Origin of the sequence: Neobacillus mesonae (genome assembly GCF_001636315.1) — a bacterium.
Lineage (GTDB): Bacteria > Bacillota > Bacilli > Bacillales > Cytobacillaceae > Neobacillus > Neobacillus mesonae.
The window spans coordinates 3,836,041-3,893,711 of record NZ_KV440949.1; the positions used below are offsets into that span (position 1 = coordinate 3,836,041).

Genomic DNA, 57,671 nt, shown 5'->3' on the forward strand with positions numbered 1-57,671 from the left:
CGACTCTTTAGTATAGCCATAACTCCTTAACGTGGCGCTTAATGCCAGGGAGATGGATTCAAAAAAGAGCGAAATCCCGCATATTTGGACAAATATGCGGCCGTAATCAAAAACCTTCCCGTGAATATCAAATAATCTTAATAGATGTTCACCGAAGGAAAAGACCAAGACTGCAATGATCAGGCCGAACCAAAAATTTAATCCGAAAACAGACCGAGATAGCTGCCGTGCTTTATTCAACCGGCCGGCTCCAAGATTTTGGCTGATTAGGACGGTTGCTCCAATCGAGGTAACGTTAAAAACTAATATAAAGATATTTAACAGCTGGTTGGCAACGCCAACCCCGGCTGCCGCAGCATCCGAATAATGGCTGAGCATAAAAGTCGCCATAATGCCCATTCCCATATGAAGGGCGAGCTCAATAAAGAGCGGCCAAGAAATACTGAATAAGGTTTGTTCTTGATATTTTGTTGTTTGTTCCTCCAAGTTGTAACTCCTTTTTTCTAGTAAATTAGTAAAATTATATATTTCATTTTACTCTTTTTCGGAGCAGTTACAATTCTAAAATCTGCATATCTCAATGATACGCAAGCGGACAGGCTTGGAGGAATACTTGAAAAAATAAATGCTCCTGCCGGTATCACCTGCAGGAGCATTTAAAGTTATTGGCCCCATTTCATATTAATGTTTAACGTACAACAGTCATTGGGGCTGCTTGGGCTGGAATTTGTCGATAGTTCAAATTGTACACCTGAGGGGTTAAATGTGGTTTTTACAGGAACCTTTAGGCTAATGGATTTAATCAGCCGATCCACCTCATCTTGTTTTCCCTGCTGGGCGGCATCCATCACTTTCTTGGAAAATTGCAAATTACCTAATCGGTCTAGCAGGATACTTCCTTGCTGCATCAACAGCTTGAAGGATTGGATTGAATGGGAAAAAATTTTTGTATCCACAGGCGGGTACGTCCGAGGCGGATGAAAGGTCATCATATTGGTTGGATATGACGGCAAATAATGATAGGCCGGATAATGATAAGAGTGGTAATACACAATGATCACGTTCCCTTCCGTTTAAAAACACAAGGCATTATAAGGTATGTTTTTAGAGGATTTTAAGTACTTTGTACCTTTGGGAGAGAAACGTGATACATATCACCGTAATGATTGTCTTTATCTGATAAATTTGTGAATAGATTGAATATTCATTTAATTCGGAGGTGGAAAAGTGACAATCAGACGGTTATCCTTTATTTGTATAGTACTTACTTATTTACTCATTGTGTTTGGCGGTTATGTAGCTTCATCCGAATCGGGCATGGGTTGCGGGCCGGAGTGGCCGTTATGTAATGGAAAGGTGATTCCGACGTTACAAGGTGAAACATTAATTGAATTTATGCACCGGGTGATTGGGGCGGTACTAGGTGGATTATCGATTATCTTATTTTTCAAACTGATGCACGAAAAAAATGGTTATACAGCCCGCTTTATCTCTGTGATGATGATTGGTTTGTTAATTATTCAGGTGCTTCTTGGTGCGGTAGTGGTGGTATTAGATTTGCCATCAATTATTATTACCATTCACCTGCTCGTTGCGGCGGTTTTTTTGGCCTGCTTAATATGGATTTGGCGAAACTCCGGAGATAAGGAACGGGTCTATTCCGTGTTTTTTAAAGCGGTGGAACACAAAAGAATTACGATGCATATAAACATCCTGATCTTTCTATTACTGCTTACGCTTGCCTTTGGGGCTTATATTAAGCATGAAACCTATGGATTAGCCTGCGGTTGGATCGGCTGCCGCCAATCATTTTTACCATCTACAACTCCGGAATGGCTGCAAACCATTCACCGCGGCTTAGCGGTTATGACTGCCGATTATATTCTCCTGCTTACATACTGGGCGTTTGTAAGGAAATGGGGGAGGGGCTTGCAAAGACGTTTTCTGTTGTGTTTATTGTTTGTAATCCTCCAACTTGTCATTGGCGTTGTCGTAATTGAGACATTGGTCGCGATTCCGTGGGCCGTCTTTCATCTTGCAATCGGTACCGTTCTATTTGCTTTTGTCAGCGAGGCGAGGTTCTATGCAGGAGATCGTATGCTGCAATCCATCGCAAGTAGTACAGCTGTGGGGTATTGGCATGGAGGACAGGACCGGAGAAGCATGGATTAATCAATAAAAGCGTCTGAAAAGTATCAGGCGCTTTTATCATTGAGTTTAGCTAACGGCAAAGTTTACTGTCGGAAAGAGTGGTATAACTGTCGTATAAGCGATTGTAACTGTCGGATACACCAAAATAACTGTCGCCCTGAGCCTTAAAAAATCCGAATGATGCCGCTTGAGACATCGAGGTCAATTTTATGTTTTCCAGTGCCGTGGGTCCCGTGGATTTGTTTTTTGCTTCCGCCGTTTGAGGTCAGTGGAAAATCATTGGTTATAAAACCGCTGTCCGCCTCTCCATTTAGGGTGAAGTCGGCATCATCAGGTAAATCCAAATCCACCATTCCCGAGCTGACATCGATTTTAACAAAATCAGTTAATTCATCCAGTTGAACCTTTAATCTGCCAGAAGAAAGGTCTACCTCCAATGCCCCTTTATAATGCTTGATATTCAGATTTCCAGAGCTGAAATCAAAGGAACCGGTTTTGGTTGTTAAGGTATCGATACTAACATTTCCTGATGAACCTTCATGGGTGAAATTCTTTACATCCAAGTTTTTTAAATGTATATTTCCGGAACCAATGTCAATGGACAATTCCTCTAATTTCATCGGAGTATTTTTGGACGCTCCGGAAAAAGATAGACTCCCTGAGCCTATATCAATGACCATGCTCCGGTCATAATCTTTGGGTAGATAGATTTTAAGTTTATTTTTCTCTGAAAATGACAGAAAGTTAAACCCATTGAACCACTTCTTTTTAAGGGTCACCACTACCATATTGCCTTTTTCAGTGACAGTCAGCTTTTGTTTTCCATTATATACTGTTTTTAAATCAGGCCGATCCTCGGGAATAATTTCTGTACTGACGCTGCCGGCATCGACCTTAATGACTTTAATATTTTTTGAAATCGCCGCTTGCCCGTCAGTGATACCGGCACCAAACCAATTGAATTGGAATGACTGATTAAAAATAATGTATACCCCCGTAATCACTAACAAAAGAATGAATATACGCTTCATTTTTTAACATCCCCTTTTACTATCTTCTTCTACCTTTAGAATACGAAATCCTTTGAATTAACGCTATGAACCAGGGAATTATTTTCCACTAAGACTTGAGATGTAGTAGTGTGCTTTTTCGGTTCCCGAAAGGTTCCATTCCGTGTTATGATAGGCTTTGTAACGGAGGTGCTTTAGAATGGTTAAAAAAATCACACCAAAGGAGCTTCATTTCATGCTTCAAGGTGAAGAAAAAGTTTTGGTGCTGGATGTTCGGGCAGAAGAAAAATTTCACCAGTTTCATATAGAAGAGCCGAATGTGGAAAGCTGTAATATTCCTAAGACGACGATCTTTGGTCTAGAGGAATCAGGCGAAGAGCTCTCGCTGCCTAAGAGCCGTGAAGTTGTTGTGACGTGTACAACCGGAAATTCGGCGGCAAAATGTGCGGATATTCTTGATCGCCAAAATTATCAAGTCATTCTTTTAGAAGGCGGCATCACAGCCTGGAAAGAATATCTGAAATCACTCGAAGACGAATAGGGAAGTGACCCCTTGTATGCTGCAAAAACTAAATAAACAACTAGAAAAAATAATGCCCCTAATAACGCCGGTAAGTGTCATCGCTGGCGTTTTATTGAGCACTTATATAAAAGATTTTTCCTTTTTAATTCCGTGGATCTTCGCGTTTATGACCTTTGCCGGCAGTTTAAGCTCCAATTTTCAATCGCTTAGGGATGTAATGACGCATCCGTTTCCCATTTTTATCGCGATGATGATTCTTCATTTTCTGATGCCGATGTGGGCATGGGGAGTGGGGCATGTTGTATTCCCGAACGATGCCTATACGATTACCGGACTGATATTAGCGATGGTCATTCCTACTGGGATTACCAGCTTTATTTGGGTGTCGATCTATAAAGGGAATATTCCCATGGTTTTATCCGTAATCTTAATTGATACCTTGCTTTCCCCGCTGATTGTTCCATACTCATTGTCGCTGATTATGGGGCAAAAAATTGAAATGGACTACCTTGACATCATGAAGGGACTAATGGGAATGGTTGTGGTCCCTTCCATCATTGGCATGATGTTAAACCAGCTAACGAAGGGAAAAATAAATCAACAATTAGGGTCGCGTCTGGCTCCATTTTCGAAAATTGGGATCGGCATTACGGTTATGCTGAACGGCTCCGTAGTCGCACCGTATTTAAAAAATATTGATTGGAAGCTGGCGGGGATCACCCTGGTCGTCTTTTTTATTGCTTTAACCGGCTACCTGTTTTCCTTTTTCATCGGACGGCTGCTGGTAAAAGACCGCGACACTGTGATTACGCTGACTTTTTCAGGGGGAATGAGAAATATCAGTGCCGGGGCAGTCATCAGCGTGACTTATTTTCCACCTGCGGTTGCTGTTCCCGTCGTGATTGGGATGCTTTTTCAACAAGTACTTGCCTCTTTAAGCGGACATTTTATTGCCAGATATTACGATAAAAGAGTGGAAAAGCAGGATACTGTTGCTATATAGAAAGAAGGTTTTTAAGTTATGACTGATTTAAGCAAAAAGGACAGCTGCTGGTTATCAGGTATACAAGGTATTCAGTGGGCTGCCTTCATGCTGACCAACATCATCGTTGTCCCTGTTGTCGTCGGCCCTGTTTTTCATATGTCGCCGGCTGAAATTTCAACCTTTATGGAGAGAATGCTATTTGTCAGCGGGGCCGCAACATTATTTCAAATCTTTTTTGGACACCGGCTTCCAGTGGTCGAAGGGGCTGCCGGAATGTGGTGGGCGATCTTTATTCTGCTTGGTACTATGAGTGCTCCGGGTGAGCAGGCTGACTTGCTCCGGCAATTGGAAATGGGTCTAATTATTGGCGGCATTTTTTTAGCCATCTTAGGATTTTTACCGATTATTGAAAAAATCCGCAAGCTTTTCACCCCTATTGTTACAGGGGTTTATTTAATTTTACTTGGTAGTCAGTTAAGTGGCTCATTTTTTCAAAGTATGCTTGGAATAAATGCAACGGGACATATAAACGGAAAAATTGCACTTATAAGTTTGAGTGAAATTATTATTATTCTAACGATTTCTTTAAAAGCAAATGGTATCTTAAAAAGCATGGGCCCTTTATTCGGGATTGTCGCTGGTTGGCTGCTGTTTCACTTTTTCGGATTGATTCACGCAGGAAAGGTCTACGAACCGTCAAGCTGGTTTCGAGTGCCGAAGCTCTTTGCATGGGGGCCGCCGGAGTTTGATATCGGAATTGTTCTTACCTCAGTTCTTACCTCAATCGTTTTAATTTCAAATGTGATTGCCACTATTTTAGTGGTGGGAATAACGCTGGAAAGGGAGATTACTTTAAAACAATACCAAAAAGGGCTTTTTGGTAACGGAGTAGGCTTATTCATTTCAGGAATTTTTTCGGTTGTCGGTGTTGTGCCCTTGTCCATTGCGGTTGGTTTTATTAGTACAACGGGTATAAAAAAAATGAAGCCATTAATAATTGGTGCTGCATTGATTATGGCAGCAGGCTTTTTCCCGTATATCGGCGGCTTTTTAGCCACCCTGCCATTGGAAGTGGCATATGCTTCCTTGTTTATTCCATTTTCACAATTGATGGGCTTTGGGATTCGTGACTTAATGGGCATTGAGCCGTCTTCTAGAAATTTACTGGTGGTTGGCCTCTCCTTAATGGTCGGGATTGGCATGATGTTTATGCCGGGTGAGGCGTTTGCAAGTGTTGCACCATGGTTAAGAAATATTGTTTCCAATGGGCTAATTGTTGGATTGATTTTTTGTTTATTGATTGAACATGCGATTTTTCCAGCCCGAAAATCAGCCTTAAAGGCGGAGCAATAGGTTGCATCCCTTCACTGATAATGGTGAAGGGATGTTTTTTTGCAGGAAAAATAGGAAGACTTATAAAGAAGGTTTTTATTGACATGAAACCAAATGGTTTTATATACTGATGAAGTGCAACCAAAAGGTTTTATATTTTTTAAAAAGAAAGCAGGAGAGTTCATGCAGAATACATTACCAGATATAAAGCAGACAATTGTGATTGAGGCGCCGATTGAAAAGGTTTGGGCGCATGTTTCCACTGCAGAAGGAATTGCAGAATGGTTTATGCCAAATGATTTTAAACCAGAAGTGGGACAAGAGTTTCATTTACAATCCCCATTTGGTCCATCACCATGTAAGGTGACAGAGTTTGACCCGCCAAATAAGCTTTCGTTCATATGGGATACAGATGGCTGGTTTGCCTCATTTATTTTAAAAGAGCTGGGGGATAAAACTGAGTTTACCTTGATCCATGGGGGCTGGAAAGAGCCTGATGCAATCGTTGAAAAAGCCCAGCGAAAGTCCTCGGAAATTCGCGATATGATGTCTCAAGGCTGGGCTGGTATCGTTCAAAAGCTTAAGAGGATTGTGGAGGGCTAAGTGTCACAGCTCGCACAAAAGCATGATGTTTTTCAAGCGATTGCTGACCCCACTCGCAGAGAAGTATTAAAGTTACTTGCAGAAAAGGAATTGCCAATTTCGGAAATTACCTCACATTTCCCAATGAGCCGTACAGCCATCGCAAAACATCTTAAAGTGTTGTCTGATGCCGAATTGGTAAGCGGCCGCAAGCAGGGCAGAGAAAAAATCTACCGTCTTCATCCGGAACCCTTAACAGAGCTGCGGCGCTTCTACGAACAATTCTGGAGCAATAAGCTTTCGATTCTAAAATATATCGTGGAACATGACGAGGAAAAATAGACTTTTGATTAAAGCTAGAAGCAGGGGCTTCTGGCTTTTTTTTTGGTTTGGGGGGGAAGGAAAGTTGGGAAGCGCGGTGGATATAGGATTTAAGCGACCGAGAGAGTGAAAAAAGAGATTGCGGGTAGCGTAGAAGGTTATAGGCGACCGAGAGAGTGAGAAAAAGAGATTACGGGTAGCGTAGAAGGGTTATAGGCGACCGAGGGAGCGGAAAAAAGAGTTTACGGGTAGAGTAGAAGGGATATAGGCGACCGAGAGAGTGGAAAAAAGAGATTGCGGGTAGCGTAGAAGGGTTATAGGCGACCGAGAGAGCGGAAAAAAGAGATTGCGGGTAGCGTAGAAGGGTTATAGGCGACCGAGGGAGCGGAAAAAAGAGATTGCGGGTAGCGTAGAAGGGCTATAGGCGACCGAGAGAGCGAGAAAAAGGAGTCACGGGTAGCGTAGAAGGGCTTTAGGCGACCGAGAGAGCGAAAAAATTGAGGGCGGGGTCGCCTATAAACTCAAAATGATTTTCAAATAGACCTATCACCCAGCCCCGCCATTTATGATAAAATTTTTAATGAAAGGGGCTGGTGGTTATAAATATTATCGACCTACATTGTGATGTTTTGCTGAAGCTCTGGGAAGCAAAAGGTTCAATTCGATTTGCGGACGGCCCTGATTTGCAGGCGAACAAAGCCCGGCTGCAAAAGGGGAAGGTGAAGGTACAGTGCTTCGCAATTTTTATAGAGCCGGATATCCCGTCTGATCAAAAATTTCAAGCGGCACTTGGGCAAATCGATTATTTTTACAAAGAAGTGCTTGGGAAAAATCCCGACATGTTACATATCAAAGAATGGTCCGATTTTGAACGGTTAAAAATCGGGCAGATAGGGGCAATGCTAACATTAGAAGGTGTCGATGCGATTGGGAACAATTTGCTGAAACTGCGAACCCTGCATCAGCTTGGGGTTCGTTTGGTCGGTCTCACATGGAACAACGCCAATCTGGCAGCAGATGGCGCTGGCGAACCGCGCGGCGGTGGACTGACGCTTTTGGGAAAAGAGATTGTGGCTTTTAATAATGAACACAAAATTTTCACCGATGTTTCTCATTTAAGTGATAAGGGAATTTGGGAGGTTATTGAACTCGCAGATTATCCGATTGCCAGTCATTCCAATGCTAGGGCGCTTTGCCACCATCCAAGGAATTTAACGGATGAACAGGCTGTCGCGATGTTTAAAAAAGACGCCATGATTCATGTAGTGTACCATCCGCCTTTTATTAAAGAAACTGGGGAAGCAACCATCCCCGATCTAATTAAACACATTGACCATTTTTGCGCGTTGGGCGGTGTGAAAAACATCGGGCTTGGCTCTGACTTTGATGGGATTTCCCAGTTTGTCGTGAACCTGGAGGATGCTTCTAAAAGTCAAAACCTGATAAATGCATTATTAAAATATTATTCTGAAGATGAAGTCAGGGGATTTGCGTCGCAAAATTTTCTGAACCATCTGCCGGAGGTACCTAGATGAAGATTAGAGAATTAGGTTTGACTATCGGCAAATTGCCAACAGGGGAGAAAAACTGTATCACCGATGTGGAAGGCGTCCGGGTGGGGCATGTAACACTGGACTATCCGCTTGATGAACAGGAGAATGAATATGCCTGTACAGGTGTAACAGCGATTTTACCGCATGGCGGCAATTTGTTTCAAGAAAAAGTAACTGCGACAAGCTATGTCATTAACGGTTTTGGAAAAACAACAGGGCTTGTGCAGGTAAATGAATTAGGTGTGCTAGAATCACCCATCATGTTAACGAATACGTTTGGTGTGCCGGCTGTAACGCAGGGAACGCTTGAGTATATGCTTGCGGAAAATCCGGAAATCGGCGACACTACTGGAACAATTAATGTTGTCGTTGGTGAGTGCAATGACAGCTATTTGAACTCAATTCGATTATTCCCGGTTCAGCCCCAGCATGCTCTAGAGGCAATTAGAATAGCTTCAACTGATCAGGCTGAGGAGGGTGCTGTAGGTGCGGGTAAAGGAATGGTTTGTTTTGGACATAAAGGTGGAATTGGTTCTTCCTCACGGATTGTGGAGGAATATACGGTGGGATGTCTTGTCCTGAGCAATTTTGGCAGGAAGGAAGAGCTTCGCGGGTTCCAATATTGGAACGGCGGCGGTGGCGAAGTTGGCGGAATTTCTGAGACATCAGACGGTTCAATTATCATGGTGCTGGCGACAGATGCACCGTTAAGTGACCGCCAGCTGCTGCGAGTGGCAAAACGCTGCGGGATCGGGCTTGGAAGAACAGGCAGCCATTTTAGTCACGGCAGCGGTGACATCGTAATTGCTTTTTCGACTGCCCATAAAATCGCCCATTTTGCAGAAGGGGTAATGACGGAATCAAGGACGCAAATTCGTGAAGATCACCCGCTAATGAACGAGCTCTTTGCGGCAGCTTCAGAGGCGACGGAGGAAGCCATTCTGAATTCATTATCACAAGCCGTCACAACTAAAGGAAGAGCAGGTCACGTTGTAGAACATTTTGACTTAAGGAAAGAGGAGTAAGCCATGTATCTCACAGTAAAAGAAACAGCAGAATACCTATCAATACCGGCAGCGACGGTGGAAAAACTTATCCAGCAGAAAAAAATCCGTGCCCTATACGACGGCAACGAATACTTAATCTACAAAGAACAATTCAACACCCATCTAAAACAAATGGAAACATACAAACAACTCATCCAAGAAATCCTAAACGAGCCCATCCCGGAAGATCTGGATGTAAAGGATGAGGATTAAAATACTTGGGGTGCCCTTAGGTGCCTGACACCACTCGTGGACATTTGTACGCATGGGGTGGACAGTTTGTGAAAATTTCACATGGTGCCTGACACCAAATTGATTTTGGAGGAAATAATATGGCTAATATTTTCTTAAAAAGGGTTTATGATCCTTATGATGAGGGAGATGGGTGCCGGATTTTGGTGGATCGGTTGTGGCCACGGGGGATTTCGAAGGAGAATGCGAGGTTGACGTTTTGGTTGAAGGAGGTTGCTCCAAGTCCGGACTTAAGAAAGTGGTTTTGTCATAAGCCAGAGCTGTTTCAGGAGTTTCGTGAGTGCTATTTGGAAGAGCTTCGTACAGAAGGTCCGCAGTCCGAAGCAGCCCAGCAAATTATCGATATTGCTTCGAAAGAGCCTGTCACACTTTTATACGGCGCCAAGGATCCCGTCTATAATCATGCCATTGTACTGCAAGAAGAATTGATGAACCAAATCAAAAACTAAACGACCATGTAGCCGTACCATGGTCGTTTTTTGTTATCAGCTAGCTAAATCACATACAAAAATACACTCAAATAATGAGCCAAGCTCCCGAGCAGGATAAATACATGAAATATTTCATGGAAGCCCCAATTCTTAAACTGTAAAAATTTCGGCTTTGCTCCGTAAATCACACCGCCAACTGTGTAGAATAGTCCTCCAAGTACCAACAGAAACAGCCCAACAGGATTTAAGCTGCCGGCAAGCGGTGAAAATACAAAAACAACCATCCAGCCCATCGCAATGTATAGAACCGTTGAAATCCAGCGAGGGCAATGAAACCAAACCATTTTAAAAACGACTCCACAGATGGCAACTGCGGCAATAATCGAAAATAGGATGGCCCCGGTTTTACCGTTTAAACTAATAAAGCAAAAAGGCGTATAGGTGCCCGCAATCAAAATAAAAATCATGGAATGGTCTAGCCGCCGTAAGAACGCGATGACTTTGTCCTTGGCGATGACCATGTGATAGGTCGCCGAAGCAGAATAAAGCAAAATCATGCTGATACCGAAAATGATGACCGCCGTAATAGCCAGCGGCGTTGGTGTCGTCAGCGATGCCTTAATAACCATGGCCAAAAGTCCGACAAATGAAAGAACAGCTCCTGCCAAATGCGTCAATCCATTAATAGGTTCCCGAATGTAATTCCCCATAACAAATAGCCTCCTAACACATCATGTAGTTTTAATAACTACTTATAATGATACATGTATACTAACATCTAGTCAATGTCAAACTCATCATGTATAATAAAAATAATCATGATATGAACGGGGATTTAAACGATGGATAAAACAATCAATCAAATCATAGAACAGCTCGATTTAGACGCGAACTTAACCTTAAACGACATACCGCAGCTTGATTTATACATGGACCAGGTCATCCAGCTGTTTGAAAATAAATTTGCGGGTGCAAAACGTAATGAAGAGGAGAAAGTCCTGACCAAAACGATGATCAATAATTATGCCAAGGGGAAGCTTATTTTTCCGATTAAAAATAAAAAGTATTCTAAAGAGCATCTTATTTTAATCAGCTTGATTTATCAGTTGAAAGGAGCACTCTCCATTAACGATATTAAAACGACACTGGATGGTATAAACGAAAAGATTCTCGAGGAAGATATCGATTTAGATTCTTTTTATAACAGCTATCTTAACCTGACAAAGAGAAATGCGGCTGATTTTAGGGAAGATATTTTTCAACGGGAAAAGGAAGTTCAAGAGGAAATAGTACATGGACAAGACGAAACATCGGCGTATTTGGAGCGGGTATTGATGATTTCATCACTCGTCCATATGAGCAGCCTATATCGGAAAGCAGCGGAAAAGCTTGTGGATCAACTGGCACCGGAAATAGAATTCAAACGCCATAAATAATAATAAAAAAGCGCCTGATTCAGGCGCTTTACATATGTTCGCTTTTTCCTGCTCTAAACAAGAGAGTTTTCTTTAGTCTGTATTGATGTAAAAATTCTTCCAAGGCTCCTGAACCAAATAAAACACCAAACAAGATAAAGACAAACCCAATCACTTGAGAAACGGATATTTTTTCGCCGAGCAGCAGCACCGCCCCAATTAAAGCAAAGAAAGGGTTGAGATTAATAAATATCGCCGATTCGGTTACTCCGACTTTCCCGATTGCATTGTTGTAAATCATCTGACCGATGGCGGTCGCAATTATGGCGGAGGCGAGGAAAATCATCCAAATCCCCAACGAGCCGTTCGAGAATGATCCGATCCCTTCAGGCTCTTTCCACAAACTGATAACAAATAGAACTACCGAACCAATGAGCAGCATGTAGCCTGTCATTAACCTCGGATCAAGTGTATGAGAGGTTTTCTTAATGATGACAAAGCTTAATGCCTGTGTAAAAACGGCAATAAATACATATAAATCTCCGATGGAAATAGTGCTGAGCGACCCGCCTGCTCCAATTGCAACGACAAATGTAATCCCCGTTAACCCGAAAAATATCCCCAGCCATTTAAGGAAGGTCACTTGATTTTTCAACAGGATGAAGGCGATTATGGTGGACAAAAGCGGCCCCAATCCCAAAATTAGTCCCCCATTTGATGCGGAAGTTTCCACAAGTCCGATAGATAAAAAGAAATGATGACCGACCACATTCATAAGACTGGCTAGTATTATGTAAAAAAGCTCCTGTTTGGTCGGCAGCCGCATTAGTTTTAAAAAGAAAAGAATACCAAACACACAAACAGCCGCAACAAAAATCCTAAATGCAGTTACCGTAATAGGAGCAAACTCCGACACCAGCACCTTAATCGCAATCACATTCAGCCCCCACGCAGCCATAACAAAAACCAGCAACAAATAAATCTCAAATCTTTGCCTTCTCGTCAATTTCCCACCCCCTTGATGCTTGGGGACGGTTCTTGTGCTTCATTTCCACTCTCGAAGGAATTACAGCACAAGGGCCCCCAGATTGTAAATTGTATTTTTTAATCTGTTTTCTGCCAAATCTCCGGTTAATCTTTTTTCATTCTAGTTGCGTTAACGCCAATTGTACATTTATTCTTTTGGCAGAACCGGCTCTTGTTTCCTTTTTACCTTTTCCAGCTTAACATCTTGCAGGCCGGGACCGAGCGTGATTAGTTCGAATGAAGAATCCTTGCTATCACTCGCCGTAACATTTCGAATTTCCACCGAATCAGCCCGATTTTTCCCGCCGAATACCTTTATTCCCGAACCGGCTGTTGAAAAATTTTTAAAAGAAATATTGTTCAAAACCACTTTTCTTGCTTGGTATTGAATGGCCGCGACCGGACCGCCATGATAATTGTAACCGGGTTCGCCAATAAACGTTAAATGATTTAGCACCACATTTTTATAGCCGGAAATGACTAAGCAGCGTGGTTTTGAATCCTTATATAAATCGCTAAAAACGGGTCCGACCGAAACGAGATTTGTTGCCATAATATTAAAAGCCGTCTCCGACTCGGAATCTTCGCTTTTGTGATGACCGATATGGCGAAAGTTGTAAGAACGGTTATCGTTTACGGAAATATGCCCGATAATTTGTACATTGGAGGCTGCGGATGAATTCTGATGGGCCTTGATTTCAATCCCGCCAAAACACCTTGCCGATGAGTTGTTCACTAGAACGACATTTCGGGAACCGTCATCGATCTCAAAGCCGTTGGAATTGGAAAAGCCTTTACGATGAGCCCGGCCGCTCGGGTCGTACATGTGGCAGTTGGAAATTAGGATATAATCACTATGATGGGTGGTGATGCCGTCATCCCCGAAGCCAAAGCCTGTGACGTTATCAACCCAGATAAATTTACTTCCCCCAACAGCGCGTCGGCCATCACCGGCATAATTGTACAGCGTCGAAGAAATATCGACACCGTGGAGGCCGGGATTGATCGTCTCAATATCCTTTACCCAGCCGTATGTAACATTCGCGTAGGTTAAACAGCTTGAATGATTGCCCCAAGTGCTCGTCTTGGGCTCGTTGCCAAGCCGCTCGACATTCCAATCCAAGCTAAAACCCTCTACCATGATATGATGGTTCCCGCGCCAATGATGTGCATTGGTTAATAGTCTGGCACCTTTATCAGCATTGTTATGAAGTTTAATAGTGGTAGCACCTTTTCCGGCACCGGCCAGCCAAGTCCAGGAAGGCAGATGAATGCCCCTGGTGATAAAAACTCCTTCCGGTACTATAACTTTCACCTTGCCCAAACCGATTGCCTTCTTAAAAGCAGCGGTACAATCCGTTTTACCGTCGCCTACCGCACCGAAATCTGCGACATTCACTTCTTTTGTGATATTCCCCTGTAATTGATTGTATTCTTGTTTTAGTCTCCCTAACCAATCTGGATAAATATTGCCTTCGGTATCCGCATGAACCTTTGTTGGTTCAGTAATCACGGCGCGTTTGGAAAGCGGTCGAAATACCACCTCGCCGAATTTTTGCGAAAAAGGAACAGGCAGCTTTTTGGTAGCTGTGGGCACAGGTACAGCATTTTTGGTAAGGCATCCCTGAAAAAGCTGCTCCGTTTCTTTTAAAGCCTTGCCAATATCCAAATGCCGCCCCGTAATTTCCGCCAACAGAACCGCATTCTTCCGCGGATCATGCAATTTCCCCAACATCAACTTCACCCCTTCCCCAAATAAAACCTATTATTTGTATTATATTGGATTTTGGTGTCAGGCACCACTCGTGGACAAATGTCCGTCTGGAGTGGACAGTATGTGAAATTTTCACATGGTGCCTGACACCGAATATTTTAGGCGGAAATGAAAAAGACTAACAAGTGTTCGGAGGTGGAATGGTGGAGCAGAAGGATTTTGAGAAAATATATGAACAGTATAAGCAGCAAAGTGAAGGGCAGGCGCGAGTGGATGCTGACCGTCAAATTCCTGATGGTAAGGAAGAGTTTGTTGCGGTTAAGAAGAATAATGACGGTGATATTATTGCGTTTAAAACCAACACTGGCAGGGAATTAGATTATATAACAGCTTTGGACGAAGCGAAGGCGGGAAACATTGCCAATGTCGATGTTTTTCATAAGTATGGCAGAGACATCATTCGCAGCGAACCGGATGGTATTAAGGAAAATAATCTAAGCGAATTGCCTGAGTTCTAGACCTTAAAACTGAGCGGCAGAGAGCGACCGCTCAGTTTTTTCGGAATAAGACAGGATGGAAGTTCATAAAACTAGTTGGTATACGGCTAAAAAAGGAGTAGTTTAATGCATTGGTATGAAAAGTTGAATCAATATTTCCCTATTGAAGAAATGAAATCAAAAGAGCATATGGAAACTTTGCTTAAAGAGCGGTCAGACATTTATCACAAGGATGAGGGACCGTATCATGTGCTGATGTATGCAGAACTAGACAAGTTTGTGTTTATTGATTACTTATTTGTGTCGACACAATCACGCGGTCAGGGCCTTGGACATAAGCTAATTGAAAAATTAAAGCGTAAAGGGAAGCCGATTATTCTCGAGGTGGAGCCTGTGAATTATGAGGACAGCGATACAGAAAAGCGTCTGCGTTTTTATAAGCGGGAAGGCTTCGAGCATGCGGCTGCCATTGGCTATGAGCGGAAGTCATTGGCAACAAATGAGATTAATAAAATGGAGATTCTTTATTGGGCCCCGCATCATGAATCGGAGGAAATGATTTTTGAGGCAATGAAAAAAACGTATGAGTTAATCCATACGTATAAGGATGAAAAGTTTTACGGCGAGTCGTATCAACCGACCGAAGAGGTTTTAACTTTTCAGGAGGAATCTGGGTCTGAAAATATTTTGGATAATGTGTGAACTGGGAAGCTTTGCTCGGGTGACGGGGTGAAGCTCTTTTTCCAGTTTCCAATTGGAGAGGGACAGCATAACAAATTCTATTGAGCGGGGATTTGAAAAAGATTGATCTTTTTTAATCTAGTCTTGTCGCCAATAGCGCCTATTGGAAACATTTTGTCCAATTTTAACTCAAGTCTTGTTGCCAATACCGGCTATTGGAAACACTTTGCCAATCTTAACTCGAGTATTGTCGCCAATAGCGCCTATTGGAAACACTTTGTCCAATTTTAACTCAAGTATTGTCGCCAATACCGGCTATTGGAAACACTTTGTCCAATTTTAACTCGAGTATTGTCGCCAATAGCGCCTATTGGAAACACTTTGTCCAATTTTAACTCAAGTATTGTCGCCAATACCGGCTATTGGAGACACTTTGTCCAATTTTAACTCAAGTCTTGTTGCCAATATCACCTTTAAATGATACTGAATAAAAAAAGAGCCCAAGAGATAAATCTCCAAGGCTCATTTTCCATGGTTAAGCACGAGCAAGCTCATACTCCTTAATTTTATCCTCATAAGTTAAAGTAACGCCAATTTCATCCCAGCCGTTTAACAACATCTCTTTAGGATATGGGGCGATATCGAAGCGAATTTCAAATCCATCATTATCAGAAACAACTTGATCCTCAAGGTTTACTGTTAATGAGTACCCTTCAGATTGAGCTTTTTCCATAATCGTCTGTACTTGCTCTTCACTTGCTTGGACCGCAAGGATGCCGTTTTTCACACAGTTATTTTTAAAAATATCAGCATAACTTGGGGCGATGATGACCTTGAAGCCGAAATCCTGAACAGCCCATGGTGCATGCTCACGGGAGGAGCCGCAGCCAAAGTTTTCGCCCGCCACTATGATCGAAGCTCCTTTGTATTGTGGAGCATTTATCACGAAATCAGGATTAGGGTTACCATTATCATCAAAACGCCAATTATAAAATAGGAATTGTCCAAAGCCGCTGCGTTCAATTCGCTTTAAAAACTGCTTCGGAATAATTTGGTCTGTGTCGACGTTTGTCCGGTCTAGCGGGCAAACAAGTCCTTGGTGTATACGTAGCGGTTCCATCGTTACATTACCTCCTGTGCAGTGAACTTACGGACATCAACGAAATGACCAGCAATCGCTGCTGCCGCTGCCATTTCCGGGCTGACAAGATGGGTGCGTGCGCCTTTGCCTTGACGACCTTCAAAGTTTCGGTTAGACGTAGAAGCACATCGCTCTCCGGATGGAATGATATCGTCGTTCATTCCTAAGCACATGCTACAGCCGGCGTCGCGCCATTCAAAGCCTGCATCTTTAAATACCTGATCTAAGCCTTCTTTTTCAGCAGCTAATTTAACGCTGAATGAACCTGGAACAACAATCGCTCTGACAGAAGGATCAACTTGTTTGCCGCGGATCACTTCAGCTGCTTTACGTAAGTCGCTTAGACGGGAGTTTGTACAAGAACCGATGAACACATGATCAATTTTCACGCTTGCAATCGGCTGGCCAGCTTCAAGTCCCATATATTCAAGGGCGCGTTTGATTTCGTCCTTTTCGCTTGCCTTTTCCGCATCCTCAGGGCTCGGAACGTTGGCAGTAACCGGAATACACATGCCAGGGTTCGTGCCCCAAGTTACTTGTGGTTCCACTTCTGCCGCATTGATTTCAACAACGGTATCATACGTGGCACCTTCATCCGTAGCCAGTGCTTTCCAGCGGGAAGCTGCTTCTTCAAAGGCTTCACCTTGCGGAACATGACGGCGTCCACGTAAATATTCAACGGTAGTTTCATCTGGTGAAATGAGACCGGCTCTCGCGCCGCCTTCAATAGACATGTTACAAACCGTCATGCGCTCTTCCATAGACATTTCACGAATTGCTTCACCTGTATATTCAATCACATAGCCGGTTCCAAATTTAACGCCAAATTTGCCGATAATCGCTAAGATTAAGTCTTTAGCGGTAACGCCAGTTCCCAGCTTGCCGTTAATTTTTACATTTAACGTTTTTGGGGGTGCCTGCCAAAGTGTTTGCGTAGCAAGGACGTGTTCTACCTCGCTTGTCCCGATTCCAAAAGCAAGCGCTCCGAACGCACCGTGTGTAGATGTATGACTGTCCCCGCAGACAATTGTTTTTCCTGGCTGGGTAAGACCAAGCTCAGGGCCGATGACGTGGACAATCCCATTATCAGGGTGATGGATATCAGCAAGGGTAACGTCGAATTCTTGGCAATTTTGTTTTAACGTGTCCATTTGTTTCTTAGAAATGGGATCATTGATAATATGACGTTCACGAGTTGGAACGTTGTGGTCCATTGTGGCATAAGTTAGGTCCGGGCGGCGGACTTTGCGGCCGTTCATGCGAAGACCTTCAAACGCCTGTGGAGAGGTAACCTCGTGGACAAGATGCAAATCAATATATAGAAGATCTGGTTTTCCTTCCTCTTGATGGACAACATGCTGTTCCCAAATTTTTTGGATGATATTTTTTGGCGTTTGCATAGTGTTCCTTCCTCACGTTAATAGATTTTTTATTGTATTAAAAATGACGGGTAAACCGCCGTCATAAAAGTGCGGTTTACCCACCCGTAAATGAATTAATAGTAGCAGCTGGCGATACATTTAGAAGCGTGTTGAGATTTAATATAGTCAACCACTAAACGTGTCATTTCTTCTGTGCCGACTTTGCGACCATTTTCAACCTTAAGATCACCTGTATGGAATCCGGAATCAAGGATGGCCTGAACGGCATCTTCGATTAAGTTCGCTTCGTTATTCAATTCGAATGAATAGCGGAGCATAAGTGCAGCTGATAAAATCATCGCGAGCGGATTAGCGATGCCTTTGCCGGCAATATCCGGTGCAGAACCGTGGACAGGCTCATAGAGGCCGACACCCGATTCATTTAAGCTGGCAGAAGGGAGCATCCCAAGCGAACCAGTTAATACAGAAGCCTCATCGCTTAAAATATCACCAAACATATTCTCGGTAACAATTACATCGAAATGAGTTGGATTAGTGATCAGCTTCATGGCAGCGGCATCAACCAATATATGTTCAACTGCGACATCTGGATATTGGGATTTCTTCTCCTCGACGACTTCACGCCAAAGCTTGCTTGACTCAAGGACGTTGGCTTTGTCGACAGAGGCAAGTCGGCCGAGGCGTCCCTGTGCTGCCTGGAATGCCTTATCTACAATTCTCTCAATCTCATGGCGGGTATAGGCAAGTGTATCGACAACGACCTGACCATTTTCACGACGTTCACTTGGAGTTCCGAAATAAATCCCGCCGGTTAATTCACGAACAATAAGGAGGTCGCTCCCTGAAATCACTTCTTCCTTTAATGGAGATGCATGCAACAGGTTTTTGAATCCTTTGATTGGTCTTAAGTTGGCATATAAATCAAGTGCTTTACGGATTCCCAGCAAACCCCGTTCCGGACGTAGATGAGAAGGATTTTGATCCCATTTTGGTCCGCCGACGGCACCAAGCAATACGGCATCTGCCAGTTTACAGGCTTCTACTGTTGAATCGGGCAGGGGAGTGCCGCAACTGTCAATGGCTGCTCCTCCGATTTCATGGGTCTCAAAGTTGAATGTGTGATTAAACTCTTCCGCAATCGCGGACAATACTTCCTTTGCGGAATTCATAACTTCCTTACCGATCCCATCACCGGGAAGTAAAACAATACGTTTTTTCATAAGAGCAACCTCCTTATATATTTGAAAAAGTTGTGGTGCCTGACACCAAATTAATTAAGTGTTGGTGCCTGACACCAAATTTGAAACCAATCATTGCCGCCAACTAGCACACAATTAAATTGCTGGTTCTTTAACAGAAATTGTGTGGTTAAGGAATACCCGGTTCACGGCGTTGATGAATGCTTTTGCGGATGCTTCCAATACGTCTTGGGCAGAGCCGCGTCCGCTGACGTTAGTGCCATTGACTGTCATTTTGACATGGACTTCGGCAAGGGCATCACGTCCGCTGCCTACAGAGCTTAGGTTAAAATCAGTCAGATAAATATCTTCCTTAATTAATGCCTCTAAAGTGTTGTATAAAGCTTCGACGCTTCCACTTCCGGTACGTGCCGTTTCAACTTTGATTCCTTCTGGAGTTGTTAAGGCAACTGTAGCAGTTGGCAGGTTAGCGGAGCCATATTGAACCTGGAATGCAACCAAGTCATATTTTTTCACATCTACAGCAGCTGTTTGAATATCTATTAGAATGGTAAATAGATCTTCATCGGTTACTTCTTTCTTGCGGTCGGTTAATTGTTTGAAAGCTGTGAATGCTTCGTTCAGCTTATCTTGGGATAACTCAAAGCCCATATGCTCGATTTTATCTTTAAAAGCATGGCGTCCTGAGTGTTTACCTAGAACAAGGTCATTGGACTGCACTCCGACCATTTCAGGAGTAATAATTTCATAGGTTAAGGCATTTTTTAACACGCCGTCCTGGTGAATTCCTGATTCATGGGCAAATGCATTTTTACCGACAACCGCTTTATTGCCAGGAACTTTCATGCCGGTAAAGCGGCTGACCAGGTCGCTGGTGCGTTTGATTTCTTTTAAAACTAGATTTGTTGTGTAAGGGTAGCGATCCTTACGAATATTTAAGGCAACGGCGATTTCTTCTAAAGATGCATTACCGGCACGTTCTCCGATTCCATTGATGGTGCCTTCCACTTGTGTAACCCCGTTTTCAATCGCTGCTAGTGAGTTGGCAACTGCCATTCCTAAGTCATCGTGACAGTGACAGGAAAGGGCCGCCTTGTGAATGTTTGGAACATTTTCTCGAATATAACGGAACATCCGGCCGTATTCTTCCGGGGTTGTATAACCAACTGTATCTGGAAGATTAATGACAGTTGCTCCGGCATCGATTACCTTCGTAATGATTTGAACGAGAAAATCAAGTTCTGAACGGGAAGCATCTTCAGCTGACCACTCTACATGCGTAAACTTTTGTTTCGCATAAGAGACCATGTCAACTGCTGTTTGCATCACCTGCTCAGGGGTTTTCATCAGTTTATATTGCATATGGATAGGGGAGGTTGCAATGAAAACATGCAATCTTGGTTCTGCTGCATCTTTTAAGGCATCCCACGCAATGTCAATGTCCGATTTAGTTGCCCGTGCCAAGCCGGTAACGGAAGAATTCTTGATTGTTCTAGCAATGGCTCTTACCGCTTCGAAATCTCCTTGAGAGGAAGCCGGGAAGCCGGCCTCCATAATGTCAACGCCAAAACGCTCCAGCTGTCTGGCAATCTCCAATTTTTCAAGCTGGTTTAAATTTACACCAGGGGACTGTTCGCCATCACGTAAGGTTGTGTCAAAGATGTTAACGTGAACCATTTACCACCACTTCCTTCTTCTCGTTTACTGGCTTCTTAATAAATGGCATTAATGCACGAAGCTCGCGTCCGACTTGCTCAATTAAATGATTGTTTTCAGCGCGGTTGATGGCATTAAATTGCGGACGGTTTGCTTGGTTCTCCAAGATCCAGCCATGAGCAAATTTTCCAGTTTGGATATCTTTTAATACTTCTTTCATGCGTGCTTTTGTATCTTCATTTACTACGCGTGGTCCTGATACGAAATCGCCCCATTGTGCAGTATCAGAGATAGAGTAGCGCATGTTTTCAAAGCCGCCTTCGTATAAAAGGTCAACGATTAATTTCAATTCATGTAAACACTCGAAGTAAGCAACTTCAGGCTGATAACCTGCTTCAACAAGTGTTTCAAAGCCTGCTTTGATCAGAGCAGTTGTACCGCCGCAAAGAACTGCCTGCTCACCGAAAAGGTCTGTTTCTGTCTCTTCTTGGAAGGTAGTTCCTAATACACCTGCACGTGCAGCGCCGATTCCTTTAGCATAAGCAAGGGCAAGGTCTTTCGCTTGACCAGTGTAGTCTTGGTAAACCGCATAAAGGGCAGGAACGCCGGCACCTTCAGTGTAAGTACGACGAACTAAGTGTCCAGGTCCTTTTGGAGCTACTAGGAATACGTCTACATCAGCAGGAGGTACGATTTGGTTAAAATGAACGTTGAAGCCGTGGGCGAAAACTAATGCATTTCCAGCTTCAAGGTTAGGCTTAATGCTTTCGTTGTAAACTTTTGGCTGCATTTCGTCTGGAAGAAGGATCATGATTACATCTGCTTGTGCAGTAGCTTCAGCAACAGTGGTAACCTCAATACCATCTTCAACTGCTTTATCCCAAGATTTACCTTGACGTAAACCAACAACTACATCAAATCCGCTTTCCTTTAAGTTAAGGGCATGGGCATGGCCTTGTGATCCGTAGCCGATGATTGCGATTTTCTTTCCTTGTAAAACTGCCTCTTGAATATCTCCGTTATAAAGTACTTTTGCCATTGTTAAGTCATCCTCTCAAAAATAGTAGTTTATTTTATCCCGCTTTAACGGGCAGTAATTCCCACTTTAAATGCTCAGCTTATTCGGGCAGTATAAGTGGGATTAACTGCCCGTAAAAGCCCGATTGGTTCAACTAACACTCAGTGGAAAATTCACCACTGAGTGAAGTTTCACTTTAATAGTGAATATGTTGCTAACTCATTTACTTGTGGCTGGTGGCCGCGTAAGAAGGCGGTCAGGCCGGTTCTGGCAATTTCTTTAATGCCAAATGGTCGAAGTAAGTCGATTAAGGCATCAACTTTTTCATGCTTGCCTGTTACTTGGACGGTAATGCTTTCTTTACATACATCCACAATAATCGCGCGGAATGGGTCGATAAGACCGTTAATTTCGCTTCGCAGCTGTGAACTAGATGTTACTTTGATCAGGGCAAGTTCCCGAGCAACAATTGCCTTGTCGGTAATATCGGAAACCTTTAACACATCAATTTGCTTGTTTAATTGTTTAGTAACCTGTTCTAAACGTTGATCGTCTTCTACCTCGACAACAAGGGTCATTTTTGAAATGCCTTCAGTTTCAGTAGGACCGACGGAAATGCTGGAAATATTAAATTGCCGCCTTTGCAACAGCCCAGTCACGCGATTTAGAACACCGCTTCGATCTTGAACGGTTAATGTGATAATCCGTTTCATACTGGTTTCACCCCAATCATTTCATGAAGCCCTGCTCCAGGAGGCATCATTGGAAAAACTTTTTCCTGCTGCAGTACACGGCAGTCAACCAAAACTGGTCCGTTATAAGCAAATAATTCTGGCAGGGAAGCAATCAATTCTTCTTGATTATCAATCTTCATACCGCGAATTCCGTAGCTTTCAGCCAGTTTGACAAAATCAGGCTGTGTATTCAGCAAGGATTCGGAGATGCGATTGTCATATAATAGCTCCTGCCATTGTCGGACCATGCCAAGGGCTCCGTTATTGACGATAATGATTTTTACTGGCAGGTTTCTTTCATAAATGACCGATAATTCTTGAAGTGTCATTTGGAAACCGGCGTCACCAACAATTGCCACTACTGTGCTTTCCGGAGAGGCAATTTGTGCACCAATCGCTGCCGGGAAGCCAAAGCCCATTGTTCCAAGGCCGCCTGAAGTGATCCAGCGGTGAGGCTCATTGAATGTGTAGTATTGAGCAGCCCACATTTGATGCTGGCCGACATCGGTAGCCACAATCGCTTCACCATTTGTCACTTTATGCACCGCTTCAATCAGCCACTGCGGGCACATACCGTCTGGGTCATGCTTATACCAAAGCGGGAAGTCCTGCTTGAATTCTCTTAATTTTTCCAGCCACTCCTCAGCGTTTGGCGAGTCTCCGGCTTGATTAAGCAGTTCGACTAAAGCCACTTTCGCATCTGCAACGATTGGAATTTGGGTTGGCACGTTTTTACCAATTTCCGCTGGATCAATATCGATGTGCGCCACTTTCGCGAATGGTGCGAAGTGCTTTAGATTCCCTGTCAGCCGGTCATCAAAGCGGGCCCCAAAGTTGATTAATAAATCACTTTCGTACAGAGCCATGTTGGCCGCATAGGTTCCATGCATACCGCCCATTCCTAAGGAAAGCGGATTGTCAGCAGGGAAGGTTCCAAGGCCGAGCAGAGTAGTGACAACTGGAATGTTGTGTTTTTCAGCAAAGGCCGCTAATTCTTCAGATGCCTTTGCATGAAGGATGCCGGCACCTGCTAAAATAACCGGCTTCTTTGCTTTAGCCAATGATTCCGCCAATTTTTTGATTTGTAGCGGGTTAGGCTTATACGTTGGCTGATAGCCCGGTAAATCCATAGCTGCTTCTTCCACAACTCCGGAGACAGCTCCAGATGTTATGTCCTTTGGAAGATCGACTAAGACCGGTCCTGGTCTGCCTGTAGAAGCAATGTGAAAAGCTTCCTTTACGATTCTTGGTAAATCGGCAATGGACTGCACTTGATAATTATGTTTCGTGATAGGTGTTGTAATCGCCATAACGTCAGCTTCTTGGAAGGCATCTGTTCCAATGACAGAGCGTGCAACCTGTCCGGTAAATACCACGAGCGGTAAAGAATCCATCATGGCGTCTGTAATTCCAGTGACCAGGTTGGTTGCTCCGGGACCTGAAGTCGCTAAGACGACTCCCGGTTTTCCAGTAATTCGGGCATATCCTTCTGCTGCATGAATCATACCTTGTTCATGACGGAAAAGAATGTGGCCAATCCGGTCTTTAGCTCGATAAATGGCATCATAGATTGGCAGCACGGCACCTCCCGGATAGCCGAAAATTGTTTCAACACCTTCTTTTATCAATAGATCGATGAGAAGGTCTGCACCTGTTTTTGGTGCGGTACTGGTTTGGAATTCCAGCTTTGCTTCTACTTTCACGTCTGTCCCTCCTTATGGGTATTTGAATATTTGAAAAACTCAGCATTTGGCTGTGTAATGAAAAAACAAAAGAAAAAGGCCTAGTTCTCTCCAAATAAACTGCATCCAATACATCATCAGCAGAATAATCGGGGAGAAAAAGGCCTTCATTTTCTCGGTACCACCCGGATTCACAGCATCCTTACGAATACTGCCTTATGAAGCGTTGAATAAAGCGAACGCTTCGTTTTGGTAACAGGTGCCTTAAGATGACACCTGGTTAAACCTACTAAGTTGTAACCGTTCAGTTTAACACTCCGGGATGAGACGAGAATAAGTTGTATTACTGGGCTTCCAGCAACCCCAGCTCTCTGGAAATACAAGTTCTTATTCCTATGTTCCCGTCATCGATTTTACGATTATGAATTTGTCAACAGATGTTTTTAGTACCTTATCTTCTTTGATGAAGGGGAGGGGTACTAACGTTTCCCTGTAAGTTTTTATTTTGAGTATTGTCTAGCTCCAGCGCCCTAACGGCTAGTGTCCTTCGGTCTCCGCCCTACGATAAGTCAACATCGAATCGCCGTCGGCTCTTCGTGTTTCCTTTATCTCAGTTGGAGCCCTCCACAAGGAAAGCTTCGGCAGCATAGGCATCGCACGAAGGAAAAGCGATAGCTTTTTCGAGGAGGCCATACGCCGCTGACCAGGGCGCTTCCGCTTTTCTTATATTTTCATAACTCCGCCGGTATTTGCGGAAGTAACAAGCTTTGCATATTTTGCAAGATAACCAGATTTAATTTTTGGTTCTGGTTTCACCCAGTTGCGGCGTCTTTCTGCAAGTTCTTCATCATCAACGAGAAGTTCAATCGAACGAGCAGCTAAGTCAATTAAAATTTTATCGCCATTTTGTATTAAAGCGATTGGACCGCCTTCAGCTGCCTCTGGTGAAATGTGACCGATCGAGATTCCGCGGCTTGCACCTGAAAACCGTCCGTCAGTGATGAGGGCAACTTCTTTATCAAGACCCCGTCCGGCAATGGCTGATGTTGGAGCGAGCATTTCCGGCATTCCGGGTCCGCCTTTAGGACCTTCATAGCGGATGACTACGACATCGCCTGACTTAACTGTGCCATTATTGATATTTTCTTGTGCTTCATCTTGAGAATCGAAGACAATGGCTTCACCCAAGAAAGTTTTGATAGAAGGATCAACTGCACCAACTTTGATTACACCGCCATCTGGGGCAATATTTCCATAAAGAATGGAAAGACCGCCAACATGGCTGTAAGGATTATCTTTTGTACGGATAACAGTATCATTTAGGATTGTTGCATCCTTCACATTTTCAGCTAAAGTTTTTCCGGTGATAGTGATACAGTCTTTATTCAAAGCACCTTCAACTTTACATAGTTCATTGAGAATGGCGCTGACGCCCCCAGCCCGTTCAACATCATCCATTGAATAATTAGAGGCTGGCATTAACTTTGCAAGATAAGGGACTTTTTCAGCAATTTTATTGATATCACGCAAATCATATTCGATTCCAGCTTCATGTGCGATAGCCAATGTATGAAGAACTGTATTGGTCGAACCGCCCATGGCCATGTCGAGCGCGAATGCATTATCAAATGCTTCTTTTGTCATGATATCGCGTGGACGAATATCTTTTTTAACAAGCTCAATTAAATGCTTGGCAGCCTGTTTGATCAGTTCATGTCTTTGGTCGGAAGTTGCAACGATTGTTCCGTTACCTGGAACGGTCATCCCTAACACTTCCATTAGACAGTTCATAGAGTTTGCAGTAAACATGCCAGAACATGAACCGCATGTAGGACATGCATTTTGTTCAATATCAAGTAGTTCCTGCTGTGTCATCGTACCATTATGGTAGGCACCAACCCCTTCAAATACTGAAGTAAGGGAAAGTGGTTTGCCTGATGAGCTGACACCGGCTTCCATTGGACCGCCTGAGACAAATACCGACGGGACATTGGTTCTGGCTGCTGCCATTAACATTCCGGGTGTAATTTTGTCACAGTTAGGAATGTAGAAAACACCATCGAACCAGTGAGCATTAATCACTGTTTCGGCACTGTCTGCGATAATTTCGCGGCTTGGGAGTGAGTAACGCATGCCAATATGACCCATGGCAATACCGTCATCGACGCCAATTGTATTAAATTCAAATGGGATACCCCCGGCTTCGCGGATGGCCTCCTTAACAATTTCCCCGAAATGATTAAGGTGTTTATGTCCCGGGATTATTTCAATAAACGAGTTACAGACACCGATAAACGGTTTATCCAAATCGCTCGTCTTGATTCCGGTTGCGTATAAAAGACTTCGGTGGGGAGCCCGGTCCACCCCTTTTTTAATCATATCGCTGCGCATCAATAAGCGCCTCCTCTTACTTACTACGGCTATGGTTTGCTGCTATGGTGGAAGAATAAGTAAATCCGTTTTGATATAACAGCATTTGCGAATCCTTGAAAAATTATGAATTATTTCAAGAGATAAACGCTTTAATTGATTAAACACTCATTTTAAAAGAAAAGCCTTGTTTTCATCCGTTTGTGGATCTGGATCTGAAAAGGCGTTTTTAGTATGAGGTCTTTGTTAGCGATAATCATACAACCAAAAGTTAACTCGGTCAACACAAAAATCAGACAATTCAAATTAGTCAAATATAGTGGTAGCGTTTCCAATCTTGTTGTAATAAGGTTGTTAGGCAAATAAAAAAATTATGAATTTTTTTGTAGCAATTTTTAGCAATGTAAATGTTGTGGAAATAATAGAGAAATGTGGATAAAACGGATGAAATAACGGACGGTTTTACACGATAAATAGAACTATTTTTTATACAAAAGGAAAAATATTTAAGGCTAATAGATCCGTCAGGCTAAAAAGTTATTTTGAAAATATTTACATATTATGAAATGTGTCAAACTAGGATAGTAAAAAAGGCATGTTTTTAAAAATTGGGGCGTACCTATAGAAGAAAGAGATATTTAAACATGTTCAAGATCAATCTATTAAATAACCTATTGGAAAGTTAGGAATATAATTGAATAAAAGGATTTTAAAAGGTATAATCTATTATATTCGGAATATTATTAAAATTTTAACTAGAAGCCCTTTTAAAAAAATATTAGGAGGCCAATGATGAAGAAATTAAAACTAGTGTTAACAATGGTAACTGCTGCTTTTGTCTTGCTTCTAACGGCATGCGGGACTAGTGAAACAAGCGGTGAAAATGGCGGGAAAAGTGAGGAGAAAACCTTAAGGGTCGTTACTGATGCGGCCTATGCACCGTTTGAATACTTGGACAAGGGAGAGGTTACCGGATTTAGTGTTGATTTTATCAATGCTGTTGCGAAGCAGGCTGGCTACAAGGTTAAAATTGAGAATGTTGGCTGGGATCCATTATTTGTAGAAATCGAAGGGAAAACAGCAGATTTAGCGATTTCATCTATCACGATTAACGATAAACGAAAAAAAACCTATGATTTTACGGTTCCATACTTCTTATCTACGAACAAAATTATGGTGCCGAAAGAGAGTCCAATTAAAAGTGCCGGCGATCTAAAGGGGAAAACTGTCGCCGTTCAAAATGGTACAACCGGACAGGAAGCGGTCGAGAAGATGTTCGGTGCGGAAAATAAAAATCTTAAAAAGTTTGAGAATAATAATCTGGCAATCATGGAGTTAAAAAGCGGCGGTGCCGACGCAGTGGTTGCTGATAATACTGTGGTAGAGGAATATGTAAAAAATAATCCAAAGGACAATCTTGTGGTCATTGAGGATACAAATGCCTTTGAAAAAGAGTTTTATGGCGTGTTGTTTCCTAAGGGAAGCAAGTTAAGGGGAGAATTCGATAAGGCGATAAAAGAAATTATGGAAAACGGGGAATACGCAAAAGTCTATAAAAAATGGTTTAATATCGAACCGGATTTGACGGATATTAAAGCACAGCAATAAGAAAAGAGGAATGACACCAGCCGCTAAGATGGTGGAGTTAGACAATAATAGTTTACTTTCTCTAAGATTGCGTAACTCTTTTAAATTAGCAGTTACGCAATTTTTTTCTATATTTAGGAATTAAGCAGCTTAAGATTTTTAGGGGGACTAAAAAATGGATATTCAATGGGACATACTTGCTGAATACGCACCATATTTTGCAAAAGGAACACTGCTGACAATTGGTCTTTCGCTCGCAGGTATCTTAATTGGATGTATTCTTGGATTGTTCATAGGCCTTGGGAAAATGGTAAGGAATAAGTTCATTGCATTTCCGTTTAATTGCTATATTGCCTTTTTTCGCGGGACGCCATTAATGGTGCAAATATTATTAATTCACTTTGGCGTGATACCGCCTATTTTAGGAACAACAAATGCCATTGTTGCTGCCATTGTGGCGCTTTCATTAAATTCTGCGGCATATGTTTCGGAAATTTTCCGGGCCGGAATTCAGTCAATCGATAAAGGACAAATGGAAGCTGCCCGATCTTTAGGAATGAATCATGTACAAGCCATGCGTTTTGTCATTTTGCCACAGGCCTTCAAACGAATGATCCCGCCGCTGGGAAATGAATTCGTTGTTTTAATTAAGGACTCATCTCTTGCAGCTATTATCGCTGCACCGGAATTGATGTATTGGGGACGGGCTATGCAGGGGCAATACTACCGCCCGTGGGAACCTTATATTACCGCAGCACTTATTTATTTTGTGTTAACTTTTTCGTTAAGCCTGCTGCTATCTCGACTTGAAAGAAGGTTGACGACAGAATGATTGAAGTGAAAAATTTGAACAAGGCATTTGGACATAATGAAGTGCTTAAAGGGATTAATGCAACGATTAAGCCGCAGGAAGTAGTGGTCGTCATCGGACCGTCGGGCTCAGGGAAATCAACTTTTCTCCGCTGTATTAATTTGCTGGAAACGATCACCGCCGGTCATGTGCTGATTGAAGGAATTGATATTACGGATAAAAAAACAGATATCAACAAGGTGCGCACCGAGGTAGGGATGGTATTCCAGCAATTTAATTTATTTCCTCATAAAACAGTGATTGAAAATATTATGCTTGCTCCGATGAAGGTAAGGAAGGCTTCAACTGAAAAGGCACGCGCCAAAGGAATGGAGCTTCTGCGAAAAGTCGGATTGGAGAATAAAGCAGAGGTGTATCCCGATTCCTTATCAGGCGGGCAAAAACAGCGGGTGGCGATCGCAAGAGCATTGGCAATGGAACCGAAAATCATGCTCTTTGATGAACCAACATCGGCTCTTGACCCGGAAATGGTCGGCGAAGTATTAGAGGTTATGAAGCAATTAGCCAAGGAAGGGATGACAATGGTGGTCGTGACCCATGAAATGGGCTTTGCCCGCGAGGTGGGCGACCGGGTGCTGTTTATGGACGGAGGCTTCATTGTTGAAGAGGGCATCCCGAAGGAAATTTTCGAAAATCCAAAAGAAGAGCGCACAAAGGCTTTTTTAAGTAAAGTGTTATAGAATAGAGGGGAGGCTGCTGTGCTGCGGCAGCCCCTATTTATTTTGAAACAGTTTTTGTCTTTGAAATGAAATACAACTGACACCTTTTTGCCCAAAACATTTGCTAAAATGTAAAAATTGAGACTGAAAATGTCAATTAGTATCGAATAATGTAGAGAATAATTATGTCACTTTTCCATATGAATGATATAGAGTTTGCAATTGGAGGGGGAAAGCAATGACTTTAGAGCAGCAATTAATTCAAAAAACATACTATCAAATGTTCATCGATGAACATGAAAATATACATCCGATTCGAGTCCTGGGAGAGGCATTTCAGGAAGAGGCGCAAAAGGATCTGCCGGACCTTTCGAATATCCGCTTTGCTCAGGGAGAAGTGTATTTTCACAACAAAGATTTCGAGACTGCCATTTATAAATGGGAAAACATTGCTAATGAACTGGAGCCATGGGCGAAAAAGAACAAGGCGGATGCGTACTATGAGTTAGGCATGGGTTCGACTGCAGAGGATATTTATACTGCGATTCAAACCGATGATCCAACCTTGAATGCGGAAGTGGCATTGAAATTATTTTCCTTGTACCTTGACCGCGGTAAGCTGGATGCAGCCGTCTCAACGATTAAAAAGATTGTTCTGCAGAACCCTGATTATCCAAATGTAACAGAGATTGCCCGGAGCTTTTTTGAAGAGCGGGAGGATTGGGGAAATGCTGTCGAGCTTGCTGTGAATGAGGCAAAACGGACAGAGTCTCTTAAATGGTTTGATATTCTTCTAGATTATGTTGAAAAAGGTGTAACGAAATCCTTTGCTCCCAACTATTTCTCACATGCTCTAGCCATGCTTTATTATCAAAATCAGCAAAAGTTTGAGCAGCTTGTTGCAGCGTTTTGGAACAGCGGCAGTGAGGAAGAATCGTACTTTACCTGGGTAAATGAAATCAATCACCTGCTATTAAATCTTGATTTACAACGCAGTGACGGATGGACCGTACTGTCGCAGCTTCATAAAGAGGCTTATTTTGACTTGATTGGCGGGAAATATTTCATTAAGCAGCTTCATGACTATATCCCGGACCTGTTAACCAACTGGATTCGCCTTGCTGACCAAAATCATGTCGTCCCAGCCTCGGCAGCCGTTTTATCATGGAATGAATTATTTCCGGCAAGCCTCAGTGTCACGATTGTAAAAGAGGCTGAAAATCTCATTAGCACGACCGAAATCGAGTTAAATGAGTTAGAGGAGTGCCTGACACTGTTTAATTCCATTATGGATTGGGCTGAAGCTCATGATATGGGTTCTAATAACAGGGTGAAATGGATGGTCGAGCAGTTGACTGACTTTGAAACGTATCACTTGCTAGTGACCGGGCTTAGCGGCAGCGGCAAATCCACTTTTGTTAACAATTTGTTTGATGAAGATTTGCAGGATAGTCCTACGTCTACTGTGGTGATGTTTAAAAATGCTGACGGGCAGGAAATCACCGAAATTACCGATTTCGAGATTACAAGACTGGAAGAGTTTGCTGATTTCCAAGAGCGAATGGATCGAATGCGAAATGCGTTGGAATCTGTTATCGAATTTCAACACCCAAATGGATTTTTACAGGAAAACGGCTTAGCTATTATGGACACACCGGGATTAAAAGGGAACCATCATGACCGATACGAGGTTTTGAAAAACTTCCATGTCGCTGATACGATTTTGTTTGTACTAGATTCCAATGCACCGTTTAGTGATAAAGAAAGAGCAGCCCTTAAGCAAATTCAGGAGCTCGCTCCGGATATTCCGGTTCATTTTTTACTTAGTAAGATGGATACCATCGCAAATGAAAATGATGCAATACGGATTTATCAGGAAGCGAAAGGGACAATTCATGGCTTGCTGCCGGATGCCAAGTTATTCGCCTTCTCTTCGCAGTATGATCAGCAGACACAGATGAACGAGCTGCAGGAGTTTATACAGTCAATTAAACATACTAGAAATCTTGAAGATAAACGGTTAGCGAAGCTGTTATATTATATCCGAACCATGCTCTCCAGCTTTTTACAAAAGCGGATGGATGTCGAAAATCAATTGGCAGAAGCCGTACGCTGGAATGAAGAAATGCATACGAAGCTAAATGGCGCGGTGAACCAAATGCATGATGTGGTCGCTAATAAGACAGAGACGCTCGCTAAGTCTTACCGTTCGATTAAGGAAGCGATGGAGGAGGAAATTGCCGCCGCGGTTCCAAAGATGCTTCAGGAATGCTCCGAATTGATTAAAGAGGACAGCAATTTCAGCCGAATTCATTTAGACTTGAATGATGAAATGAACAGCAGGCTGCAGGAGTTCTTGGAAGAGCAAATGATGCCGAAATATTACCGCGAACTGCAGGATTGGATTGGAAAATGCACAGAGGAATTTGACCAGAGTCAAGAATTTCTGAATGAACTTGCAGATGGTTTTAACAGCATGTACGGTGAAGAACGTCTAACGCTTTCTTGTGATTTTAAAGTGCTGGATGACTGGCGCCGTGATACTGACCGGATGACCAGCGGCTTCCAGCTCGAAAGTGTAAATATCCTTCTGCGCCGGACACCTTCCCAGTTTTTACTAAAAAGTGCCGGCAAACTGTTTGGAGCCTTGTCGCAAAATAAAGCCATGCTTTACAACAAATACAAAGCGTTTGTACAAAACGAAGATTATACAGAAATTGCTGAAGATGTCGGGCGGCAGTTTTTCCAGCCGTTTGAGCTGTTTGAAAAATCGCTTGAGCGTGATGTCAGCATGTTTTTCAAAGGGCCGCTGGGCTGCTTGGATCGTGCGGTGGAAGAGGCAAGTGCAGAAATTCAAAGCAATCGAGAACAGCTGGACCTAATGAATACAAATCCGGAAATGTTCCGCGATCCGTTGACACTGTTCGAAGTACGCCTGCGCCAGTTCGAATGGATGACGGTTGCCGGAAAAGGCATTCAGACAGTATATTAGTGGTTTAGATTTTAGGGGGATGTCCTTTTGTGGGGGCGTCCTTCTTTTTTTATGGGTTACGTTGTTTTTGCTGTTGCTTTGGGAAAGGTGTTAGGTTTAGAGAGCACATGTTTGAAATGAAAGATGCTACCCGCTTTAAGAGGTTCATAGAACGCGAAATTAGGGAAAAGAAAAGAATCCGCGTACTATGAGAGGTTCATAGAGCGCGAAATTAGGAAAGAGGAAAGACTCCGCGCACTATGGGAGGTTCATAGAGCGCGAAATTAGGAAAAAGGAAAGACTCCACGCACTATGGGAGGTTCATAGAGCGCGAAATTGTGAAAAAGGAAAGACTCCGCGCACTATGGGAGGGTCATAGAGCGTGAAATTAGGAAAAAGAAAAGATTCCGCGTACTATGGGAGGTTCATAGAGCGTGAAATTAGGAAAAAGAAAAGATTCCGCGTACTATGGGAGGTTCATAGAGCGTGAAATTAGGAAAAAGAAAAGATTCCGCGTACTATGGGAGGTTCATAGAGCGCGAAATTAGGAAAAAGGAAAGACTCCGCGCACTATGGGAGGTTCATAGAGCGCGAAATTAGGAAAAAGGAAAGACTCCACGCACTATGGGAGGTTCATAGAGCGCGAAATTGTGAAAAAGGAAAGACTCCCCGCACTATGGGAGGTTCATAGAGCGCGAAATTAGGAAAAAGGAAAGACTCCGCGTACTATGGGAGGTTCATCGAGCGAGAAATAAGGAAAAAGGAAAGACTCCGCGCACTATGGGAGGTTCATCGAGCGAGAAATAAGGAAAAAGGAAAGACTCCGCGCACTATGGGAGGTTCATAAAGCGTGAAATTAGGAAAAAGAAAAGATTCCGCGTACTATGGGAGGTTCATAAAGCGTGAAATTAGGAAAAAGAAAAGATTCCGCGTACTATGGGAGGTTCATAGAGCGCGAAATTAGGAAAAGAGGAACGATGTGAGCACTATGGTAGCGGCAATGAACACTAAAACCTAGAAAAAGAGTAAAAAAGAGCGCATAGGGGGAGTCAATGAACACGAAACTCTAGAAAAAGAGTAAAAAAGTGCACATAGAGGGTCTCAATGAACACGTAGCCCCAGAAAAATAACAAATACATGCGCATTGAAGGGTTCAATGAACACGAAACTCCAGAAAAAAAGCAAGTTAGTGCCTATAGAAAGGTTCAATGAACACAATAAGAGTAAAATAAAAACAGCACATGCATATTGAAGTTTAAAACTGTATGTATTTTTTACCATATCCAGCTAAATGATTAAAATAAGCTACATAGGGAGGAGAGGTGATCTTCCTTGAGAAATCCAGTACAGCTAGAAACAATCGTGGAAGAAATGGGATTTTCACTAGATGAATCAACAGCATTTTTAAATAACGAAACTGGTGAAATTGTCTGGGTGACATCTGAAGAGTTAAATGCTGTTGAAGAAACTGAAGCATTGGAGGATTTACCAGAATGGCAGCAGAAGGAGCTTGAATTTGCCTTCGATATCGTGGAAAACCCTGAAAAATACCAAAGACTGCCCGACAAATATGAAATCGATGAGTATAGAATAATGGAAAACTTTTGTCTAAATGTCGAGGATGATTACAAGCGGGGAACGTTAATAAAAATAATCAAAAGGAAAGGCGCTTTTAGAAGATTTAAGGTTCAGGCAGACAAATTTGGTATCATTCATGAATGGTATTCGTTTCGGGATAAGTGTTATAAAGAAACCGCTAAAGAATGGTGCGAGAGCTTCGGCATAGAATAAATAGAATATATAGAATAACTAAAGGGAGGTTCCGTGTTTGCAACTGCTCTTTTGGCCGTGTATGCTTGCTTCTTTAATCCTTGCCATAATGGCTATAAATCTTAAAAAATCCAATTTACTCTTCATTTCCACCATCCTCATCATTCCAACGTCGCTATACCTGGCAGCCACACCACGATTCCAAATTTGGGGGTTGGTATTCCCGCTGCTTTATCTCGGTGCAGCAATCTTGCAAAAAAAGAAGCTGACCTGGCTCGCGGTTTTATTATCCCTTCCGAATTTTCTCTTAATCGCTTGGCTGGGCTATAGTGTACTAACCCAATAAATTTTTCCAAAAAACTCATTGCCCTAATGTCCAATTTCTGGTAGCATATTCATAATCTGCTTCTGAAAGGGGGAAAACAAGGTGATACGAGTAACGGGATCGCAGACAGAAGCAAAGGTATTTTCCAATTATCCACAGGAAACGGCGATTGAGCAGATTCAGGAGCTGTGCAATCAAACGTTTTTGAAGGATACCAAAATTAGTATTATGCCAGACTATCATGCTGGGAAAGGCTGCGTCATTGGCACGACCATACAGCTTAAGGATAAGGTTGTCCCGAACCTAGTTGGCGTTGATGTCGGATGCGGGGTTTTAACAACGAAATTAAAGGAAAAAAACATTGATTTTAATAAGCTGGATCAGGTCATTCGAACCTATGTCCCAAGCGGGCAGGGGATTCATGATAAGGAAACCGTTAAACTCGTAAAAACTAGTTTTCCAGCCGCAGAGGAATTTAAAGCCGCGCATATTTTAAGCCAAAATAAAAGCCATTCCAGCCTGGGAACGCTCGGAGGCGGAAATCATTTTATTGAGGTATCAGTCGATTCTGACAGTTATCATTATTTAACCATCCATACCGGCAGCCGTTACGTTGGAGCGAGAATTGCAACCTATTATCAAAAACTAGCAATCTCAAAGCACCGAAAGCATGACTTATCGGAAATGATCGCCCAGTTAAAAAAGGAAGGGCGGCATAAAGAAATTCAAGATGCAATCGAAAATCACAAAGAAAAAAATCCTGTCATTCCAGATGATTTAGCCTATTTGGAAGGAACAGATTTTGATGATTATATTTATGACATGAAGCTGGCCCAGGCATTTGCGAAAGCAAATCGTGAAGAAATTGCCAGGACAATCTCGGAAAATATGAAATTTGACATCGTTGACCAATTTGATACGGTTCACAATTATATAGATACGGACAATTTGATTTTGCGGAAAGGGGCGGTTTCCGCGCAAAAAGGTGAGCGCCTAATCATTCCAATTAACATGAGGGACGGATCGATTTTGGCCATCGGAAAAGGTAATGAAGAGTGGAACTATTCCGCGCCTCATGGGGCCGGCCGCGTCTTAAGCCGGACGAAGGCAATGAAAACCTTGAACATGGAAGATTTCCATAACACAATGAAAGGCATTTGGACGACATCCGTTTCTAAAGAGACACTTGATGAGGCGCCAATGGCCTACAAGCCGATGAATGAAATCCTTGAAAAAGTCGGAGAAACAGTCGAAATCGCCAGCTTCATCAAACCAATTTATAACTTTAAGGCCAGTGAAAAACCAAGTAGATATCGTAAATAAGGCGGCGCTTTGGGTGCTGCCTTATTTTTAACAGAAACGGAGCTGTTAGAATGGAGATTGAAAAAATCTACGGCAATTTACCTACCTTGGAAACAGAACGTCTTATTCTGCGAAAACTAACTTTAGCAGATGTTGATGATATGTTTGCCTATTGTTCAAATGCGGAAGTATCGAAGTATGTCACTTGGGATACGCACCGAATGACTTCTGACACAAAACACTTTGTCAACTATGTCCTGCAACAATATAAAAATAAGAAGATTGCCCCGTGGGGGATTGAATTTAAAGAGACTGGAAAGCTGATAGGGACGATTGATTTTGTTTGGTGGCGTCCGGAGCATAGCAGCGCCGAAATCGGTTATGTAATTTCCCAGGACTTTTGGGGTCAGGGGATTACCACTGAGGCAGCGAAAGAAATCATCAAATTCGGCTTCGAAAACATGGAGCTAATTCGTATACAGGCAAGATGTTTTACGGAAAACATTGGCTCCCAAAGAGTAATGGAAAAGGCGGGCATGTCCCTTGAAGGAATCAACCGCAAAGCAATGTTCATCAAAGGCAAGCATCGTGATTTGAAAATGTATTCGATTTTAAAAGAGGAATTTTAAAGGTGTCAGGCACCATGTGAAATTTTCACATGGTGCCTGACACCAAAGTCTTTTTCATTAATACCCTTTCGAGTAATCAACAAGATTGATGGCAGGGGTTCCACAGTCAATATAGTTCTTTAAGTTTGGTACCAAGATATTTTCCACTACTCGCTTGTTATAGTGTTCGGTGGAGCCGGCTGTGTGCGGTGTAATAATAACGTTATCCATTTTCCACAGAGGACTTTCCGTGCCTAGCGGTTCTTTTTCAAACACATCGAGCCCTGCACCAGCAATTGTTCCTTTCTGTAAAGCCTGCACTAAATCGTCTTCTACAACAATTTGCCCGCGGCCGATATTGATAAAAAAGGCAGAGGACTTCATTTGTTTAAATTGTTCCGCACCAAATAAATGATGGGTCTCTTTTGTATGCGGCAAGGTAACTACAACATAATCGCATTGTGGGAGCACATGATGCAGCTGGTCGGTTGTATACATTTCATCTACAAACTCAGCCGGTTTTCCGGAGTTTCTAACCCCGAGAACCTTCATCCCAAATGCCTTAGCAATTTTGGCTGTCTCGCTGCCGATTGCCCCTATTCCCATAATCCCAATCGTTTTTCCATGGATCTCCAGCTTCATATTGGCGTGATGCCAGACCTGTGATTGCTGGTTTTTAACATATGTATGGATTTTCCGGGTTAAACCGAGCATCAAGGCGAAGATGGTTTCAGAGATCGGATAAGCATGAACGCCATTGGCACTCGTTAAGATAATATTTCTTGCTGCCAATTTTTCCAGCGGCATGGAATCGACACCGGCACTCCAGGATTGCAGCCACTTGAGCTTTGAATCCGAACCTAGGCAATACTCATCTAGACCTTTTTTCCAGCCGGCAATGATTTCAGCATCCTTTACTGTTTCTTGCCACACTTCTTTTTCCTTTGATGCAACCAGCTCCCAATCAGGAATAACAGCTTTAATTTGATCAAGAAGTTCCTGCTCCAGGGTATGGGTGATGACTAATTTTCTATTTTTCATTAATGAGACCCCTCCGTTAAAACAAGTTTGTCTAATTCAATGATAACGGATTTTGTCCTAGAAAAATAATATTTCGTTTACGTTTTCAGAATTTTTCTTTTTCAAGTTGATGTGCTATTATTTAGAGCAACTAAATAAAATGAATGTTAGCAATCTATGAGAAAAGGCGGGAATTTTTTGAAAGAACGTTTGTGGACAAAATCATTTATTATGCTGATGGCGGGGAACCTTTTTGTGTTCATGTCGTTTCAAATGCTGATACCAATTCTGCCGCCATATATCAAATCACTTGGGGCATCGGGGATCGAAATCGGCCTGGTGACTGCGCTATTTTCGATTGGCGCCGTGCTCAGCAGACCGTTTATCGGCTTTATGCTGGAGTATCGGGGAAGAAAAGCACTTGTGTTAATTGGGGCGTTACTGCTCCTTGCTATTACCGTTCTCTACCCAATTTCGCAGGTTATTGTCATCTTCCTGCTTTTTCGTTTCCTGCATGGGCTGGCTTGGGGATGGTCGACAACGGTAAATGGAACGGCGGCGGCGGATGTCATTCCCAATTCACGGCTTGGAGAGGGAATGGGCTACTTTGGATTATCGGTTACCATCGGGATGGTCATTGCTCCAAGTCTAGGAATCCTTTTATTTAATGTCACCTCCTTTAAAAACCTCATTTTTATCTCGGCCATACTCGGGATTATTGCTGTAGTCCTGCTTGTATTTGTGCGCTATCAAACACCGGAATCGGTCTTGCAAACACAGAGGGAGGAACTGAAGTTTTCTTATTTCGGGTCTTCCGTTGATAAAACAAGCTGGTTTCCAGCTTTCATTACTTTGTTGGTTAGCCTTGGCTACGGTTCGATTACTACGTTTATTGTGATATTTGGGCAGGAACGCGGCATTAGTCAGATTTTTCTTTTTTATATTCTTAATGCGATTATGTCGTCTATTTCCAGGCCGTTCGCAGGAAAATGGTTTGATGAGAAGGGGCCTAGAGGACTTGTGCTGTTATGCACCATCATTACCTTTGGGGGAATGTGGGTGCTTTCTTTTGCCGATTCGAATTTCTTAATCGCGATTGCAGGTGCCTTGTTTGGAGTGGGCTTTGGCTGTTTGATTCCAACCTTACAATCATGGGCGCTGCTGATTACACCTCCAAACCGCCGTGGCGTGGTCAATGGTATGATTTTCTCCTCGATTGATTTGGGCATCGGGTTAAGTGGTTTAATTTTTGGATTTATCGCGGAATTCGTGGAAACGGCATCGCTCTTTAGATTCGGCAGTTTATTCCTGATTGTCGCTCTAGTAATGGCAGCCATGGCTGGGAAAAAGATGCAGGCTGCATCTGCAGAAAGAGTTGTTTCTAAAGGATATTGAAAAAAACATTGCTGACCAAAACTATAAGTACCTCTAGGTAAATTAAAGTGCAGTTGAATTAAATTTTTAGTAGGGAAGGATAAATCCTTCTCTTTTTTATTTCAAGATAAAAATTTTTAGAATTATCTGATATAATGGAGGTGAATTTCCTTCCAGAAATATACTGTAGTTTTTGATAAGTAAAAGCTTCCAAATGAAAGGGAGGTTGATCTAAGTGAAACACCCATACTTACAAGAAGACCATGAAATTTTCCGTCAATCGTTAAGAAAGTTTTTAGAAAAAGAAGCATATCCCTTTTATGACAAGTGGGAACAGGACCGGATGATTCCCCGCTCCTTTTGGACAAAAATGGGAGAGCAGGGTTTTCTCTGCCCAGATATTGATGAAAAATACGGCGGAAGCGGTGTTGATTGGGGCTTTGCCGTTGTTATTAACGAGGAGTTGGAGCGGGTAGGCACAGGATTAATCGGCATTGGGCTTCATAGTGATATTGTTGTTCCTTACATCACCTCTTACGGAACGGAGGAGCAAAAACAGCGCTGGCTGCCGAAATGTGCGACGGGGGAAATTATTACCGCGATTGCCATGACCGAACCGGGCACAGGCTCTGACCTGGCCAATATTAAAACAACCGCCAAGCTTGATGGAGACCACTATATCGTAAATGGCCAGAAAACGTTCATCACAAACGGAATTCAATCAGACCTTGTTGTGGTGGCGGTGAAAACCGACCCACAGGCAGTGCCGAAGCATAAAGGAGTAAGCCTGCTGGTGATTGAACGGGTCACACCTGGGTTCTCAAGAGGCCGTAAGCTTAACAAAGTCGGGCTCCATTCACAGGATACTGCCGAACTGATTTTTGAAGACTGCCGGGTGCCGAAGGAGAACCTACTGGGAGAGGAAGGCAAGGGCTTCCTTTATTTAATGGAAAAACTTCAACAGGAACGGCTCCTTGTGGCAATCGGCGCACAAACCGCTTCTGAAGTAATGCTTGAAATGACGATGGATTATGTCAAAAGCAGGGAAGCGTTCGGTAAGACGGTCAGCAAGTTCCAAAATACTCAGTTTAAAATCGTCGAAATGACGACCGACATTCAAATGGGCCGCGCCTTTTTGGACCAATTGATTGCTGAACATATTGAAGGGAAAGATGTAGTGACAAAGGTGTCCATGGCCAAATGGAAGCTGACGGATACTGCTAGAAAAATCGCCACAGAATGCATGCAGCTTCACGGAGGCTACGGTTATATGGAAGAATACGAGATTGCCAGACGCTTCCGCGATATTCAGGTAGGAGCCATTTACGCCGGTACGAATGAAATTATGAAAACGATTATTGCCAAAAATTTAGGATTGTAAATTGAGAGGAGGAGTATGATGCGAGAAGTGGTGATTGTTGAAGGGGTCCGCACCCCGGTAGGAAGAAGAAATGGCCTTTTAAAGGATATCCGTCCCGATGATCTGGCGGCCTTCACTTTAAAGGAGTTGGTTGAACGGGCCGGGATTGATCCAGCAGTTGTGGAGGATGTCATTTTAGGATGTGTTACACAATCCGGAGAACAGGCAGGGGATATTGCCAGAGTTGCCGCGTTAAATGCCGGCTTTCCGATTGAGGTGCCTGGCACTACCATTGACCGCCAGTGCGGCTCAAGCCAGCAGGCAGTACATTTTGCAGCCCAGGCAATCCTTGCAGGTGATATGGATGTGGTCATTGCCGGTGGAGTCGAGAGTATGAGCCGTGTACCAATGGGTTCCAGCTATCAAGATGCTGACCCGTTCAGTCCGAATCTTAGAAACAGGTATGAAATGATTCATCAAGGGCTGTCGGCTGAGAGGATTGCCGAAAAATATGGCTTTACCCGTGAGGAGCTGGATCGTTTTTCACTTGAAAGCCATCAAAAGGCTTTAAGAGCACAGGATGAAGGCCATTTTACAAGAGAAATTTTTCCGTTAGAAGTGACGCTGCCGGACGGCACACCCATGACCGTTAAAGAAGATTCCGGGCCGAGAAGAAATACTTCCTTGGAAAAATTAGCGGGTCTTAAACCGTCGTTTAAAGCGGATGGGGTAATTCACGCCGGAAATTCGAGCCAAATTAGCGACGGGGCTGCGGCATTATTGTTAATTTCCCGTGAAAAAGCGGAGGTGCTCGGTTTGAAGCCGCGATTTCGCGTTCACACTCGTGTTGTGGTCGGTTCGGATCCGACTTTAATGCTGACTGGACCGATTCCGGCAACCCAGAAAGTCTTAGAAAAGTCAGGTTTATCTATTGGTGATATCGACCATTTTGAAGTGAACGAAGCATTTGCTCCGGTACCGCTTGCCTGGTTAAAAGAAACCGGTGCTGATCCGGCTAAGCTGAATCCAAATGGCGGAGCAATTGCCCTTGGACACCCACTTGGCGGGAGCGGTGCACGGTTGATGGTAACAATGATGCATGAAATGGAGCGCACGGGCGGCCGCTACGGGCTGCAAACAATGTGTGAAGGTCATGGCATGGCGAACGCAACAATCATTGAGCGGATTTTTTAAGTGAAGTAGTGGCTGAAATTTTGAGTCGCCGATATATTAGGCAGTTTCGCCGATAACTTCCTTGGTTTAGCCGATAAAATAGTTGAATTCGCCGATAATACTTCAAGATTCGCCGGTAACATATTTAAAAACTGATTCGGAGTTCTTTATAACAATAAATCGGAGGCGATTTACAATGACGACTACGATCGGAAAAATCTTTGAATTAACAGTAAAAAAGTACCCAAACAAAGAAGCGCTTTATGATGTCCGAAAAAATGTCCGCTATACGTATAAGGAGTGGGGCGAGCATGTCAACCGCCTTGCGAATGCCCTCCTTAAGGAAGGGGTCAAAAAAGGCGACCGGGTTTCAACGTTCATGTTCAATACAGAAGAACTAGGAACGGCTTTTTTTGCCTGCGCCAAGATTGGTGCCGTGTTTAATCCGATTAATTTCCGCCTCACCCCTGAGGAAGTGGCGTTCATTTTATCCGATGCTGCCCCGAAGGTTGTTATTTTTGAAAAAGCTTTGGAGCCCATCATCACAGCAATCGCCGGCCGTTTCGAACACGTGTCTTTCTGGTTTATTGAAGAAGAGATGCCTGCTTACGCTGCCAGTTATAAAGAAAGGGTCTCTGCCGCCTCAACAGAAGAGATCCAAGTTGAAGTCCATGAAAATGATGTGTATGCGTTTATTTATACGAGCGGAACGACAGGAAGACCAAAAGGTGTCATGCACAGTCACCGCAATATGGTCGATCAGAGTATCCTGTGTATCGCCTCCCAAAAGCTTGAAAAAGAGGATGTCGGTCTGGTTACCGCGCCAATGTTCCACTGTGCCGAGCTGCACTGTGCCTTCCTGCCAAGAATCAATGCAGGAGCCAAAAACGTTATCCTGCACCAATTCAATCCAAAAGCAATCCTCTCATTAATTGAAAAAGAAAAAATTACAAAGTTTTTCGCTGCACCGACGATGTGGAATATGCTTTTGCAGGAAGACTTAAGCGGATATGATCTATCCAGTCTAAAGCTTGGATTATATGGAGCTGCCCCAATGGCCCCGTCACTTGTCAATGCCCTTCATGACCGTTTAGGCATTTCCTTGGTTCAAGCCTATGGTATGACCGAAATGGGTCCGGCCATTACTTTCCTGTCAGAAGGAGACCAGCTTCGAAAAGCAGGTTCTGCCGGGCAGGCTGCTTTAAATCATGATATCCGTGTTGTCCGCACGCGGGAAGATGGACCATCCGACCCCGATGATATTTGCTCAACCGGAGAAACTGGCGAGATTATTGTGAAAGGACCTTGCATGATGCTTGGCTACTACAATCGTGAAGAGGCGACGGAAAAAGCGATGTATAAAGGCTGGTATCATTCCGGTGATATTGGCTATCTTGATGAAGAAGGTTATCTTTATGTCAACGACCGTGTTGATGACATGATTATCAGCGGCGGTGAAAACATTTATCCGAGGGAAGTGGAGGATTTATTGCACAGCCATCCTGGGGTCCTCGACGTAGCGGTTGTTGGCCAGCCAGATGACCGTTGGGGTGAAACCGTGACTGCTTTTGTTGTTAAAAAAGATCCAAATGTTACCGAGCAGGAATTGGATGAGTTTTGTAAAAATAGTACCAGTCTTGCCAATTATAAACGACCGCGTAAATATATTTTCTGCGATGCTTTGCCGCGCAACGCCAGCGGGAAAATCCAGAAGTTTGTATTACGGAAGCAGCTTGAAGAGCTTTTTACGCAAGAGTCATAACAAAGGGCATCATTTTCTATTATTTATTTGAATACAAAAAGTTCGCCTAACTATTTAGACGAACTTTTTGTATGAAAGAATCTGTCCGAAGTTAAATTCGTCAAATGATTCAAATCTGAAGGTTTTTTCGGGGAATCGCAAAAAGGATGTGATCTGATTCGGGACAACGATGCATTTCATACCTGCATTAATAGCGGCAATGGCCCCGTTAACCGAATCTTCAACGGCGTAGGCTTGTTGAGGTTCAACCTTTAATTCCTCTAACGCTTTAATGTACAGGGCAGGATCAGGCTTAACCTTTTCGACATCTTCACTTGTTTTGATAACAGAGAAGTGCTCCCACAGTTCGAATTGGCGTAGGAATCCTTCTACCCAAACTCTGGAGGAGCTGGATGCAAGACCAATTAAATATCCCAGTTCCTTTGCCTCAGCTAATTTTTCTTTTACACCAGGACGAATGGATAATGTGCTTCTTTTTTCTAAAAAAAGCTCATTTGCTAATTTGTTTATATTCTGTGGTTCAATTTTCATTCCGATTGTTAGTTCGATATATTGGTAAAACGCTTCATCCGTCGTGCCAATACTTTTGGCAAATTCCTTAAGCGGCAGCTCAATGTTGAATTTCTCTTTAAGCAAGTCTCTATAGACATCGAACCAGGTTGTTTCTGTATCAATAATGGTCCCGTCAAAATCGAAAATCACAGCTTTTTTCATTTTTTCCTCCGTTACTTTAATGTAATTAATATATTACTCTATTCATTTTAGTAGTTCTATATTACTTCATAAAATGATAAACTCATTGTATGTGCTGGCAAATATTTGAAAAAATAGGGGGCGCGATGATGAGCAGCGTTGGTTTGTTTCCTATTATCCCACTTTTACTATATCTATTTATTTTGGGATTAGGGATCTTTTTTATTGTCCGATCGATACGTTTTATGAATGAAAAAACAAAATTAGATCAGGAACGGAATCAGAAGCTGGATACTTTGATAAAAGCTATCCAAGATAATAATAGGACTGGAAATTAGTCAATTAAATTGGGAGTTGCTGTGGCGGCTCCTTTTTATGTAATTCCTAATTGAAGAGAAATAACATTTCTATTTACCTTGAATCAAATAGAAGGATGTTTGGAAAATAGCCGATTGTTAATATTTTTAACAGCCGCGCCGTGTATCCAGCCGCGGTGGAGGTGCTGAAACAGTTGGGTCTCTTGTCTGAGAAGCAGTTTGAAAACATTACCGGCCAAAATTGCGAAACGCCCGGCCAGAAGTAATTGGCGAGTTGGTTGCTGATTTTTTTTCAATTACAAAGAGCTGAATAAACTTTTTGGTAAGGTCTCTTGTTAAAAAGAGATCTTTTTTAGGGTGATTTTGCTCGAGGAGGTGTGAGAAGAGAAGTCAGCGGTAAGAATGAGGGGTTGATATTGCCCGAGGAGGAGCGAGAAAGGAGGTAAGCGGTAAGAATGAGGGGGTGATATTGCCCGAGGAGGTGCGGGAAGAGAAGTCAGCGGTAAGAATAAGATGTTGATATTGCCCGAGGAGACGCAGGAAGGGAGGTAAGCGGTAAGAATGAGAGGTTGATATTGCCCGAAGAGAAGAAAAAATTAATCCCGCGGTAAAAAGACCAGGCTTCTATTGCCCGAAAAGAGGAAAAAGTAAGTCCCGCGGTAAAAAGAAAGTGTCTCTATTGCCCAAAGAGAAGAAAAAATTAATCCCGCGGTAAAAAGACCGGGCTTCTATTGCCCGAATAGAGGAAAAAGTAAGTCCCGCGGTAAAAAGAAAGTGTCTCTATTGCCCGAAGAGAAGAAAAAATTAATCCCGCGGTAAAAAGACCGGGTTTCTATTGCCCAAAGGCGCGAAAAAGTAAGTCCCGCGGTAAAAAGACCGGGCTTCTATTGCCCGAAGAGAGGAAAAAGTAAGTCCCGCGGTAAAAAGACCGGGCTTCTATTGCCCAAAGACGTGAAAAAATTAGTCTCACGGTAAAAAGACCAGGCACCTATTACCCAAAGAGAAGCAAAAGCTCAATCCCCCGCAAAAAGCCAAAACTATTTTTCCACTCCCAAAAGAGAAGCGTTATAATAGATTACGGTAACCACCATTCATAAAATGAAAGGAGAAACAACATTGTTTGAAAAAGCGCAGCCCCTACTACAATCCTATTTTGGTTATAGCTCCTTCAGAAAAGGCCAAGAGCAGGCGATCCGCTCGGTATTAACCGGCAGAAATACCATTTGTGTTATGCCGACCGGCGGCGGGAAGTCGATTTGTTATCAAATCCCAGCGTTAATCCTGCCTGGCACCACGATTGTCATCTCTCCGCTGATCTCCTTAATGAAGGACCAAGTTGATACCCTTGTTCAGGCAGGCATCCCTGCGGCCTATATTAACAGCTCGCTTAGCTTCAATGAGGCCTATGATCGGATGCAGGCGGCAAAGCTCGGATCATACAAGCTGCTGTACATAGCACCGGAACGGTTGGAGTCGCAAGAATTCCTTGAGGATTTAAAGCAAATGGAAATCCCTATGGTTGCGGTTGACGAGGCTCACTGTATATCACAATGGGGACATGATTTCCGTCCAAGCTATCGGCAAATTCAGCGAATGATTCAAATGCTGCCGCAATCACCGAATGTCCTTGCCCTGACAGCAACCGCTACACCAAGAGTGCGTGAAGACATTTGCAGTCTGCTCGACATCGATGAAAGTAATACCATTATCACCGGTTTCGAACGTGAAAACCTTTCTTTTTCCGTTATTAAAGGACAGGACCGTATAAAGTTCCTATTAGACTATTTGAAAAAGAATGAAAGAGAATCGGGTATAATTTACGCGGCAACGAGAAAAAACGTAGACCAGCTATATGAAAGATTAAAGAAGGAAAAAATCAATGCCGCGCGATATCATGCCGGAATGAACGATGAAGAACGCAGCCGCGAACATGAACGTTTTCTCACCGATCAGGCATCTGTCATGGTCGCAACCTCTGCATTTGGAATGGGGATCGATAAATCTAATATAAGATACTGTATCCATCTGCAGCTTCCGAAAAACATGGAAAGCTATTATCAGGAGGCGGGTCGTGCGGGGAGGGATGGACTGAAGAGCGAGTGCATTGTCCTTTATTCGCCCCAGGATGTTCAGATTCAAAGATTCCTCATTGATCAATCCAGTGACCGCAGCCGAATGACCAAGGAGCTGGAAAAACTTCAGCAGATGGTCGATTATTGCCATACGGAAAGCTGTCTTCAAGAATTTATACTAAAATATTTTGGCGAGACGGAAACGAACCCATGCTGCAGATGCGGTAACTGCACTGACTCGAGAACAACCATGGATGTGACCAAAGAAGCGCAAATGGTAATGTCCTGTGTCATCCGCATGGGACAGCGTTTTGGGAAGACGTTAACCGCCCAAGTACTTACGGGTTCAAAAAATAAGAAGGTTACAGAGCTTGGTTTCAACAGACTATCTACCTATGGAATTATGAAAGACAGAGGGGCAAAGGATGTCAGTGATTTTATCGAATTCTTGATATCCCAAGAATTAATTGGAATTGAGCAGGGGACCTACCCAACCCTTTTTGTTTCCTCAAAAGGAAAAGACATCATACTTGGTAAAACACAGGTGTTCCGTAGAGAAACTGTAAAGGTAGAACAAGTTGCAAAGAGTGACCCATTATTTGAGGCACTAAGAGAGGTCAGGAAGCAAATTGCTGCACAGGAAAATGTGCCGCCGTTTGTCATTTTCTCTGATGCTGCGCTGAAGGATATGTGTGCCAAGCTGCCTAAAACAAACGAGGAATTTTTACAGGTGAGCGGGGTTGGAGAACATAAATTGCAAAAATATGGACTCCAATTTATCCAGGCCATTCGTGAATTCAGTGAAGCCAATCCTGAGTACCACACGGAACTGGAAGTAGAGCCGGAAGCACCGAAAAAGCAAGATAAACCAGTGGGCGATTCGCACCTGGAAACACTGAGTCTCCACCAAAACGGGCTTGACATTAATGAAATTGCCGAAAAAAGAAACTTAGCCGTCAGCACCGTTGAAAACCATCTATTACAATGTGCCCGGGAAGGACTTGAAGTGAATTTTTCCAAATTGGTGCCTGACACCTATATACCGCTTTTAGAAAAGGCCGTGGAAGAGGCGGGGCGGGAGCGTTTAAAGCCCATTAAGGAACTGCTTCCGGAAGAGGTCAGTTATTTTATGATTAAAGCTTACGTTTATTATATAAGTAAGAAATAGTAGGCATTAACACAAATACCGCCAAAAGAATATGGTAAAGGAGATGACCATTCCATTGGAACTCACTTTATCTGAGGTGGTATTTTGTGAAAATCCATGTTGTAAAGAGCGGGGATACGCTGTGGCGGATCTCGCAAATGTACGGAGTGACAATTAATCAAATAATTGCAGCCAATGGCTTAGATAATCCGAATCGTTTGGTGCTTGGTGAAGCCCTGGTTATTCCTGCACCATATCAGCAGTATGTAGTTCAAAGTGGTGATACACTTTGGGCCATTTCGCAGCGTTTAGGTGTGACAATGCAGGAAATAATCCATGCGAACCAGCTGGCCGACCCTTCCAAACTATATGTTGGCCAAGTACTCACGATTCCTGTTTTGTATCACACCGTTCAATCGGGTGAAACATTATGGGCAATTGCAGACAGATACGGAACAACGGTTCAGGCAATTGTCCAGTCAAATAATATTCAAAATGCCGGTATGATCTATGTAGGGCAAAGGCTTAGGATACCGGAAGCTCCAAAACCAGTGATTGAGGTAAATGCTTACGTGACCGACATGGAACAAGCAGGGGCAAATCTTGTCGCACCGTTAACACCATATTTTACCTATGTCAGTCCATTTAGCCATAGTGTTGGTGAGGATGGCAGTCTTGCTCCATTAAAAGATGAAGCAATCATTAGAACTGCCCGGGAACGAAATGTGGACCCATTACTGGCGATCACGAACTTTGTCGGCAGCAAATTTAGTGCCGAACGGGCGGCCTTAGTTTTAGGAACGCCTGAGATTCAAGATAAATTGATTGCCAATATACTAACGATGTTAAAAGAAAAAGGATATGTCGGAGTAAACATTGATTTTGAATATGTCAATCCCAGTGACAGGGAAAATTATAATAATTTTTTGCGAAAAGTTGTTGCAAAGCTGCGCCCGCAAGGATATTCGGTTTCTACCGCGCTTGCTCCGAAAATTTCCGCCGGACAAAAAGGGCAGTTATATGAGGCACATGATTATGCCGCGCACGGGCAAATCGTCGACTTTGTCGTGATTATGACCTATGAGTGGGGCTGGATTGGCGGCAGGCCTTGGGCAGTTGCTCCAATCAGCGAAGTTAGAAAAGTACTTGACTATGCTGTTACTGAAATACCACGCAATAAAATTGTTATGGGCGTCCCATTATACGGATATGATTGGAAAATTCCTTGGAAGCAAGGAACTTTAGCTAGGATTATCAGTCCAAAAGAGGCAGTGGACATCGCGGCGAAATATGGTGTTGCTATAAGTTATGATGAAACCTACCAATCTCCATTTTTCCGTTACACTGATGAAACCGGGCAGCAGCATGAAGTATGGTTCGAAGACGCGAGAAGTATGCAGGCCAAATATGATACGGTCAAGGCCTACAATCTCCGCGGCATCAGTTATTGGGTGCTGGGAACAGCTTTTCCGCAGAATTGGCCGGTGCAGGCAGCGAACTTTACGGTAAAAAAAGTTTAAACAAACATATGGCTAAATTAAGGAGTCGTACCCTTATTTAGCCATTTTTGTTTTTTACTAGATTAATTATGTTAAAATTATCCTGTACTCTTTTTCAAGAAGGTGATTAAAATTATTTCAAATGAAGACGTGATTTTAAGTTTACAAGGATTATCAAAAAATTATGGAAGCAAAAATGTTTTGAATGGAATTGATTTAACCGTTTATCGTGGACAAATTATTGGCTATATTGGTCCGAACGGTGCGGGTAAAAGTACAACAATTAAGATTATTCTTGGTCTTGAAGGAGATTATTCCGGAAAGATAGAGATTTTTGGTGAAACGCTTACCGAGGACAATTACCATTATAAGAGAAAAATCGGGTATGTCCCTGAAATAGCTGAACTCTATGATAATCTCACTCCACGTGAATATTTAACCTTTATTGGCGAATTATATGGCATGGACTTGCAGGCTGCGGATGAAAAAGCATGGAAGCTGATGAGGGTATTCGGTTTAGAAGCAGTCTATAACTCACGGATCGCTTCGTTTTCCAAAGGTATGCGTCAAAAAGTACTGATTATCTCGAGTTTATTGCATAATCCAGATCTTCTGTTTCTGGATGAGCCATTAAGCGGGCTTGATGCCAATAGCGTAATGGTGTTTAAAGAGATTCTCGCCATCCTCGCTGCTGAAGGCAAGACGGTTTTCTACTCTTCGCATATTATGGATGTCGTGGAGAAAATCAGCAACCGCATCATCCTTATTAACGATGGAAAAATTGTCGCCGATGGTAGTTTTCAAGAATTGAAGGCACAGAATACTGAAGGATCATTGGAACAAATTTTTAATCAGCTGACCGGTTTTAATGAATATAAAACAATAGCTGAAGAATTTGTTTCAATTGTTCAAGAGGAATAGGCCATGAAGGATTATCGAACTCTAAAATTTCTAGATTTATTCAAAGTGCTTTTTGTGAGAATGGGTGTTGATTACCCGGCAATGCGGAAAATCTTGGCGGTTAAATTAACAATGGACGGTCGCAGAACCCCAACCATCTTTAACCAACAGGCCAAGAAAAAGAATAAGCCGGAAGAGAACGGCTTTATGAAATCGCTCGGTATGTATGTCCTTTTAAGCTTAATTTTAATACCAATTGTTATTTTCGGGAAAAACTATCTTTTTCAGATGGCCATATTCTATGGGATTGTCATGTTTCTGGTGATGACTTCGATGATATCCGACTTTTCTAATGTGCTACTAGATATTCGCGACAAGGGGATTCTGCTGACAAAGCCGCTTTCTAAAAAGACGATTAGCACAGCTAAAACAGTTCATATTTCCATTTATTTATTCTTCTTGACCATTGCGTTAACAGCCGCTCCATTGATTATTGGGACCTTTAGGTATGGAATTTTATTTTTACTGCTCGCATTGATCGGGTTGATTCTGCTTAATTTGTTCATTGTCGTATTAACCGCGATTATCTACTATTTCATTCTCAGATTTTTCGATGGGGAAAAATTGAAAGATATTATCAATTACGTGCAAATCGGGTTATCGATTTCGATTGCTGTTGGCTACCAAGTGGTAGTAAGGGCGTTTAACTTTGTTGATATGGAAATGGTTTTTTCGCCAAACTGGTGGCAGTTCCTCATTCCGCCGATTTGGTTTGCAGCGCCGTTTGAGCTCGTTTTGAGACACGATACACGTTTCTATTTAGTAGGCTTTTCATGTTTAGCGGTGGTTATTCCGATTATTTCAATAGTCATCTATAACCGGATGATGCCGTCGTTTGAACAAAACCTGCGGAAGCTTACGAATCAGAGCGGAGAGAGTAAACGAAGGGAGAACCGCTGGAAAAATTGGATTGCCGGGGTTGTTTGCAAAGGGACGGAGGAAAAAGTATTTTTCCGGTTTGCCGATAATATGATGCGAAATGAGCGAGAATTTCGCCTAAAAGTATATCCTGCCTTAGGAATGGCACTCGTGTTTCCGTTTATTATGATGTTTAACGAAATCCAGATGAATTCCATTGCCCATTTAGCCGTAACCAAGTGGTATTTAGCGATTTATATGGCCAGTTTAATGATTCCAAATGCGGTTGCCATGCTGAAATATTCGGGTAAATATAAAGGGGCATGGGTGTACAAAACGGCACCGGTTGCCAATTTGGCACCGTTATACAGTGCGACATTAAAGGTATTTATCGTAAATTTGTTTTTTCCTATCTTTTTTATCTTGAGTTTGATTTTTATTATCATTTTCGGGGTAAAGATTATTCCCGATATATTGCTCGTGTTTGTGATCTCCATTTTATACACCGTTATTTGCTCGAACTATTTAAAGGGAACATTGCCGTTTTCGGAATCGTTTGAGGATGCTCAGCAGAGCGGCGGACTAAAGCTAATTCTGGCAATGCTGTTGATCGCGGTTTTTGCGGGAATTCATTATGCAGCTACGTTGGTTCCTTATGGTGTCCCAATTTATTTTATTGTGATGTTAGCTGTTACAATTTTTAGCTGGAAATGGGCTTATAAAACCGTTTGGAATTTATAAAGACTGCCTGACTAAGGGGCAGTTTTTTATAAGTGTAATTTTTAGAGAATTCATAATCCCTGTCGATGTAAAGTTGTTTATGTAATATTTCCCCGGTAATTTTGTCGATGAAGGAAACATTTTTTATTTAAAATCTATAATGCCTGAAAGATTTCCCTTATACTAGTTTTATAGGTATTTTTATACATAGGAGGGACATTCCATGAGGATTTTAGTCGTTGGTGCTGGTGCTGTAGGCGGGTATTTTGGCGGTCGGTTGCTGGAAAAGGGAGAGGACGTTACCTTTTTGGTAAGAGAAGGCAGGAAAAAACAATTAGCTGAAACTGGCCTTGTTCTTGAAAGTGTCCACGGTAATGTGACATTAACTCCAAAAACAATTCTTTCCGGTGAGGAAGCAGGTCCGTTTGATTTAATTTTGTTATCTACGAAAGCCTATCATTTAAAAGGCGCAATAGAGAGCTTCCAAGAATATGTTAGCGAAAAAACGGCCATTCTCCCATTATTAAATGGCATTTCTCATTATCATCAATTAATTGCGGAATTTGGTGAGGAACGCGTCCTTGGCGGTCTTTGCTTTATTGAAACTACGTTAGACCAAGAAGGAAGGATTATTCAAACAAGCGCAAAACATGACCTGGTGTTTGGCGAACGTTCTGGTGAACGGACCGAAAGAGTTTTAACAATTGAGGATGCGTTTAGCGGGACAAAAGTAGGTTATCGTTTAAGCGATGATGTTTGCCGAGATTTATGGAATAAATACCTATTCATTTCGACTATGTCAGGGATCACAACTTTAATGAGAGCTCCGATTGGCCCGATTCGTGAACAATCAACCGGACGGGCTGTAATTACTAAATTGCTGGAAGAAATAGTTTTTGTTATGAAACATGCAGGTGCTCCATTTTCAGATGATGCCGTGGCCCAGCAATTGAATCAAATTGATTCATTAGGATATTCGATGAAATCCTCGATGCAAAGAGATATGGAAAAATTGTCCCAGGTCGAAGCTGACCATTTACATGGGTACCTATTGGACATTGCAAATAAGGAAAAAATCCTTGTTCCTGTGTTAGAAGCTGTGTATACGAATTTAAAAGTTTATGAGACATCGTTGTAATCTATAGAAAAAAGGGCACACCGAATGTGGTGTGCCTTTCTTCTATAGAGGACAAACGGGAGCTTTATTATTTCAATTAGTCCACATAGCTGCTTTATAGGGACAGGTAAGCTTCCATTTTTTTGAGTGTAGTTCTCATAAAAAGGTTTATGAGGACAGATCCGCATGCAAGTAGCGGTTCTCAGTTCTCATAAACGGTTCATGAGGACAAAGCCACCGACAAGTAACTTGGCCTAGTTCTCATAAACATCCTGCTACGCCGGACGTTTCACCAGCTTTGGATTCTTGTTCATCGTTACTAGTAAAATGAAGCCGCTGATGATGAGAAGTATACTTGTACTTATAAATACCGCCGAAAAACCGAGATAGCCGGAAACGAAACCGCCGAGCATTGGTCCGATAATATTGCCGAGGAAGCGTAAACTGTTATTATAGCCCAGCACTTCACCCTGCATTGCAATTGGAACTTCCTGGCGGATATAGGCAATCCTGACTGGAATAATGCCGCCAATCGCCACTCCAAGCACAAAGCGAATCAACACTAACTGCCAAAAACTCGTAACCATTGCCCCAGGCAAGTAAATAATGCCCGCCGCAAAAAGAAGGATTACCAATATCTTTATATATCCATATTTATCAGCAATTTTCCCCCAATTCCGCGACATCAGCAAATTGCCTAAACCGGCTACAGAAAAAGCAATTCCGGAATAAAAAGCAATATTTGCCTTTCCATGCAGTTCACCGACGAATAAGGATAGAATCGGCTGGATACTAAAGTGAGCGATTTGAACAAGTGCAGATATCACTAGAACCGTCAGCATTACCGGGTTTCTGAAGATATGCGTTAATACCTCTTTGCTGGAATAATGCGATTTGGCGCCAGACCGCACCTCGATGCGAAATTCTTTAGTCGTCATCACAAGTAAAGCGGAAATGAAAATGGCAATTGACGTCCATTTGAAGGTAGTGGAGTACCCAAGCGTATCTGCTAAAACTCCGCCAAGCATTGGCCCCAATAAGGAACCGGTGATACTGCCCGTTTGCAGAGTGCCAAGAACGCGCCCTGCAATCTCCTTCGGTGTTTGGGTGGAGATAAATGCCTGCGACATCGGAATGAAACCGGAGAAAAAGCCCATGAAAAAGCGGAGAAAAAATAGCTGCCATACCGATTGGGCAAAACCAATGAGGAAAATGGAAACGGCCATTCCAAGCCCGGAAATGATTAAGATTTTTTTCCTTCCGTAGCGATCGCCAATTTTCCCCCAAACAGGTGAAAAAATAAAGGCTGATACGAATGTTACGGCAAATGTCAGACCAGACCAGTGCTGAACATACTTAGCCGTGAAATTCCCAAATGACTCAATATACAATGAAATAAACGGAAGAACCATGGTCATGCTGCCTGAAACAAAGAAGTTTGCAAACCACATAATCCACAAATTACGTTTCGCCTGTCCCTGTTGATTCACAGTTAACACTTCTTTCTGTCGATTACTTCGTTTTACTAAATATTATAATACCTAAATTTTCGAATTATTCAACCCCGCTGTTTGTCCATGATTTAAATAGCCAGCAGTCATGATAAAGAAAATATATCCTTAGTCATTTTCTGTTTTTTTCGACATATGGTTTGAAATGGAAAAGATTATTGATTCAAAAACTTGTTTTGATTTAAACTAAATGAATAATGCAGATGTAATGTGGTGAGAAGATGGAAGATCAGACAGTACAAACAAAGGAGATTATGGAGGTTTGTTTGCTGGCGGGGAAAATCATGCTGCAGTCCGGTGGGGAAACGTATCGGGTTGAAGATACAATGACCCGGATGGCAGCAGCCTTTGGAATTGAAAATACGCACAGCTATGTCACCCCAACAGGAATTATTTTTTCAGCGGAAGGAACTGGCCCTACGAGAACCAAATTAATCAGGATATCCGAGCGGTCGACGGATTTGGAAAAGGTGGCATTGGTCAATAGCATTTCAAGAGGAATAAGTAACGGTGATATCAATCTTAAGCAGGCGTTTGAGCAATTAAACGCAATTAATTCAATGGATTTGGCTTTTCCGTTAATGATACAGGTGGCTGCAGCATCACTTGCCAGCGGCTGTTTCATGATTATGTTCAATGGCGGCTGGAATGATTTTATTCCGGCGATGGTTTCGGGTGGTGTCGGGTATTTCAGCTTTGTCTCTTTCCACCGCTTTGTCTCTGTTAAATTTTTCTCCGAGTTTCTTGCGTCATTTGTGATTGGATTGTTATCGTTTTTATTTGTCAAACTAGGTGTGGGGCAGCAATTGGATAAAATCATTATTGGTTCAGTCATGACGCTGGTTCCTGGGCTGTTAGTTACAAATGCTATCAGGGATTTAATGGCGGGGCATTTGGTCGCCGGGTTATCAAAGGGAGCGGAAGCATTTCTGACCGCTTTTGCCATTGGGGCAGGAATTGCTTTTGTCGTATCATTTTTGTGAGATGGGGTCAATGAGGTGAAATTATTAGCACAATTAATCACCAGCTTTATTGCAACCGGTGCGTTTGGCATCATTTTTAATGCACCGAAAAATACGTTAGTGAAGTGTGGACTAATTGGAATGGGCGGCTGGGTGATTTACTACGTCATTAATGGTTATACTAATAATGCAGTACTTGCTACAGTGGCAGCAACGATTTTTATTGCCGTTATAAGTCAACGGTTAGCGAAGTATTATAAAACACCAGTCATTATTTTTAGTGTCGCCGGGATTATTCCGTTAGTACCGGGTGGATTAGCGTATGATGCCATGCGGAATTTTGTGGAGAATGATTATAATACGGCACTTGCTTTGGCGGCAAAGGTCTTTATGCTAGCAGGAACAATCGCTTTTGGACTGGTTTTTTCCGAGGTTATTAACCAGGTTATACGTAAAGTAAGTGATAGGAGAGCGAAAAATTAACAGCATTTGTTTGAAGATTGCTTAGTTTGGAAATTTTAGCTCTTTCTTCCTTTAGGAACTTTTGGTATGGTAGTATGGAAGGACTATAGGTTTACCATGATTTTGACAAGGAATGAAATGATGGTATGAAGAAATGGTTAATGATTGTTATAATTCTAGCAATATCAATTTTTGGAGTAAAAACGATTATCGATGTGAAGGCAGATCAAGCGGATCTGGTAATGGTTAAAGAAGCCCCAACGCTCAAGCTGCGGCAAATAGCACTTCAAAAAAACGCACCTATCTTGCCAAAAAGCAAGCTGTTGGATGTACCGTTTATCAATCAGATGGACCATCCAATGCTTTATAACGGTTGTGAAGTTACAAGCCTTGCTATGATTCTGAATTACCATGGTGTGAGAGTCTCGAAGAACGAGCTGGCGGAAAAAATAAAAACGGTCCCTTTAAACTATCCTAATGGGCAAAAAGGAAATCCAAATGCCGGGTTTGTAGGAAATATGGCAAGAGGACCAGGTCTTGGGGTTTATAACGGTCCAATTTACGATCTTGCTAAGAAATATGTTGGAGATAAGGCGGTTAACTTAACTAACAGCCCGTTCACCGATTTGCTTAAGAAGGTCAGCCAGGGGCTTCCTGTTTGGATTATTACAACGTCAAGCTTTACTCCGGTTTCAGTGTTCGAAACATGGAATACGCCGCAAGGGAAAATTGAAATTACCTTCAGCGAGCACAGTGTTGCGATTACCGGATATGATGACAAGTATATTTATGTGAATGACCCATACGGGGTGAAAAATCGTAAATGTGACCGAGAAAGATTCATTAAAGCATGGGAACAAATGGGCAGTCAGGCGGTTGTCATCGAAAAATAAAATGGACTAGAATTGGACGAAGGCAGGGGAATTTCCCCTGCCTTCGATTTTTTGCTTTATTTATTTTATAGCTATATTCGTAACTTGAATACTGCAAGTTCTAATCGTTTGCTTTCATAATGTAAAAATAAACATTAATATACAATTTGCCGCGGTACATTTTTCCACTGTAGGTTTTATAACCTAAACGACGTAAGCCCTACCTCTCTTACATCCTCACGGCTCCGAGGCCGTTCCAGTGTGAATAAGTCTTTCCGATAAAACATTCGTGGAAAGCCAGAAATATATTCCTACATTTATCTTCAGTTCTGATCCAAGTTACTTAAAATTAAAGCACGAATGAATATTATAAAATGGAATTTAATATTTGTCAAGGATACTGCAGAAGAAAACTTTGGGGAATTGCATTTATAAGCAGGATTTTCTTTCGGTTACATATAAGTATTAAAAAATATGAAAAAGGGGGGAAGGTTTTGGAGGGCTTTGTTTATCGGGATTATGACGGTCTTGGATTGGCGGAATTAGTTAAAAATAAGCAAGTGCAGCCTAAAGAAGTACTGGGCGAGGCTGTGAAAATGATTGAAGAAAAAAATCCAAAATTAAATGCAGTGATCCATAAATTATATGAAAAAGCAGAAAAACAGCTGGAACATTTAAACATGGAAGGCGTGTTTGCAGGAGTTCCTTTTGTGTTGAAGGATATCACCCAAGAAATCGAGGGGGAGAAAATTACGTCTGGCTCAAAGGCATTTCAAGCATACCGAGCTAAAGCTGATTCTGAATATGTGAAACGGGTGCGTAACACCGGGGTGCTGTTTGTTGCCCAAACCAATGTTCCGGAATTTGCTTTAATGGGGATTACCGAGCCGAAGTTTTATGGTCCCACTAGAAATCCATGGGATGAAAACTATACACCGGGCGGCTCAAGCGGCGGCTCCGCAGCTGCAGTTGCAAGCGGAATGGTACCGATTGCCGGA

Annotated in this window: 52 protein-coding genes (2 of these 52 only partly in view); 35 read left to right on the plus strand and 17 right to left on the minus strand. The window is 42.7% G+C overall.

The window, feature by feature from the left end; genetic code table 11:
• Together A6749_RS17875 and A6749_RS17880 are read right to left on the minus strand one after the other, a co-directional pair.
• Nucleotides 1–486, minus strand: partial view of an MATE family efflux transporter gene (locus A6749_RS17875; RefSeq protein WP_066393198.1) — the beginning only. It extends 876 nt beyond the left edge of the window; the window shows 486 of its 1,362 coding nt (coding positions 1–486); the start codon lies at nt 484–486; its stop codon lies beyond the left edge, outside the window.
• A gap of 176 nt (nt 487–662) precedes the next feature.
• Entirely contained in the window at nt 663–1,061 is a 399-nt protein-coding gene (locus tag A6749_RS17880) for a hypothetical protein (protein WP_084797890.1), read from the minus strand.
• 166 nt (nt 1,062–1,227) lie between these two features.
• On the opposite strand from A6749_RS17880, the gene A6749_RS17885 reads away from it, so the two are divergent.
• Nucleotides 1,228–2,172, plus strand: a complete 945-nt coding sequence (locus A6749_RS17885) for a COX15/CtaA family protein (protein WP_066393212.1) — start codon at nt 1,228–1,230, stop codon at nt 2,170–2,172.
• A gap of 143 nt (nt 2,173–2,315) precedes the next feature.
• Here the strand turns inward: A6749_RS17885 and liaG are convergent, their stop codons facing one another.
• Complete coding sequence (gene liaG / locus A6749_RS17890) at nt 2,316–3,182, minus strand: LiaG family protein (RefSeq protein WP_066393214.1); 867 nt, start codon at nt 3,180–3,182, stop codon at nt 2,316–2,318.
• A gap of 178 nt (nt 3,183–3,360) precedes the next feature.
• On the opposite strand from liaG, the gene A6749_RS17895 reads away from it, so the two are divergent.
• The 9 genes from A6749_RS17895 (at nt 3,361) to A6749_RS17935 (ending at nt 10,204) form a co-directional block, all read left to right on the plus strand.
• The gene (locus A6749_RS17895; RefSeq protein WP_066393219.1) at nt 3,361–3,702 is read left to right on the plus strand and encodes a rhodanese-like domain-containing protein; all 342 of its coding nucleotides are present in this window, start codon (nt 3,361–3,363) and stop codon (nt 3,700–3,702) included.
• Between the two features lie 16 nt (nt 3,703–3,718).
• A complete protein-coding gene (locus tag A6749_RS17900; protein ID WP_066393224.1) occupies nt 3,719–4,687 on the plus strand; it encodes a bile acid:sodium symporter family protein in 969 nt (322 codons plus the stop codon).
• 18 nt (nt 4,688–4,705) lie between these two features.
• Nucleotides 4,706–6,022: a purine/pyrimidine permease gene (locus A6749_RS17905; RefSeq protein ID WP_066393230.1), complete on the plus strand. Its 1,317-nt coding sequence runs from the start codon at nt 4,706–4,708 to the stop codon at nt 6,020–6,022.
• A gap of 162 nt (nt 6,023–6,184) precedes the next feature.
• Entirely contained in the window at nt 6,185–6,604 is a 420-nt protein-coding gene (locus A6749_RS17910) for an SRPBCC family protein (protein WP_066401035.1), read from the plus strand.
• Complete coding sequence (locus tag A6749_RS17915) at nt 6,605–6,925, plus strand: ArsR/SmtB family transcription factor (protein WP_066393234.1); 321 nt, start codon at nt 6,605–6,607, stop codon at nt 6,923–6,925.
• 578 nt (nt 6,926–7,503) lie between these two features.
• Nucleotides 7,504–8,439 carry a dipeptidase gene (locus A6749_RS17920; RefSeq protein ID WP_066401036.1) on the plus strand — a complete coding sequence of 312 codons (936 nt, stop codon included), beginning with the start codon at nt 7,504–7,506 and terminating at the stop codon, nt 8,437–8,439.
• Entirely contained in the window at nt 8,436–9,482 is a 1,047-nt protein-coding gene (locus A6749_RS17925) for a DmpA family aminopeptidase (RefSeq protein ID WP_066393238.1), read from the plus strand. Before A6749_RS17920 ends, A6749_RS17925 begins: the two co-directional genes overlap by 4 nt.
• Before the next feature lie 3 nt (nt 9,483–9,485).
• Nucleotides 9,486–9,716: an excisionase family DNA-binding protein gene (locus A6749_RS17930; RefSeq protein ID WP_066393241.1), complete on the plus strand. Its 231-nt coding sequence runs from the start codon at nt 9,486–9,488 to the stop codon at nt 9,714–9,716.
• 119 nt (nt 9,717–9,835) lie between these two features.
• Entirely contained in the window at nt 9,836–10,204 is a 369-nt protein-coding gene (locus A6749_RS17935) for a DUF488 domain-containing protein (protein ID WP_066393244.1), read from the plus strand.
• Between the two features lie 44 nt (nt 10,205–10,248).
• On the opposite strand, the gene trhA is transcribed toward A6749_RS17935, so the two are convergent.
• Complete coding sequence (gene trhA / locus A6749_RS17940) at nt 10,249–10,896, minus strand: PAQR family membrane homeostasis protein TrhA (RefSeq protein ID WP_066393247.1); 648 nt, start codon at nt 10,894–10,896, stop codon at nt 10,249–10,251.
• A 132-nt stretch (nt 10,897–11,028) separates the two neighbouring features.
• Between trhA and A6749_RS17945 the strand changes: the two genes are divergently transcribed.
• Nucleotides 11,029–11,622 (plus strand): DUF1836 domain-containing protein, encoded by a 594-nt coding sequence (locus A6749_RS17945; protein WP_066393249.1) that lies wholly within the window; start codon nt 11,029–11,031, stop codon nt 11,620–11,622.
• Between the two features lie 28 nt (nt 11,623–11,650).
• Here the strand turns inward: A6749_RS17945 and A6749_RS17950 are convergent, their stop codons facing one another.
• Complete coding sequence (locus A6749_RS17950) at nt 11,651–12,607, minus strand: DMT family transporter (protein WP_236719695.1); 957 nt, start codon at nt 12,605–12,607, stop codon at nt 11,651–11,653.
• A gap of 168 nt (nt 12,608–12,775) precedes the next feature.
• Nucleotides 12,776–14,362 (minus strand): glycosyl hydrolase family 28-related protein, encoded by a 1,587-nt coding sequence (locus tag A6749_RS17955; RefSeq protein ID WP_066393252.1) that lies wholly within the window; start codon nt 14,360–14,362, stop codon nt 12,776–12,778.
• A gap of 182 nt (nt 14,363–14,544) precedes the next feature.
• On the opposite strand from A6749_RS17955, the gene A6749_RS17960 reads away from it, so the two are divergent.
• Both A6749_RS17960 and A6749_RS17965 read left to right on the plus strand, forming a co-directional pair.
• On the plus strand, nt 14,545–14,859 hold the full coding sequence (locus tag A6749_RS17960; RefSeq protein WP_066393255.1) for a DUF3892 domain-containing protein: 315 nt from the start codon (nt 14,545–14,547) through the stop codon (nt 14,857–14,859).
• A 105-nt stretch (nt 14,860–14,964) separates the two neighbouring features.
• Nucleotides 14,965–15,540, plus strand: a complete 576-nt coding sequence (locus A6749_RS17965; RefSeq protein ID WP_066393258.1) for a GNAT family N-acetyltransferase — start codon at nt 14,965–14,967, stop codon at nt 15,538–15,540.
• Nucleotides 15,541–16,054: 514 nt separating this feature from the next.
• On the opposite strand, the gene leuD is transcribed toward A6749_RS17965, so the two are convergent.
• The 8 genes from leuD to ilvD form a co-directional block, all read right to left on the minus strand.
• Nucleotides 16,055–16,639, minus strand: coding sequence for a 3-isopropylmalate dehydratase small subunit (gene leuD / locus A6749_RS17970; protein WP_066393260.1), 585 nt, complete (start codon nt 16,637–16,639; stop codon nt 16,055–16,057).
• Between the two features lie 2 nt (nt 16,640–16,641).
• Complete coding sequence (leuC, locus tag A6749_RS17975) at nt 16,642–18,060, minus strand: 3-isopropylmalate dehydratase large subunit (protein WP_066393263.1); 1,419 nt, start codon at nt 18,058–18,060, stop codon at nt 16,642–16,644.
• A gap of 95 nt (nt 18,061–18,155) precedes the next feature.
• A complete protein-coding gene (gene leuB, locus A6749_RS17980; protein WP_066393267.1) occupies nt 18,156–19,262 on the minus strand; it encodes a 3-isopropylmalate dehydrogenase in 1,107 nt (368 codons plus the stop codon).
• Nucleotides 19,263–19,376: 114 nt separating this feature from the next.
• A complete protein-coding gene (locus A6749_RS17985) occupies nt 19,377–20,918 on the minus strand; it encodes a 2-isopropylmalate synthase (RefSeq protein ID WP_066393270.1) in 1,542 nt (513 codons plus the stop codon).
• Nucleotides 20,905–21,936 (minus strand): ketol-acid reductoisomerase, encoded by a 1,032-nt coding sequence (gene ilvC / locus A6749_RS17990; protein WP_066393273.1) that lies wholly within the window; start codon nt 21,934–21,936, stop codon nt 20,905–20,907. The genes A6749_RS17985 and ilvC overlap by 14 nt, the downstream gene beginning before the upstream one ends.
• 170 nt (nt 21,937–22,106) lie before the next feature.
• Nucleotides 22,107–22,628: an acetolactate synthase small subunit gene (gene ilvN, locus A6749_RS17995; protein ID WP_066393283.1), complete on the minus strand. Its 522-nt coding sequence runs from the start codon at nt 22,626–22,628 to the stop codon at nt 22,107–22,109.
• Nucleotides 22,625–24,352: an acetolactate synthase large subunit gene (gene ilvB / locus A6749_RS18000; RefSeq protein ID WP_066393285.1), complete on the minus strand. Its 1,728-nt coding sequence runs from the start codon at nt 24,350–24,352 to the stop codon at nt 22,625–22,627. The genes ilvN and ilvB overlap by 4 nt, the downstream gene beginning before the upstream one ends.
• 702 nt (nt 24,353–25,054) lie before the next feature.
• Complete coding sequence (gene ilvD / locus A6749_RS18005; RefSeq protein ID WP_066393291.1) at nt 25,055–26,722, minus strand: dihydroxy-acid dehydratase; 1,668 nt, start codon at nt 26,720–26,722, stop codon at nt 25,055–25,057.
• A 771-nt stretch (nt 26,723–27,493) separates the two neighbouring features.
• On the opposite strand from ilvD, the gene A6749_RS18010 reads away from it, so the two are divergent.
• From A6749_RS18010 to A6749_RS18045, 8 genes are all read left to right on the plus strand, one after another.
• Nucleotides 27,494–28,309, plus strand: a complete 816-nt coding sequence (locus A6749_RS18010) for a basic amino acid ABC transporter substrate-binding protein (RefSeq protein ID WP_066393293.1) — start codon at nt 27,494–27,496, stop codon at nt 28,307–28,309.
• Between the two features lie 154 nt (nt 28,310–28,463).
• The gene (locus A6749_RS18015) at nt 28,464–29,120 is read left to right on the plus strand and encodes an amino acid ABC transporter permease (RefSeq protein ID WP_066393295.1); all 657 of its coding nucleotides are present in this window, start codon (nt 28,464–28,466) and stop codon (nt 29,118–29,120) included.
• Nucleotides 29,117–29,839 carry an amino acid ABC transporter ATP-binding protein gene (locus tag A6749_RS18020; RefSeq protein WP_066393297.1) on the plus strand — a complete coding sequence of 241 codons (723 nt, stop codon included), beginning with the start codon at nt 29,117–29,119 and terminating at the stop codon, nt 29,837–29,839. The genes A6749_RS18015 and A6749_RS18020 overlap by 4 nt, the downstream gene beginning before the upstream one ends.
• Nucleotides 29,840–30,056: 217 nt before the next feature.
• A complete protein-coding gene (locus A6749_RS18025; protein WP_066393299.1) occupies nt 30,057–32,810 on the plus strand; it encodes a dynamin family protein in 2,754 nt (917 codons plus the stop codon).
• A 1,311-nt stretch (nt 32,811–34,121) separates the two neighbouring features.
• On the plus strand, nt 34,122–34,580 hold the full coding sequence (locus tag A6749_RS18030) for a UPF0158 family protein (protein WP_084797891.1): 459 nt from the start codon (nt 34,122–34,124) through the stop codon (nt 34,578–34,580).
• Nucleotides 34,581–34,617: 37 nt separating this feature from the next.
• Nucleotides 34,618–34,905 (plus strand): hypothetical protein, encoded by a 288-nt coding sequence (locus A6749_RS18035; RefSeq protein WP_084797892.1) that lies wholly within the window; start codon nt 34,618–34,620, stop codon nt 34,903–34,905.
• A gap of 81 nt (nt 34,906–34,986) precedes the next feature.
• Nucleotides 34,987–36,207, plus strand: coding sequence for an RtcB family protein (locus tag A6749_RS18040; protein ID WP_066393300.1), 1,221 nt, complete (start codon nt 34,987–34,989; stop codon nt 36,205–36,207).
• A 50-nt stretch (nt 36,208–36,257) separates the two neighbouring features.
• Entirely contained in the window at nt 36,258–36,815 is a 558-nt protein-coding gene (locus A6749_RS18045; protein ID WP_066393301.1) for a GNAT family N-acetyltransferase, read from the plus strand.
• A 57-nt stretch (nt 36,816–36,872) separates the two neighbouring features.
• On the opposite strand, the gene A6749_RS18050 is transcribed toward A6749_RS18045, so the two are convergent.
• A complete protein-coding gene (locus A6749_RS18050; RefSeq protein WP_066393302.1) occupies nt 36,873–37,835 on the minus strand; it encodes a D-2-hydroxyacid dehydrogenase in 963 nt (320 codons plus the stop codon).
• Between the two features lie 156 nt (nt 37,836–37,991).
• Here A6749_RS18050 and A6749_RS18055 point away from each other — a divergent pair, with 156 nt between their 5' ends.
• From A6749_RS18055 to A6749_RS18070, 4 genes are all read left to right on the plus strand, one after another.
• A complete protein-coding gene (locus A6749_RS18055; protein ID WP_066393305.1) occupies nt 37,992–39,209 on the plus strand; it encodes an MFS transporter in 1,218 nt (405 codons plus the stop codon).
• A 214-nt stretch (nt 39,210–39,423) separates the two neighbouring features.
• Nucleotides 39,424–40,569 (plus strand): acyl-CoA dehydrogenase family protein, encoded by a 1,146-nt coding sequence (locus A6749_RS18060; RefSeq protein WP_066393307.1) that lies wholly within the window; start codon nt 39,424–39,426, stop codon nt 40,567–40,569.
• 18 nt (nt 40,570–40,587) lie between these two features.
• On the plus strand, nt 40,588–41,742 hold the full coding sequence (locus tag A6749_RS18065; RefSeq protein WP_066393309.1) for a thiolase family protein: 1,155 nt from the start codon (nt 40,588–40,590) through the stop codon (nt 41,740–41,742).
• Between the two features lie 175 nt (nt 41,743–41,917).
• Nucleotides 41,918–43,483 carry a fatty acid--CoA ligase gene (locus A6749_RS18070; RefSeq protein ID WP_066393312.1) on the plus strand — a complete coding sequence of 522 codons (1,566 nt, stop codon included), beginning with the start codon at nt 41,918–41,920 and terminating at the stop codon, nt 43,481–43,483.
• 54 nt (nt 43,484–43,537) lie between these two features.
• Here A6749_RS18070 and A6749_RS18075 read toward each other — a convergent pair whose 3' ends face one another.
• Nucleotides 43,538–44,197 carry an HAD family hydrolase gene (locus A6749_RS18075; protein ID WP_066393315.1) on the minus strand — a complete coding sequence of 220 codons (660 nt, stop codon included), beginning with the start codon at nt 44,195–44,197 and terminating at the stop codon, nt 43,538–43,540.
• Between the two features lie 128 nt (nt 44,198–44,325).
• Between A6749_RS18075 and A6749_RS18080 the strand changes: the two genes are divergently transcribed.
• The 6 genes from A6749_RS18080 (at nt 44,326) to A6749_RS18105 (ending at nt 52,887) form a co-directional block, all read left to right on the plus strand.
• Nucleotides 44,326–44,514 (plus strand): hypothetical protein, encoded by a 189-nt coding sequence (locus A6749_RS18080; protein WP_066393319.1) that lies wholly within the window; start codon nt 44,326–44,328, stop codon nt 44,512–44,514.
• A 1,095-nt stretch (nt 44,515–45,609) separates the two neighbouring features.
• Nucleotides 45,610–47,733 (plus strand): DNA helicase RecQ, encoded by a 2,124-nt coding sequence (gene recQ / locus A6749_RS18085; RefSeq protein ID WP_066393321.1) that lies wholly within the window; start codon nt 45,610–45,612, stop codon nt 47,731–47,733.
• Between the two features lie 86 nt (nt 47,734–47,819).
• Nucleotides 47,820–49,232: a glycoside hydrolase family 18 protein gene (locus A6749_RS18090; protein ID WP_066393324.1), complete on the plus strand. Its 1,413-nt coding sequence runs from the start codon at nt 47,820–47,822 to the stop codon at nt 49,230–49,232.
• Between the two features lie 102 nt (nt 49,233–49,334).
• Entirely contained in the window at nt 49,335–50,132 is a 798-nt protein-coding gene (locus tag A6749_RS18095) for an ABC transporter ATP-binding protein (RefSeq protein WP_407937516.1), read from the plus strand.
• A gap of 3 nt (nt 50,133–50,135) precedes the next feature.
• A complete protein-coding gene (locus A6749_RS18100; protein WP_066393325.1) occupies nt 50,136–51,770 on the plus strand; it encodes a hypothetical protein in 1,635 nt (544 codons plus the stop codon).
• A gap of 202 nt (nt 51,771–51,972) precedes the next feature.
• Nucleotides 51,973–52,887, plus strand: coding sequence for a ketopantoate reductase family protein (locus A6749_RS18105; RefSeq protein WP_066393331.1), 915 nt, complete (start codon nt 51,973–51,975; stop codon nt 52,885–52,887).
• Nucleotides 52,888–53,141: 254 nt separating this feature from the next.
• Here A6749_RS18105 and A6749_RS18110 read toward each other — a convergent pair whose 3' ends face one another.
• On the minus strand, nt 53,142–54,317 hold the full coding sequence (locus A6749_RS18110) for an MFS transporter (RefSeq protein ID WP_066401041.1): 1,176 nt from the start codon (nt 54,315–54,317) through the stop codon (nt 53,142–53,144).
• 281 nt (nt 54,318–54,598) lie between these two features.
• Between A6749_RS18110 and A6749_RS18115 the strand changes: the two genes are divergently transcribed.
• From A6749_RS18115 to A6749_RS18130, 4 genes are all read left to right on the plus strand, one after another.
• Nucleotides 54,599–55,360 carry a threonine/serine exporter family protein gene (locus tag A6749_RS18115; protein WP_066393334.1) on the plus strand — a complete coding sequence of 254 codons (762 nt, stop codon included), beginning with the start codon at nt 54,599–54,601 and terminating at the stop codon, nt 55,358–55,360.
• 15 nt (nt 55,361–55,375) lie between these two features.
• Nucleotides 55,376–55,822 (plus strand): threonine/serine exporter family protein, encoded by a 447-nt coding sequence (locus tag A6749_RS18120; RefSeq protein WP_066393341.1) that lies wholly within the window; start codon nt 55,376–55,378, stop codon nt 55,820–55,822.
• A gap of 125 nt (nt 55,823–55,947) precedes the next feature.
• Nucleotides 55,948–56,694 (plus strand): C39 family peptidase, encoded by a 747-nt coding sequence (locus A6749_RS18125; protein ID WP_066393345.1) that lies wholly within the window; start codon nt 55,948–55,950, stop codon nt 56,692–56,694.
• A gap of 473 nt (nt 56,695–57,167) precedes the next feature.
• A protein-coding gene (locus A6749_RS18130) for an amidase family protein (protein WP_066393358.1) crosses the window boundary here: on the plus strand, nt 57,168–57,671 show its start. The gene runs 996 nt beyond the window's last position; the window shows 504 of its 1,500 coding nt (coding positions 1–504); its start codon is at nt 57,168–57,170; its stop codon lies off the right edge, out of view.

Bases quoted from the DNA above. Each gene is read 5' to 3' on its own strand.
- A6749_RS17985 (WP_066393270.1), bottom strand. From the start codon at position 20,918: ATGGTTCACGTTAACATCTTTGACACAACCTTACGTGATGGCGAACAG.
- A6749_RS17955 (WP_066393252.1), bottom strand. From the start codon at position 14,362: ATGTTGGGGAAATTGCATGATCCGCGGAAGAATGCGGTTCTGTTGGCG.
- A6749_RS18105 (WP_066393331.1), top strand. From the start codon at position 51,973: ATGAGGATTTTAGTCGTTGGTGCTGGTGCTGTAGGCGGGTATTTTGGC.
- A6749_RS18015 (WP_066393295.1), top strand. From the start codon at position 28,464: ATGGATATTCAATGGGACATACTTGCTGAATACGCACCATATTTTGCA.
- leuD (WP_066393260.1), bottom strand. From the start codon at position 16,639: ATGGAACCGCTACGTATACACCAAGGACTTGTTTGCCCGCTAGACCGG.
- A6749_RS18115 (WP_066393334.1), top strand. From the start codon at position 54,599: ATGGAAGATCAGACAGTACAAACAAAGGAGATTATGGAGGTTTGTTTG.
- ilvN (WP_066393283.1), bottom strand. From the start codon at position 22,628: ATGAAACGGATTATCACATTAACCGTTCAAGATCGAAGCGGTGTTCTA.
- leuB (WP_066393267.1), bottom strand. From the start codon at position 19,262: ATGAAAAAACGTATTGTTTTACTTCCCGGTGATGGGATCGGTAAGGAA.
- A6749_RS17905 (WP_066393230.1), top strand. From the start codon at position 4,706: ATGACTGATTTAAGCAAAAAGGACAGCTGCTGGTTATCAGGTATACAA.
- A6749_RS18080 (WP_066393319.1), top strand. From the start codon at position 44,326: ATGAGCAGCGTTGGTTTGTTTCCTATTATCCCACTTTTACTATATCTA.
- ilvD (WP_066393291.1), bottom strand. From the start codon at position 26,722: ATGCGCAGCGATATGATTAAAAAAGGGGTGGACCGGGCTCCCCACCGA.
- ilvC (WP_066393273.1), bottom strand. From the start codon at position 21,936: ATGGCAAAAGTACTTTATAACGGAGATATTCAAGAGGCAGTTTTACAA.
- A6749_RS18045 (WP_066393301.1), top strand. From the start codon at position 36,258: ATGGAGATTGAAAAAATCTACGGCAATTTACCTACCTTGGAAACAGAA.
- A6749_RS18075 (WP_066393315.1), bottom strand. From the start codon at position 44,197: ATGAAAAAAGCTGTGATTTTCGATTTTGACGGGACCATTATTGATACA.
- A6749_RS17965 (WP_066393258.1), top strand. From the start codon at position 14,965: ATGCATTGGTATGAAAAGTTGAATCAATATTTCCCTATTGAAGAAATG.
- A6749_RS17945 (WP_066393249.1), top strand. From the start codon at position 11,029: ATGGATAAAACAATCAATCAAATCATAGAACAGCTCGATTTAGACGCG.
- A6749_RS18110 (WP_066401041.1), bottom strand. From the start codon at position 54,317: ATGTGGTTTGCAAACTTCTTTGTTTCAGGCAGCATGACCATGGTTCTT.
- A6749_RS18070 (WP_066393312.1), top strand. From the start codon at position 41,918: ATGACGACTACGATCGGAAAAATCTTTGAATTAACAGTAAAAAAGTAC.
- A6749_RS18125 (WP_066393345.1), top strand. From the start codon at position 55,948: ATGAAGAAATGGTTAATGATTGTTATAATTCTAGCAATATCAATTTTT.
- A6749_RS17930 (WP_066393241.1), top strand. From the start codon at position 9,486: ATGTATCTCACAGTAAAAGAAACAGCAGAATACCTATCAATACCGGCA.
- A6749_RS18010 (WP_066393293.1), top strand. From the start codon at position 27,494: ATGAAGAAATTAAAACTAGTGTTAACAATGGTAACTGCTGCTTTTGTC.
- A6749_RS17925 (WP_066393238.1), top strand. From the start codon at position 8,436: ATGAAGATTAGAGAATTAGGTTTGACTATCGGCAAATTGCCAACAGGG.
- A6749_RS18020 (WP_066393297.1), top strand. From the start codon at position 29,117: ATGATTGAAGTGAAAAATTTGAACAAGGCATTTGGACATAATGAAGTG.
- A6749_RS17900 (WP_066393224.1), top strand. From the start codon at position 3,719: ATGCTGCAAAAACTAAATAAACAACTAGAAAAAATAATGCCCCTAATA.
- leuC (WP_066393263.1), bottom strand. From the start codon at position 18,060: ATGCAAACGCCAAAAAATATCATCCAAAAAATTTGGGAACAGCATGTT.
- A6749_RS17895 (WP_066393219.1), top strand. From the start codon at position 3,361: ATGGTTAAAAAAATCACACCAAAGGAGCTTCATTTCATGCTTCAAGGT.
- A6749_RS17910 (WP_066401035.1), top strand. From the start codon at position 6,185: ATGCAGAATACATTACCAGATATAAAGCAGACAATTGTGATTGAGGCG.
- A6749_RS18025 (WP_066393299.1), top strand. From the start codon at position 30,057: ATGACTTTAGAGCAGCAATTAATTCAAAAAACATACTATCAAATGTTC.
- A6749_RS18050 (WP_066393302.1), bottom strand. From the start codon at position 37,835: ATGAAAAATAGAAAATTAGTCATCACCCATACCCTGGAGCAGGAACTT.
- trhA (WP_066393247.1), bottom strand. From the start codon at position 10,896: ATGGGGAATTACATTCGGGAACCTATTAATGGATTGACGCATTTGGCA.
- A6749_RS18100 (WP_066393325.1), top strand. From the start codon at position 50,136: ATGAAGGATTATCGAACTCTAAAATTTCTAGATTTATTCAAAGTGCTT.
- A6749_RS18065 (WP_066393309.1), top strand. From the start codon at position 40,588: ATGCGAGAAGTGGTGATTGTTGAAGGGGTCCGCACCCCGGTAGGAAGA.
- liaG (WP_066393214.1), bottom strand. From the start codon at position 3,182: ATGAAGCGTATATTCATTCTTTTGTTAGTGATTACGGGGGTATACATT.
- A6749_RS18055 (WP_066393305.1), top strand. From the start codon at position 37,992: ATGAGAAAAGGCGGGAATTTTTTGAAAGAACGTTTGTGGACAAAATCA.
- A6749_RS17935 (WP_066393244.1), top strand. From the start codon at position 9,836: ATGGCTAATATTTTCTTAAAAAGGGTTTATGATCCTTATGATGAGGGA.